This is a genomic window from Pantoea agglomerans (genome assembly GCF_021397715.1).
Classification (GTDB): Bacteria; Pseudomonadota; Gammaproteobacteria; order Enterobacterales; family Enterobacteriaceae; genus Pantoea; species Pantoea astica.
The window spans coordinates 57,182-114,852 of record NZ_CP090207.1; the positions used below are offsets into that span (position 1 = coordinate 57,182).

49 protein-coding genes, 1 rRNA gene and 6 pseudogenes (2 of these 56 running past the window's edge) are annotated in these 57,671 nt (G+C 57.7%); 11 read left to right on the forward strand and 45 right to left on the reverse strand.

The features are described 5' to 3' along the window. From LZU96_RS00275 to LZU96_RS00355, 18 genes and pseudogenes are all read right to left on the reverse strand, one after another. Nucleotides 1–651 (reverse strand): annotated as a pseudogene (locus LZU96_RS00275) (S1C family serine protease) (its annotated part extends 249 nt beyond the left edge of the window); the annotation flags it as partial. Then, nucleotides 648–1,501, reverse strand: a pseudogene (locus LZU96_RS00280) (IS5 family transposase). The pseudogenes LZU96_RS00275 and LZU96_RS00280, both read right to left, overlap by 4 nt. Nucleotides 1,502–1,571: 70 nt before the next feature. Further along, a pseudogene (locus tag LZU96_RS00285) lies at nt 1,572–1,826 on the reverse strand (2-alkenal reductase); the annotation flags it as partial. 19 nt (nt 1,827–1,845) lie between these two features. Then, nucleotides 1,846–2,809: pseudogene (locus tag LZU96_RS00290) on the reverse strand (zinc metalloprotease HtpX). After that, nucleotides 2,796–3,284 (reverse strand): phosphate-starvation-inducible PsiE family protein, encoded by a 489-nt coding sequence (locus tag LZU96_RS00295; RefSeq protein WP_047290147.1) that lies wholly within the window; start codon nt 3,282–3,284, stop codon nt 2,796–2,798. Before LZU96_RS00295 ends, LZU96_RS00290 begins: the two are co-directional and overlap by 14 nt. Nucleotides 3,285–3,295: 11 nt before the next feature. After that, entirely contained in the window at nt 3,296–3,379 is an 84-nt protein-coding gene (locus LZU96_RS23485) for a hypothetical protein (RefSeq protein WP_193759561.1), read from the reverse strand. A gap of 28 nt (nt 3,380–3,407) precedes the next feature. Then, the gene (locus LZU96_RS00300) at nt 3,408–4,301 is read right to left on the reverse strand and encodes a GGDEF domain-containing protein (RefSeq protein WP_176464243.1); all 894 of its coding nucleotides are present in this window, start codon (nt 4,299–4,301) and stop codon (nt 3,408–3,410) included. Between the two features lie 20 nt (nt 4,302–4,321). Further along, entirely contained in the window at nt 4,322–6,028 is a 1,707-nt protein-coding gene (locus tag LZU96_RS00305) for a cation:proton antiporter (RefSeq protein WP_034113490.1), read from the reverse strand. 3 nt (nt 6,029–6,031) lie between these two features. Then, nucleotides 6,032–6,472 (reverse strand): heat resistance system thioredoxin Trx-GI, encoded by a 441-nt coding sequence (gene trx-GI, locus LZU96_RS00310; RefSeq protein WP_180246352.1) that lies wholly within the window; start codon nt 6,470–6,472, stop codon nt 6,032–6,034. Then, a complete protein-coding gene (locus tag LZU96_RS00315; protein ID WP_029611654.1) occupies nt 6,462–7,607 on the reverse strand; it encodes a hypothetical protein in 1,146 nt (381 codons plus the stop codon). Before LZU96_RS00315 ends, trx-GI begins: the two co-directional genes overlap by 11 nt. Nucleotides 7,608–7,705: 98 nt before the next feature. Next, on the reverse strand, nt 7,706–8,317 hold the full coding sequence (locus LZU96_RS00320; protein WP_000993372.1) for an HdeD family acid-resistance protein: 612 nt from the start codon (nt 8,315–8,317) through the stop codon (nt 7,706–7,708). 85 nt (nt 8,318–8,402) lie between these two features. Continuing rightward, nucleotides 8,403–9,290, reverse strand: a complete 888-nt coding sequence (locus LZU96_RS00325; protein WP_016782891.1) for a YfdX family protein — start codon at nt 9,288–9,290, stop codon at nt 8,403–8,405. A 102-nt stretch (nt 9,291–9,392) separates the two neighbouring features. Continuing rightward, the gene (yfdX1, locus tag LZU96_RS00330) at nt 9,393–10,301 is read right to left on the reverse strand and encodes a heat resistance protein YfdX1 (protein WP_233985785.1); all 909 of its coding nucleotides are present in this window, start codon (nt 10,299–10,301) and stop codon (nt 9,393–9,395) included. Nucleotides 10,302–10,322: 21 nt separating this feature from the next. Beyond that, on the reverse strand, nt 10,323–10,781 hold the full coding sequence (gene hsp20-GI, locus LZU96_RS00335) for a small heat shock protein sHSP20-GI (RefSeq protein ID WP_016782889.1): 459 nt from the start codon (nt 10,779–10,781) through the stop codon (nt 10,323–10,325). 146 nt (nt 10,782–10,927) lie between these two features. Next, nucleotides 10,928–13,777, reverse strand: coding sequence for a heat shock survival AAA family ATPase ClpK (clpK, locus tag LZU96_RS00340; RefSeq protein WP_233985786.1), 2,850 nt, complete (start codon nt 13,775–13,777; stop codon nt 10,928–10,930). Between the two features lie 105 nt (nt 13,778–13,882). Further along, a complete protein-coding gene (hsp20, locus tag LZU96_RS00345; RefSeq protein ID WP_034126243.1) occupies nt 13,883–14,452 on the reverse strand; it encodes a small heat shock protein sHSP20 in 570 nt (189 codons plus the stop codon). A 34-nt stretch (nt 14,453–14,486) separates the two neighbouring features. Next, nucleotides 14,487–14,768, reverse strand: a complete 282-nt coding sequence (locus LZU96_RS00350) for a helix-turn-helix domain-containing protein (RefSeq protein ID WP_016782886.1) — start codon at nt 14,766–14,768, stop codon at nt 14,487–14,489. A 223-nt stretch (nt 14,769–14,991) separates the two neighbouring features. Beyond that, the gene (locus LZU96_RS00355; RefSeq protein WP_141228731.1) at nt 14,992–15,255 is read right to left on the reverse strand and encodes a hypothetical protein; all 264 of its coding nucleotides are present in this window, start codon (nt 15,253–15,255) and stop codon (nt 14,992–14,994) included. Between the two features lie 14 nt (nt 15,256–15,269). Here LZU96_RS00355 and LZU96_RS00360 point away from each other — a divergent pair, with 14 nt between their 5' ends. Both LZU96_RS00360 and LZU96_RS00365 read left to right on the forward strand, forming a co-directional pair. Further along, the gene (locus LZU96_RS00360) at nt 15,270–15,533 is read left to right on the forward strand and encodes a transposase (protein WP_001446199.1); all 264 of its coding nucleotides are present in this window, start codon (nt 15,270–15,272) and stop codon (nt 15,531–15,533) included. Then, a pseudogene (locus tag LZU96_RS00365) lies at nt 15,490–15,642 on the forward strand (transposase domain-containing protein); the annotation flags it as partial. The gene LZU96_RS00360 and the pseudogene LZU96_RS00365, both read left to right, overlap by 44 nt. A 290-nt stretch (nt 15,643–15,932) precedes the next feature. On the opposite strand, the pseudogene LZU96_RS00370 reads toward LZU96_RS00365, so the two are convergent. The 24 genes and pseudogenes from LZU96_RS00370 to ravA form a co-directional block, all read right to left on the reverse strand. Next, nucleotides 15,933–16,034 (reverse strand): annotated as a pseudogene (locus LZU96_RS00370) (ATP-binding protein); the annotation flags it as partial. A 91-nt stretch (nt 16,035–16,125) separates the two neighbouring features. Further along, the gene (locus LZU96_RS00375; protein WP_094988650.1) at nt 16,126–17,748 is read right to left on the reverse strand and encodes a Tn7-like element transposition protein TnsE; all 1,623 of its coding nucleotides are present in this window, start codon (nt 17,746–17,748) and stop codon (nt 16,126–16,128) included. Further along, entirely contained in the window at nt 17,741–19,243 is a 1,503-nt protein-coding gene (locus LZU96_RS00380; RefSeq protein WP_233985787.1) for a TnsD family Tn7-like transposition protein, read from the reverse strand. Before LZU96_RS00380 ends, LZU96_RS00375 begins: the two co-directional genes overlap by 8 nt. A 1-nt stretch (nt 19,244) precedes the next feature. Next, on the reverse strand, nt 19,245–20,855 hold the full coding sequence (locus LZU96_RS00385) for an ATP-binding protein (protein WP_180246356.1): 1,611 nt from the start codon (nt 20,853–20,855) through the stop codon (nt 19,245–19,247). Continuing rightward, the gene (locus tag LZU96_RS00390; RefSeq protein WP_024014938.1) at nt 20,848–22,935 is read right to left on the reverse strand and encodes a Mu transposase C-terminal domain-containing protein; all 2,088 of its coding nucleotides are present in this window, start codon (nt 22,933–22,935) and stop codon (nt 20,848–20,850) included. The genes LZU96_RS00385 and LZU96_RS00390 overlap by 8 nt, the downstream gene beginning before the upstream one ends. Continuing rightward, on the reverse strand, nt 22,922–23,749 hold the full coding sequence (locus tag LZU96_RS00395; protein WP_094988648.1) for a TnsA endonuclease N-terminal domain-containing protein: 828 nt from the start codon (nt 23,747–23,749) through the stop codon (nt 22,922–22,924). The genes LZU96_RS00390 and LZU96_RS00395 overlap by 14 nt, the downstream gene beginning before the upstream one ends. A gap of 144 nt (nt 23,750–23,893) precedes the next feature. Beyond that, nucleotides 23,894–25,723 (reverse strand): glutamine--fructose-6-phosphate transaminase (isomerizing), encoded by a 1,830-nt coding sequence (gene glmS / locus LZU96_RS00400; protein ID WP_233985788.1) that lies wholly within the window; start codon nt 25,721–25,723, stop codon nt 23,894–23,896. 146 nt (nt 25,724–25,869) lie between these two features. Then, entirely contained in the window at nt 25,870–27,240 is a 1,371-nt protein-coding gene (glmU, locus tag LZU96_RS00405) for a bifunctional UDP-N-acetylglucosamine diphosphorylase/glucosamine-1-phosphate N-acetyltransferase GlmU (RefSeq protein WP_233985789.1), read from the reverse strand. A 161-nt stretch (nt 27,241–27,401) separates the two neighbouring features. Beyond that, nucleotides 27,402–27,821: a F0F1 ATP synthase subunit epsilon gene (locus tag LZU96_RS00410; protein WP_233985790.1), complete on the reverse strand. Its 420-nt coding sequence runs from the start codon at nt 27,819–27,821 to the stop codon at nt 27,402–27,404. A gap of 24 nt (nt 27,822–27,845) precedes the next feature. After that, nucleotides 27,846–29,243, reverse strand: coding sequence for a F0F1 ATP synthase subunit beta (gene atpD, locus LZU96_RS00415; protein ID WP_010258870.1), 1,398 nt, complete (start codon nt 29,241–29,243; stop codon nt 27,846–27,848). Between the two features lie 30 nt (nt 29,244–29,273). Further along, nucleotides 29,274–30,140: a F0F1 ATP synthase subunit gamma gene (atpG, locus tag LZU96_RS00420; protein ID WP_031590993.1), complete on the reverse strand. Its 867-nt coding sequence runs from the start codon at nt 30,138–30,140 to the stop codon at nt 29,274–29,276. 52 nt (nt 30,141–30,192) lie between these two features. Continuing rightward, entirely contained in the window at nt 30,193–31,734 is a 1,542-nt protein-coding gene (gene atpA / locus LZU96_RS00425) for a F0F1 ATP synthase subunit alpha (protein WP_010258868.1), read from the reverse strand. 14 nt (nt 31,735–31,748) lie between these two features. After that, the gene (gene atpH, locus LZU96_RS00430) at nt 31,749–32,282 is read right to left on the reverse strand and encodes a F0F1 ATP synthase subunit delta (protein ID WP_233985791.1); all 534 of its coding nucleotides are present in this window, start codon (nt 32,280–32,282) and stop codon (nt 31,749–31,751) included. Between the two features lie 14 nt (nt 32,283–32,296). Next, nucleotides 32,297–32,767 carry a F0F1 ATP synthase subunit B gene (atpF, locus tag LZU96_RS00435; protein WP_233985792.1) on the reverse strand — a complete coding sequence of 157 codons (471 nt, stop codon included), beginning with the start codon at nt 32,765–32,767 and terminating at the stop codon, nt 32,297–32,299. Nucleotides 32,768–32,872: 105 nt separating this feature from the next. After that, the gene (gene atpE / locus LZU96_RS00440; RefSeq protein ID WP_003849523.1) at nt 32,873–33,112 is read right to left on the reverse strand and encodes a F0F1 ATP synthase subunit C; all 240 of its coding nucleotides are present in this window, start codon (nt 33,110–33,112) and stop codon (nt 32,873–32,875) included. Nucleotides 33,113–33,216: 104 nt separating this feature from the next. Then, nucleotides 33,217–34,035, reverse strand: coding sequence for a F0F1 ATP synthase subunit A (gene atpB / locus LZU96_RS00445; protein ID WP_233985793.1), 819 nt, complete (start codon nt 34,033–34,035; stop codon nt 33,217–33,219). An 8-nt stretch (nt 34,036–34,043) separates the two neighbouring features. Continuing rightward, nucleotides 34,044–34,424, reverse strand: a complete 381-nt coding sequence (gene atpI / locus LZU96_RS00450; protein ID WP_233985794.1) for a F0F1 ATP synthase subunit I — start codon at nt 34,422–34,424, stop codon at nt 34,044–34,046. Nucleotides 34,425–35,131: 707 nt separating this feature from the next. Continuing rightward, nucleotides 35,132–35,755, reverse strand: coding sequence for a 16S rRNA (guanine(527)-N(7))-methyltransferase RsmG (gene rsmG / locus LZU96_RS00455; protein ID WP_233985795.1), 624 nt, complete (start codon nt 35,753–35,755; stop codon nt 35,132–35,134). Between the two features lie 47 nt (nt 35,756–35,802). Beyond that, nucleotides 35,803–37,692 (reverse strand): tRNA uridine-5-carboxymethylaminomethyl(34) synthesis enzyme MnmG, encoded by a 1,890-nt coding sequence (gene mnmG, locus LZU96_RS00460; protein WP_233985796.1) that lies wholly within the window; start codon nt 37,690–37,692, stop codon nt 35,803–35,805. Between the two features lie 432 nt (nt 37,693–38,124). After that, nucleotides 38,125–38,565 carry an FMN-binding protein MioC gene (gene mioC, locus LZU96_RS00465; RefSeq protein WP_233985797.1) on the reverse strand — a complete coding sequence of 147 codons (441 nt, stop codon included), beginning with the start codon at nt 38,563–38,565 and terminating at the stop codon, nt 38,125–38,127. Nucleotides 38,566–38,719: 154 nt separating this feature from the next. Continuing rightward, a complete protein-coding gene (gene asnC / locus LZU96_RS00470) occupies nt 38,720–39,181 on the reverse strand; it encodes a transcriptional regulator AsnC (RefSeq protein ID WP_013359557.1) in 462 nt (153 codons plus the stop codon). A gap of 102 nt (nt 39,182–39,283) precedes the next feature. After that, complete coding sequence (gene ovoA, locus LZU96_RS00475; RefSeq protein WP_233985798.1) at nt 39,284–41,422, reverse strand: 5-histidylcysteine sulfoxide synthase; 2,139 nt, start codon at nt 41,420–41,422, stop codon at nt 39,284–39,286. 71 nt (nt 41,423–41,493) lie between these two features. Continuing rightward, entirely contained in the window at nt 41,494–42,954 is a 1,461-nt protein-coding gene (gene viaA / locus LZU96_RS00480) for an ATPase RavA stimulator ViaA (RefSeq protein WP_233985799.1), read from the reverse strand. Beyond that, nucleotides 42,951–44,447 (reverse strand): ATPase RavA, encoded by a 1,497-nt coding sequence (gene ravA, locus LZU96_RS00485; protein ID WP_233985800.1) that lies wholly within the window; start codon nt 44,445–44,447, stop codon nt 42,951–42,953. The genes viaA and ravA overlap by 4 nt, the downstream gene beginning before the upstream one ends. A 293-nt stretch (nt 44,448–44,740) precedes the next feature. Between ravA and kup the strand changes: the two genes are divergently transcribed. Then, nucleotides 44,741–46,609 (forward strand): low affinity potassium transporter Kup, encoded by a 1,869-nt coding sequence (gene kup, locus LZU96_RS00490; protein ID WP_233985801.1) that lies wholly within the window; start codon nt 44,741–44,743, stop codon nt 46,607–46,609. A 31-nt stretch (nt 46,610–46,640) separates the two neighbouring features. Here the strand turns inward: kup and qseC are convergent, their stop codons facing one another. After that, on the reverse strand, nt 46,641–47,984 hold the full coding sequence (qseC, locus tag LZU96_RS00495) for a quorum sensing histidine kinase QseC (RefSeq protein WP_233985802.1): 1,344 nt from the start codon (nt 47,982–47,984) through the stop codon (nt 46,641–46,643). Next, a complete protein-coding gene (gene qseB, locus LZU96_RS00500; RefSeq protein ID WP_233988241.1) occupies nt 47,972–48,643 on the reverse strand; it encodes a quorum sensing response regulator transcription factor QseB in 672 nt (223 codons plus the stop codon). The genes qseC and qseB overlap by 13 nt, the downstream gene beginning before the upstream one ends. 162 nt (nt 48,644–48,805) lie before the next feature. Here qseB and LZU96_RS00505 point away from each other — a divergent pair, with 162 nt between their 5' ends. From LZU96_RS00505 to rbsR, 7 genes are all read left to right on the forward strand, one after another. Next, on the forward strand, nt 48,806–49,207 hold the full coding sequence (locus tag LZU96_RS00505) for a YgiW/YdeI family stress tolerance OB fold protein (protein ID WP_233985803.1): 402 nt from the start codon (nt 48,806–48,808) through the stop codon (nt 49,205–49,207). A gap of 183 nt (nt 49,208–49,390) precedes the next feature. After that, a complete protein-coding gene (gene rbsD, locus LZU96_RS00510) occupies nt 49,391–49,810 on the forward strand; it encodes a D-ribose pyranase (protein ID WP_233985804.1) in 420 nt (139 codons plus the stop codon). A gap of 7 nt (nt 49,811–49,817) precedes the next feature. Next, nucleotides 49,818–51,326, forward strand: a complete 1,509-nt coding sequence (gene rbsA / locus LZU96_RS00515; protein ID WP_233985805.1) for a ribose ABC transporter ATP-binding protein RbsA — start codon at nt 49,818–49,820, stop codon at nt 51,324–51,326. Next, the gene (rbsC, locus tag LZU96_RS00520; protein ID WP_233985806.1) at nt 51,323–52,294 is read left to right on the forward strand and encodes a ribose ABC transporter permease; all 972 of its coding nucleotides are present in this window, start codon (nt 51,323–51,325) and stop codon (nt 52,292–52,294) included. Before rbsA ends, rbsC begins: the two co-directional genes overlap by 4 nt. A 26-nt stretch (nt 52,295–52,320) precedes the next feature. Further along, entirely contained in the window at nt 52,321–53,196 is an 876-nt protein-coding gene (gene rbsB / locus LZU96_RS00525) for a ribose ABC transporter substrate-binding protein RbsB (RefSeq protein WP_233988242.1), read from the forward strand. A gap of 62 nt (nt 53,197–53,258) precedes the next feature. Beyond that, nucleotides 53,259–54,188 (forward strand): ribokinase, encoded by a 930-nt coding sequence (rbsK, locus tag LZU96_RS00530; protein ID WP_233985807.1) that lies wholly within the window; start codon nt 53,259–53,261, stop codon nt 54,186–54,188. A 13-nt stretch (nt 54,189–54,201) separates the two neighbouring features. Continuing rightward, nucleotides 54,202–55,185: a ribose operon transcriptional repressor RbsR gene (rbsR, locus tag LZU96_RS00535; RefSeq protein WP_233988243.1), complete on the forward strand. Its 984-nt coding sequence runs from the start codon at nt 54,202–54,204 to the stop codon at nt 55,183–55,185. Here rbsR and mdtD read toward each other — a convergent pair. Then, complete coding sequence (mdtD, locus tag LZU96_RS00540) at nt 55,182–56,591, reverse strand: multidrug transporter subunit MdtD (protein ID WP_233985808.1); 1,410 nt, start codon at nt 56,589–56,591, stop codon at nt 55,182–55,184. The two genes, rbsR and mdtD, sit on opposite strands and share 4 nt — an antisense overlap. A 535-nt stretch (nt 56,592–57,126) precedes the next feature. Between mdtD and LZU96_RS00545 the strand changes: the two genes are divergently transcribed. Further along, nucleotides 57,127–57,671, forward strand: a 16S ribosomal RNA gene (locus LZU96_RS00545); it runs 997 nt beyond the window's last position.

The following is a 57,671-nucleotide window of genomic DNA, read 5'->3' on the forward strand; positions in this document are numbered from 1 at the left end:
CTTACTGCCGGTCAGCGCCTGCAGACGCGCGTTGAGCTGCTCATCCACCTCGATGCCCAGCGCCGGACGGATGTACTTGCCGGTCTTTATGAGTTGCGGCACCACGCGCATGACGGTATCGACCGGCACCGCAAAGCCGATGCCGGCCGAGGCGCCAGACGGACTGTAGATGGCGGTATTGATGCCGATCAGCCGCCCAGCCGAATCGAGCAGCGGGCCACCGGAATTGCCGGGGTTGATAGCGGCGTCGGTCTGGATCAGGTGGTCAATGGCCGGGCCACTGGCGTCGCCGGAAAGGGTGCGGTCAAGCGCCGAGACGATGCCGGTGGTGAGCGTCCAGTCGAGCCCGAAGGGATTGCCAATGGCAAAGACCTTTTGCCCCACCTTGAGATCGGCACTGGTGCCCACCGGCACCGCCGGCGGGCGCTTGAAGCCGACGCCAATCTTGAGTACCGCGATGTCGTGCGCAGGACTGGCGCCAACGAGCGCAGCCTGATAATCGCGACCGTCGGCCAGTTTGACCGTGGCAGACGATGCCCCCTGGATCACGTGGAAGTTGGTCACCACGTGGCCGGCATCGTCCCAGATGAAGCCGGAGCCGGTGCCGCGCGGCACGGAAAAGACATTGCGCGACCAGACGTCACGCACTAGGCTCTGTACGTAAAGTATTGTCGCAAGCACCGCATAGCGCAGGCCAATGAGACCATCGCCGCAAAACTTGTTGCGAGCTTGTCGAAGCGCGTCACGATGCGACGGTTCTCCTTCAGCCAGCCAAACATGCGTTCGATGATGTTGCACTGCCGATATTTGGGGCGATCAAAAAGTCGAGGCAATCCTGGCTTGGTTTTGCGCTTCATGCTTCGCAACGGAATGACTGGCTGCATGCGATAACGATCACAATACTGGCGCAGCGCTTCAGCGTCGTAACCCTTGTCAGCCAGCAACCAGCGGCAACGCTTGCGTGGGCGACCGCGCAGGCTGGGTATGCAAGCCTGATCGAGTAGCGGTTGGGCATAGGCTATATCGCTGGCTTGTCCGCCTGACAACAGGAAACGCAGAGGCACACCATTGGCGTCGCACAGCATGTGAATCTTGGTCGTCAGGCCACCCCGGCTGCGCCCGAGCGCGTGGTCTTGCGGTTCTTCAAATCCCCTTTTTTCCCGGCACCTGATGAGGCCCGGGTTGCTCGTACGGCAGTGGAGTCGATCATCCATGTTTCCAAGTCAATCAAACCCTGCTCATTCAATCGGATATGAAGACGCTTGAGCATCTGATCAAAAGCTCCGCAATCACGCCATCCCCGGAACCGTTGATAGATCGTTGACCAAGGGCCGAATCGTTCGGGCATGTCTCGCCAGGCTGCGCCAGAGCAAAGCACCCAGAGAATACCGTTTAGCATCAGGCGATCATCGGCCCGAGGGCGCCCGGTGCGCTGATTTTTGGTGAAGATATCTGCAACCAGATCCCAGGCTGCGTCGGGGAGTTCATACCGCTTTGCCATCTTGGCCTCCTGGCTTTAATGGCGGTGTATTTTACAGAAAATCGTATTTCTTGGGTTTACGTACAGAGCCTAGTTGTGCCGTGGTGATGTAAACCACCGACCCGCGCGATTTCTCGAACAGCTCGATGGTGGTTTTTTCGTCGGCGGCCAGGTCGCCGCGCGGCGTCACCGTGCGCTCCTGCGTTTCGTGGGGACTGAACCAGGCTTCGATGGCGGGCAGGAACTGCCACAGCAGCATGAGTGCGGCGATGCAGCCAGTGATGACGAGCCAGCGCCGGATGAATCGATCCGGCGCCGGGCGGCTGTAGGGGTCGGGGTAGGTCACGTCATTCTCCATGTTGAAATCAGCGCCAAAGGCCGCCGGTGCGCCAGCGTGGCGGACGTGGTGATACGGTCACCTCGGGGACGAAACGGGCCGATGGAAACGGCGGCATCGCGGGCGGCGGAGCAAGTTCCAGCAAGCGCTCAATGCGTTCAGCCGTCGCCGGATGCGTGCGCAACCAGGAGGGTTCCGGATTGCCCCATCCGGGCAGCAGCCAGGCGCGCCAGGAGCGGCTCACCCGCTCGATCTTGGCGAGCGCCGAGGCCAGCCCGTGCGGGTCGCCGGTCAATTCGGCAGCGAGCCGGTCGGCGTCGAATTCGCGCACCCTGGACAAGCCCAACTGAGCCAGCAAGGCCAGCTGTGGCGCGACCGCCAGTAGAAGCAACGCGGGCCAATTGACTTCCGTGACTCCAAGCAATAGCGCTGGCAAGCTGAGCACGATCGCAAGCTGCCCCAACAAGGCTAGAAGATGGGTGAGCCGGCTGATGGAATCGGCCAAGCCCATGACACGCAAATCCTCGTTCGCAATATGCGCGATTTCGTGGCCGAGCACGCCGGTCAACTCGCGGGGCGTGAGGCTACGCAACAGGCCGTCGGTCAGCGCGATGGCCGCGTGATGCTTCGAACCGGTGGCGAAGGCGTTGACGACCCCGCTGGGCACGTAGTGCGGTACCGGCACGGCAGGCAGCCCGGCCCGCGCCGCCAGTTCCGCGCAACACAGCCCAAAGATCGGGCGCTTCATCCGGGTGCAGGGGGCGTGCGCCATACAGCCGCAAGGTCAGCCCGGAGGCGGCCGCCGGTTCGAGCAGCAGGGTGAACCCCGCGGCCGCAAGCGCCAGCCAAAGCCCGCCGTCACCCAACAGCAGGCTGCCAGCGACGGCGGCAATCCCGAGCAGGGTCAGCACCAACAGCGCGGTTTGCAGGCGATTGAGCCAGCGATGCCGCGCGCCGACATTCTGCGCGTGGCGCAGATCACGACTGATCATCTGAGCTTTCCCCGGCTGTCCGGTCATCGCGCTCGCGCAGCAGCCAGTAAGTCGCCCCGAGGGCCAGTGTCGCGCCTGCGAGCGCCGCGACCTTGGCGGGGCCGGTCTCCGGGTCGAGGATCACGAATTTACGCGCCAGGGCCATCAGCCCGATCAGGATCACCGTCTTGACCTGGATGATGCTGTCGCGCCGCAAGGCCACCCGCACGATGGAATGCTTGAACTCCATGGCGATGAGCAGCGTCATGATCATGCCGAACACGGTCTGGAAGACCTTGTGATCGAGCGGATTGAACGCATCAATGATCAGCAGGCTGAAGACGATCGAGATCAGCTGCAGCAGCGAGACCACGATAATCACGGCAATGATTGCGGACAGCGCGAGCGCGATCACCTGTTCGAAGCGCTCGTAGAACGTCATCACTGCCCATTGGGCGCGAAATGTTTTGATCGGGTCTGCTTGCTTTTCCTTCATCGCCACTCCTCTCAATTCTGAAATACTTGTGCACCCACAACTTGGTTGCGCCCTTGTCTTTTTGCCTGGTAGAGCGCGCTGTCCGCCTGCTGCATCACCTGCTCGACAGAGTGCAAACGGGGGTCAAGGAGAGCCTCCCCCCATGCTGGCGCTATAGCTGATCGACACCTCTCCACACACCACCGCTGTCGCCGCAGTGTCCTGACGAAATCGCTCCGCCCATACTTGGGCGTCTTCTATCGATGCCGCTTCCAACAACACAGCGAATTCCTCCCCCCCAATCCGGGCAGCCATGTCGGTTGCGCGAACATGTTCCCTCAACCGTGAAGCAAAGTGCTTGAGCACCTCATCGCTGCATCCGTGTCCATAGGTGTCATTGATACGCTTGAAGTGATCGATGTCGCAGAGCACAAGTGCTGCTTGTATCTCGGTGCTGCGTTTGAGGCGCTCCCATTCCAGCTGTAATCGTTCGTTAAAAGCCCGCCGGTTCGACAAGCCGGTCAAGGGGTCGGTGATCGCCATACGCAGCAACTGCTGCTCCATTTCCTTGCGAGAAGAGATGTCGAGCAGAGTGCCGACTATCAGTTGCCTGCCCGCGCCACCCAGCCAACGGCCGCGATCCAGCACCCAAATCCAAACGCCAGATCGATGACGAACGCGGTACTCGCACTCCAATCGCTCCGACGGGTTTTCTTGGTAAGCGCGCACCTTTGCCAGAGCGACCGGCAAATCCTCCGGGTGAGTACGCGCTTGCCATGCGGCATGGGTGGCGCCAACCTCCTCGTCGGAGGTCAAGCCGAACATCGCCAGACTGCGGGCAGAAAGCCTGAAGCTGTCGGTAGCGATATCCCACTCCCAGAATCCCAGCCCTGCGCCCTCCAGGGCGATGGCGATCCGTTCCTTGTCATCGATTTGCGCTTGTTGGCGATGCTTCAGCTCGTCACGCCTCTGGCGATTGGTACGAACAAAACGCCATAGCGCAACCGCCATGCCAATATTGGCAAGTAGCGACACCATCAGTCAAATGGTCGGCCCGTTCATGGTCTATCCCCACCTGACTCACTGAGTGTCTGCCGTAATTCCTCGATCCGGTGGTCGACTTGGTCGGCGTTGATGCCCAACATCAACAGTACCTGCTCGGCCAGTCCCAGTCCCGCAGCCAGGTACAACGGGTACAGTCTGACATTGGGCAGATTACGCAAAAGCTGGGCATCCGTTACGCGCTCAGTGGCCACCACCACGGACAAGCTCAGGCGGCGGTCGAGAACCGCCTGAGCGATACGCAGGGCCGTCTGCGGACGGGCAAACGTCAGCACCACCAGGCGGGCATGGGCCAATCCGGCGGCGGCCAGGGTGTCGAGCCGACTGGCATCGCCATACGACACCGGCGCCCCCATCGCACGCCCCGCTTCGACCCGTTGGCGGTCCGATTCCAGCAGCAAATGCGGTATGCCTGCCAGGCGCAGCGTTCGGCTCAGCAGCAGCCCGACGTCATCCGCCCCACAGATGATCACATGGTCGCGTAACGACCGCGCCCGCTCGGCGACTTCGCCTTCTTCGGCCTGCGGTGGCTGACCGAGTGCGCCCGAGCGGCTGAAAGCCCGCGCCCATCGGTCATGGTGTCGGATCAGGAGCGGTGCCAACCCCATGCTCAACACCAGCGCCACCAGCATCGGTTGCACCATGGTGGCGGCGATCAGGTGCTGCTGCATGACCATGCCCAGGAGCAGCAGCGCAAACTCGCCGCCATGACCCAGCACGATGCCTGCGCGCCAGGCGTCGAGCGCCGACAGGCGGGTTGCGCGCAGCGCCAGAAAGTTCAGCCCCATCTTGAGAGGCACCAAGGCCAACAGCCAACCCAGTACCGCCAGCGGTGCGGCCACGATCTGCGCGGTGTCCAGCTGCAGGCCAATGGTCACGAAGAACAGGCCCGACAGCACATCACGAAAGGGCTTGAGGTGGCTTTCCATGTGGTGCCGGAAGTCGCTCTCGCCCAGGACCATGCCGGCGAGAAAGGCCCCCAGGGCGGCGGATACGCCGACGGCGTGTGCAGCAGCGGCTGCCGCCACGACCACGCACAAGGAGACCAGCACGAAGGATTCTTCGTGGCCCTGCCGCGCCACCCAGCCCAGCAGGCCATGCAACAGACGACGCGAGGCAACCGCCGCTGCCGCGAACAACACCAGCACGCCCAACACTTCGAGCAGCACGCTCTCGATCTTCGGCGAGTCGCCGCGCGCCCAGATCGCCAGCAGGGCCAGCAGGGGCACGCTGGCCAGGTCCTGAAAGACCAGCACGGCGATGGCACTGCGGCCGTGGCGGGTGGTGAGCTCGCCTTGGTCGGCCAGCTGTCGGCTGACCAGCGCCGTGGACGACATGGCCGCTGCGGCGCCGAGCAGTGCAGCGCTCTGAGCTGGCTGACCCAACCCGATCAGCACCAGGGTCAGTGGCGCGGCCACGACGACCATCTGCAAGCTGCCGGACGCCAGTACGGTCTTGCGAGTGAGCCAGAAGTGCCCCAGCGAGAATTCCAGTCCGACCATGAACAGCAGCAGGGCCACACCCAGTTCGGATATGAAAGTCAACGCCTCTCCCGGCGCGATCACACCGCTGACCGAGGGGCCCAGCAAGGCGCCGACGGCGAGGTAACCCAGCAAGGCGGGTACTCTGAACGCCGCCGTCGCCACCACCGCGAGGCTGCACGCCGCCAGCAGGATCAGGGTAGTGCCGAGCAAATCCTGCATCGGTCAGCGTCCCACCTGTGCAGAGGCCCAGCGCACGATGTCCTGCGAGCCCATGGCGCCTGCCTGGCGGGCGATCTCACGTCCGCCCTGGAACAGGGCGAGCGTCGGAATGCTGCGGATACCGAACTGCGCGGCCAGGTGGGGCTCAGCCTCGGTGTTCACCTTTGCCAGCCTGATCCCGGGTTCGAGCTGGCGCGCGGCTTGTTGAAACTGCGGCGCCATCATCTTGCACGGCCCGCACCAGGGCGCCCAGAAATCGACCAGCAGCGGCAGATCGCTGCGCTCCACGTGGTGCGAGAACGTCGCCGTCGTCAACTCGATGGGCTCGCCGGTGAACAAGGGCTGCTGGCAGCGGCCGCAGTTGGGACGATCCGCGAGCTTGGCGGCCGGCACGCTGTTGATGGACTGGCAATGTGGGCAGACGATGTGGAGTTCATTTTTCATGGTTCGCTTCCTTGGACTGCGGTGAGGTTGCCTCGCTTCGGATCACCGACATCGCCGACCAATTTACGCCTTTGATCCAATCGTTCCCGTCTTCGCTCACGCCGGCATCTTCCACGTGAGCCGCAATGAAGGCTTCGGCTTGAATGAGCCCCGCTCTGACAGCATCTATCTTATTAGGCATCCGCAGGATTTCAGCAGCGCAGCCTGCATCCAGCCCATCCACCCGGATAAGCAGAAAAATGCGGCGCCACAAGTGCGGCATACCCTTCATCAGGTCGAATGCAAATGCGAATTCGCTCGATCTGTCACCAATTTCCTCCTGTTCGGCGATTGCTGCTGGGTCGGGAAGCCGACTATCAGCCATGACGTCGGCCAGGCTGAGTGCGTCATCAGGCTGATAAAACTCGTAGAACTCTTCCTCTACCATGGCCTCCGCCATGTCCTGCGCATCCGCTTCGACCGGCGCATCCAGCGAAACGGCCTCGCCATATTGCCGGCTGTTTGCCACTTCGCGATCAATGACGGCAAAAAGATGTTTCAAAAGATCGAGGTAAGCGGCATTTTCTTCTGGAACGGATGTCCATACCGATTCAGCCAGAGCAATCGCTTCGTCCACCACGTCGTGCAGCGTCGGATAATCGCGAGGCAAATCACCGGCGGCATGCAGATAAGCCAACTCGCGTTGCGCAACGGCCTCAACCTTCGGCAGCAGCGTCTCGATTATCCCGCGTGCTTGCTGGACGACAGAGGCAGGTTGAGTGTCGATCCGCGCCTTGAGCTCGCGCAAGCGTTCACGACGCGCCTTACGCTTGATTTGATCCTGAGCGCTCAGCCGATCAAAGTGCTTCTTGGCCTGCCGGAACAACGCCTGCGCTAGCATGTGCGCGAGAGGCGTCAGATCGTTATGCGATGCAGTGACGCTGACGATTTTTTTGCCCGGCAAGTGCATGTGGCCACTGGCCGTTAAGCGAGATCCTTTTTTCGCGCGTTCGAGGACGATTTGAAGACGTACCGAATCTTCGGAGCGCTTTTCGATCAGCGGCTTGAGAGCGGGTTCAACCGCTTTTTCTACAGACATTCGCCAAGGTTCATGAAATTCTTTTTCGACGAGTCGATAGCTATATTGTATACGCATGCTCAAGCCCTTTAGGGTTGTCCGCCCAGGTGAGTGGACCCGGGTGATTGGATATGTTGATTTTCAAAGATGATCTTACGGTTTGGTTTTTCACGCCCTTACCGCTGACGCGCTTTGCGCAAACGCCAACTAAGAAGCAAAAGAGTCATACCGAAGATCGCAGCATGGAAACCCAATACCCAGCCCGCGGCCAGAAATGATTCGATCGGGCGGGTAAAAAACATCCATAGGATGATCGCACCGAGGAGCACGGAAAGCAGCCCGCTGAGGGCAAGCCAGATCTCGCCCTTGATTTCCCGGCGCAGACGAACGGCGGCGGATATCTCCAGCATACCGGTGAAAATTGCCCAGAATGCCACGCTTACCCACAAGAAATAGGCCAACGCCAAAGTGGCAGCCAGAGGGGCAACTACCACAACGACACCGGTGAGTATGCCGACGATGCCGCTGAACAACAGCCAGCCCCAGCGCTGCTTTTGCCGCATTTGCCGCACCGCTGCAACCAGGTTGAACGCACCATTGACCAAAGAAAATGCGCCGAACACTATCGTCATGGCGAACAAAGCCGAGTGTGGCATCCAGAATGCGAGGACTGCAAAAATCAACGCGAATATGCCGCGCAGCGCAAACAACCACCAATTTTGGGTCAGTGAACACACGGCATCGGCAGGGTTATCCGCATTCGAATCGGCGATGGTATTTGCATTCATGCGATATCTCCTTGATGGATCATGAGATCAGGAAAATCAAGCCTTCATGGCGAAGAGAGGGGCTATTCGCCCCTCTCTTGCGGTTTTAGAACAGCTTTGACAGTCTCGCCTTGATTTCATCGAGCCAGCCTTTTCCGCTCCCGCCTCCGGCCGTCTTTTCCTTGACTTTCTTGAGTTCAGAGTACAGGGGCTCAAAGTCCTTCTTTTTGCCATAGCCCAGCAGTTCTGCCATTTCCAACTGCTGCCGGGCTTCGTTTAACAAGTCCTGCAGGCGTTCACCGGACGCCTCGCTGCGCTGGCCATCTTCTGTCAAGGTCTCGGCGCGCTTGACGAGCAGTTTGGCGCGCAGGATGGGCAGCGGGATGACGCTGAGTGTCTCGACGAGCGTGCCGAGCGCCAACTGCAGCGCGGCCTTGGCCTCTTCGATCTTGCCCTGATCGATCAGCGGCACGACGGATTTCACGGCTGCCGGGTAAGTCGCCAGAGGGATGTTGGTGACCGCAATCACGATTTCGCTGGCCAGCAATGCCAACACGCGACGAGCGCGTTGCACCTCGCCATGTTTGAGGGCATCCAGCGCCTCGTCAGTCATCGCCTCAACGGTTTCCGTGTTGGCGAACAAGTCGTGCACGATGGTGCGCACATCAACGGGGGCCAGGGCGAGCGTGGGTTCGCGTGCAACGATCAGCTCCAGCTTTCCCGTCACTTCGGCCAGCGTTGCCAGTGCTCGCGCGGATTCTTTTTCGTCCAGGGCCGCCAGCGCTGATTTGGTCAGCGCCAAGGCCGAGACGGCCTCATCGAGGACTTGTTTACGTTTGTCTGCCGCTTGCGAGTCCGTTTCCTTCTGAACCTCAGGCTGTACCTCCGTGACGACTTCAGGCTTGGGCTCTGGTCTGGCAGGAAGGCTGCTTACCGCGGCCTGTTCGTTCGTGCCTTCGTTGATCGCGTTGGGATTCGATGTTTGCTCATTCATGGTGATATGCCTCGTATGAGATAGTGAAAATAGGGGAATCTATTGGGGCCGACTGCGAATATCGCGAGACTGACCGATGGAGCAGTCGGCCCCTTCATCACCTCAAAACAGCTTTTGGATGCGCGTCTTCAACTCGTCGAACCATCCATTGCCGCTTTTGCCACCAGCCGACTTTTGCTCAATGGACTTCACCTGATCGAAGATGGGTTTGAAGTCCTCCTTCTTGCCATAACCCAGGATTTGCGCCAGCTCGATCTCCGTGCGCACGGACGACAGCAAGGTGCTGAGCTCCTCGTTCTGCTTGGCATCGCGCTTGTCAGTCTCGGCCAGCTTTTCAGCTTTTGCTATCGTGGCCTCGGCCCGTAGCACGGGCAGAGGGAGTACAACTTGGATGACCACCAGCGTGTTCAGTGCTCGGGCGAGCTCTGCTTTGGCTTCGTCGATCTTGCCGCTGTCGACGAGCCGTGCAGCCGACTTGATCGCTGCCGGGTACGTTGCCATGGGCAGGTTGTCGGTTTCGATCACGATTTCGCTGGCCAGATTGGCAACGATGGGCCGGGCCTTTTGCACCTCGCCATCACCCAACAACTCCCGAGACAACTTGACCGCTTTCTTTACCGATTCCACGTTGGCGTGGATATCATGGGTGATGACGCGTACATCGACCGGCGCCAAAGCAAGTTTGGCGTCGCGTGCCAATACCAGTTCCAGCTTTCCGGTGGCCAGTTCCAGCGCAGCGAGCGCCTCCTTGGTCTTATTTGCATCAAGGAGGGTCAAAGCCTCCTGGGTCTTGGTGAGCGCCGTGATGGCGTCCTGAGTGAGCTCGGAACGCTTTTTTTCGGCTTCCTGGGCGGCCTTGTCGTCTACTTGTGGCTGCGCCGCCTTGGGTGCGACAGAGGGCGCTGCAGCGCTTGGACTTGCCGCCGATTGGGCCAAAACCGGTCCACTCAGTCCGATGCAGACCGCCAGGGCAAGTGCGGAACGGATGTATTGGGGCTGTTTGATATTCATGATGTTGGACTCCAATTGAAGTTAATTGACTGAAATTTCAATCTGCTTCGGCTTGGCTTGCTCGGCCTTGACAAGCCGCACTTCCAGCACGCCGTCTTTCATCGAAGCCGTCACCTTGGTCGGATCAACGTTGTCAGGTAAGACAAAGCTGCGCACAAAGCGGCCATACGCACGTTCGATGCGGTGGAATTTCTTGCCCTGCTCCTCTTTTTCCAGTTTGCGCTCGCCGCTGATGGTGAGTACGCCGTTTTCCGCGCTGACGCGCACGGCATCCTTGGGGACCTCCGGCAGATCCAGCTTGAGGAGGAATGCGTTCTCATCCTCGCTGATGTCCACCATTGGTGCCCAGTCCGCCGTGGTCATGGCTTCGTTGCCGGTACGGGCGCCCTGTCGCTGGGGGGGCCGTCCCAACATCGTCGCCAGGCGGTTTTGCAATTCATCCAGTTCCCGGAAGGGGTCCCACGGAGTCAATGCAGACATATCGGTTCTCCTTGAACAATGCCGGCGAATTGGATGACGCACCGAACAGAGCCGCCGGCGCACTCTGAATAGCGCCTGCTACTTTTCGTTTCCATCAAGAACAAGTCCTTGGGTCAATTGAAGGATCACGACAGCCTCCCCATGACTCAAGATTCGCCGCCCGCTGACTTTTTCTTGCGCGCAGGCTTGCTCGCCTCGCTCGGCGGCGTCTCGGCCACGTTCGCGGCATCGGGCTTCTCAGGCTCGGCCGGCTTTGCGGGTGGCTCCTGGCGCTCGAAGACCACCCGTTCGGCCTTGTCGTCCCAGCGTGCGCTGGCGTGATCGCCCTTGCCGATTCCGCCGCCGAGCATCTCGCGTGCCAGCGCGGTTTCCAGCTCGCTGCGGATCAGGCGCTTGAGTTCACGCGCACCGAACTCGGGCTTGTAGCCTTCCTCCGCGAAGTGGTCGATCAAGGTCTGATCGAAGGTCAGCGTCACGCCCTGGCTGGCGGCGTTGCGGGCCACACGATCGAGCTGCAGGCCGACGATATGGCGGATCTCCTCCTTGCCCAGCGCATGGAAGACGATGATCTCGTCGATGCGGTTGATGAACTCGGGGCGGAAGTGTCCGCGCAGCACGTCCATCACCTCGGACTTGGTCTTCTCGTATTCCTCGCCGGCGGCGCTACGGGCCTTCAGCCGACGCTGGATGATGTCCGAGCCCAAGTTCGAGGTGGCGATGATGATGGTATTGGTGAAATCCACCACCCGGCCCTTGCCGTCGGTGAGCCGCCCGTCGTCGAACACCTGCAGCAGGATGTTGTAGACGTCGGGGTGAGCCTTCTCGATCTCGTCCAGCAGCAACACGCTGTAGGGCTTGCGACGCACCTTCTCGGTGAGCTGGCCGCCCTCGTCATAGCCCACATAACCCGGAGGCGCGCCCACCAGGCGTGCCACGGTATGGCGTTCCCCGTACTCGGACATGTCGATGCGCAGCAGCGCACCTTCATCGCCATAGATGGACTCGGCCAGCGCCTTGGCGAGCTCGGTCTTGCCCACGCCGGTCGGCCCGAGGAACAGAAAAGTCGCCACCGGCTTGCCGCCTTCGCGCAGCCCCGCGCGCGACAACCGCACGGCATCGGCCACCGCGCGCACCGCTTCGTCCTGGCCCACCAGGCGCTCGTGCAGCCGCTGTTCCAGATGCAACAGCTTCTCGCGTTCTTCCACCGTCAGCTCGTTGACCGGAATGCCGGTCAGGCGCGAGACGATCTGCGCGACATGCTCGGCCTTGACTTCGGCGCTGCCCGAGGCGCGCTCGCGCTCCCAATCTTCGATGAGCTTCTTGAGTTCGGCCTCTTTTGCCTCGATGCGCTTGCCCAGCTCGGCGGCCTTGTCGTACTGCTTGCGCGAGGCCATGTAGTCCTGCTCACGCCGCAACTGGTGCAGTTCGGACTCCAGCTCTTGTACGGCCACTGGGCGAGCCGTGGCCGACAGCTTCACGCGTGCGGCCGCCTGGTCAAGCAGGTCGATGGCCTTGTCAGGCAAAAAGCGCGCGGTGATGTAGCGGTCCGACAACTCGGCGGCGGCGATGATCGCATCCTCGGTGATGCTGACCTTGTGGTGCGCCTCGAAGGTGTCGCGCAGGCCGCGCAGGATCATCATGGTCTGCGCTACCGTCGGCTCGGGCACCATCACCGGCTGGAAACGACGCTCCAGCGCGGCGTCCTTCTCGATGTACTTCTGATACTCGTTGAGCGTGGTGGCGCCGATCAGGTTCAGCTCGCCGCGCGCCATCATCGGCTTGAACACGTTGGCCACGTCCAGCCCGCCTTCGCCGCCACCCTGGCCGGCACCGACGATGGTGTGCACTTCATCGATGAAGAGAATCATCTCGCCCTGGTGCTCGGTCACTTCCTTGAGCACCTTCTGCACGCGCTCCTCGAACTCGCCGCGATACTTGGCGCCGGCCACCATGGCGTTGATGTTGAGTTCCACCAGACGCTTGTCGCGCAGCGTCTCGGGCACTTCGCCGGCGACCATCCGCTGCGCCAGTCCTTCGACAATGGCGGTCTTGCCGACGCCGGGCTCACCGATCAACACCGGGTTGTTTTTCTTGCGCCGGGCCAGCACCTCGATGGTGGTCTCGATCTCCTGCGCACGGCCGATGACCGGATCGAGCTTGCCCTCGCGCGCCATCTTGGTGAGGTCGCGCGAATACTTGTCGAGTTCTGGCGTGTTGGTCGGCGTCTCGGCGCGGCCATCCTCGGCGCCTTTGCCGACCACCTTGCTGACCTGTTGGCGCAGCGCCTGCGGCGTCAGGCCGTAGCGGCGTAGCAGGTTGGCGGCCAGCCCTTCGCCTTCCTCGGTCAGACCGATCAGGAAATGCTCCGGACCGACATAGGAATGGCCGAGTTCATTGGAGGCCACGAAGGCGCGGCTGAGCGCATCCTTCACGCGCGGCGACACGCCGATCTCGCCCTCGAACGGCTTGTCCCCGCGCTTGGCCTCGGACTCGATCTGCCGCTTGAGGTCATCGACCTTGATTTTGAACTGACCCAGGATGGTCTTGACCACGTCGCTGTCGGCCAGCGCCAGCAGCAGATGTTCGGTATCCACCTCGGAGCGGCCAAATTCGGCAGCGTGTTTGGCGGCCTCTTGCAGCAGGGCTTCCGACTGTTCGCTGATGCGGCTGGCCAGCCCACTGCCGCGCCGGCGCGGTGCACCCGAACCTGCGGCGGCGGGTTCGCCAAACACGGCATCGACCACGTCATCGGTATCGGCGGCAAAGGGCGTCGCGTCGTCGCCGATGCGGAAGAAGTCACTGCCGAGGAAGTCCTCGAACAGGCCGCTGCGCGAGCCGAACAAGGCTTCCAGCGGCGAGACGGTGCGTTTTTGCTGGCGCACCAGTTGGCGGTAATGGTCGTCGCACAACAGCATGGTGCTGTGACGCCCGTTGAGATTGGCTTCCACCCGCACGGTGGCGGGTTGGACGCAGACCTGGCATTGTTTTCTGGCCATGCTGATGCTCCTGAGAAGGTTGACAAGGTTGAGGCGACGAGGCATCGCGAGCCGCGACACCTCGTCTCGTACCGGGTTTTTCTTGTGACGAACGAGCCGGCGACGTCAGCTGTTGATCGGGATCGAACGTCCCTGCTTCGGCGCGCTGACCTCGCGCTTGTCGATCGTGACCGTGAGCACCCCGTTCTTGAACGATGCCTTGATCGAATCCTGATTGGCGTCGTCAGGCAGGTTCAAGGCGCGGTGAAAGCTGCCGTAGGTGCGCTCCACACGGTGGAAGCCACCTTCCTTCTTCTCCTGTTCCTGGCGCTTCTCGCCACGCACCACCAGCACGTCGTTGTCGAGGGTGATCTGGATGTCCTTTTCCTCGACACCGGGCACTTCCAGGGCAATTTTGTACTGCTTGTCGGTTTCCTGGATGTCCAGGGCCGGCTTCAGCATGCCCGACCAATCGGATGGCAGCCGCGGCATGGCCAGCGCCGGAAAACCGAAGCCCCGGAACGCGTCATCGAACAGCCGGTCGATCTCGCGATGCAGTTGCAGGATCGGGCTGACTGGCCCGCTCGCCGCTGGCAGGTCATTGCGCTGCACCGGCAGGGAAGAGGCGGTCTGCTGCTCTTGCTGCTCGTTCTTGAACCAGTTCCAGGGAGCCAACTTCTTGAAATCGATGTCCATGTCATACCTCCAGAAAAATTGAAAAACGAGTTACTCAAGCCCTTTGCCTGCTGCGACGGGCAGTGCGCCCAGGCGACACGGGCTGCTCGGATGACTTCTGCTGTTCACGCTTGCGCATCACCTCCTTCTTTGCTCCGGCTCGGGTCTGATCATTGATCCACTGATCGATTTCACTTTGACGAAACCGCCACGTCCCGCCCACCTTGAAAGCCGGAATTTCCCCGTGCGCGGCGAGCCGATAAAGCGTCCGCTTGCCGACTTTCAAGTACGCAGCCAATTCATCGAGCGTGAAAATCACCTGTAGGTGCGCTTTCATCTCACCCTCTCCAATCGCGTCGCTTTGCGGTTCCGGCCAAGGAAATCCTTGCAAGACTTTGCAAGATATTGCGCTTACCAGGACAAACTTCAAGAGTCAATGTACAGCGATCTCCCGCCCCATTGATGCAGGTCAACTGCTCAGGCAAGGCGCAGCGGGGCGGCCTGATCAGGCCATGGACAGCGCCTGGCTCGTCAGCCTGCGTGTGCCACAGGCGCCTCGATCAAACACCGATCCTCACGTTGTAGCCGAGTGCCCGCAGCCCCTTGCTCGTCTGCATGTTCCTTGGCGGAAACTCGTCTGGGCGCGCCCAGCCGACGCTTTCCCCGAGGCTGCTCAGGCCAACGTGCGGAATTGCCCAGTCGTCGCTGCGGATCGCGTTCCAGAGTCGGGCCGAAACACTTCCGTTGCCCCAGACAGCGTAGTTCAACAGTATCCGTCCGTCCAACACACCTTCCCGACACCGCCGCCGAAGGCCATGGCCCATCAAGCGGATTTTCCATGCCCCCTCAGCGCCGTACCTACAGCAAATCTTTCAAGGCCCAGGTCATTCAGGAGTGTTCTGAACCCGGTGCCTCCATCGCAAACATCGCCTTGGGCTACAGCCTCAATGCCAACCTCGTCCACAAATGGATTCGGCTGCATACCCAGAAAACCACGGCTATCCAGCCAGCGTTCATCCCGTTGCCTTCTCAAATGCTCGGCGCGGGATCGCATGCTCAAGTGCGCTGCTGCGATCATGAGTTTGATCCAGTCGGCCCGTAATAATGGGCACGATCCGTATGCCTATCTCAAGGATGTGCTGACACGGTTGCCGACGCAGCGGGCGAGTGAGATTGCAGAGCTGCTGCCGCATAGGTGGCATCCGGCATAGTCGCGCAAGACGGTTTGCCCGCACGCTTACGTTCAACAGCTCAAGCACCGTCCGCCCTTCGCGGGATCGTTGCCGCCAGAGCCACACGCCGAACTTTTCCACCTTGTCGTCGCCGGCCTGCGGTCAGTCAGGCAAGCCCAGGTGCTCGTTTTCCTGCTTGATCGCGTGGTCTCGGATCGCGTGCACCCGGGAAACGGCATCCACGAACTGCCACCATCTCTTAGCTTGGCGGGGTCAAGCCAGCCGGGATGCCCGGACGGTTACGCTGGTCCGCGCCCAGTTGCAGCACCAAGGTCGGCCGCAGTGATGAAGCGGGTCTTGATGCCGCACTGCGCCGCCCGATAGCGCAGTGCGATGGCCAGATGCGTCTTGCCGACTCCCAAGGGGCCTATATCGCCTTGGCACGGCTCCGGGCAGTTTCGGGGAGGCTGCACGCAGTGCGCGACAAGATGTATCGCAGCCGAACTGCGGTGTATTCTGCAATCAGCCTAGGGCCGCGCGTATCCGCTGCTTCCAGTCGAACACCCGGGCATGGTTGGCCCCAGATGAGCTTTCTTTCGGGTGATGCACAGAGTGCAAAGGCTCACAGTACTTCGCCATGGTGCCTGGCCAACGCAACGAGCCTTTCACTGTCTCCCTCAAGATCCTGTCTATGCATTTTCCTGCCTCAACACCTGCTTTGAAGCCCATGATCCGCGTTGACATGGTCTTCCGGTTGTCTGAGGTATCTATTTCTAGAAGGTAGCGTTGATCGCCGTTTTGCAGCTTGAACCTTGCCAGCAGATAGCAGCGTGATTTTTCGTGATCAATCATGTGGTAGCTGCAACGTGGAACGGGCGGCAGAGGCCTCACTTCCAGTGCTACCAGCGCAACTCCAGACTCTTGGGTGATTTGTTCAAGAATCTCTCGGAGCAGCGAGAAGCGATCTGCAAGCCGTTCATGCTCGTCCCCATCACCCTCTCCCTCACCCAATTGTTGGAATTCTCCTGACGCTATGCTGCCCTCGCTCACAGGATCAGCCACGCCGAAGAGTTGGCTTTCTCTGCTCGGGCATTGCTCGTCGTCGACCTTCTTGCCATGACCGTTGGCACGCTCCCCGTTGTAGGCGATCTTGGTGCGCAGCTGAGCATCAAACGTGACTCCCTCAACGGGCAGATGAATCAACCTCTGCTCCTTGGCAGCAGTCGGCTCTTCGTCAGCATCCACCTCCAACTCTTTCGCTCCCGATGGCACGGATACACAGCCTGTGTTCTCTCCCCTGACGGGTAACTTGAGAGCAGGGTGATGGAAAAAAATATCACCGCGATGGCTAAACCGGAGCCCCTGAAGCTTTTCGATCTCCCAGACCAGCAATTCGTTGCTTTCCGGATCAAAGGGGCCTCGCACATCCATGGTGGTACCCGCGAGGGAAGTGGGTGCCTGAAAGTCGAACTGCCACCTGGCATACGCCAACTCTTGCAGTACCCGCTCTTGCCTTTGATTGAGGCTTTGCCAGATTGACTCGAAGGATCGCCTCACATCCTGATTCAGCAGCAGCCAACTGAAATGGTCTCTGTATCCCTTGATTTTGAGAAGCTGACTTGGGGCCCCCGTCTTCGGGGGCGTATGGATATGAACAACATCGCCCTCTCTGTAGATCGTGAAGGCCATGTCCAAGCCATTCGGTGCGAAGGCTGCACGAACGGCGAAGGCTGCGTGGAAGAACATTTTTCGTGCCAGCTCGAATTTCGGCAGCCAGACGGTCAGACCATCGACCTCGAACACAAAGCATCGCTGTCCAGATATCTCAGGATTTGCAGCAAGCCTTCTGGCCAGACGTGGGCACTCACCCAACTGCCTTTCCCGCCAGGTATCTATTGCAGGAAGCACCACCGTCTTCTTGAAACCACTGGGACGATAAGGAGCCCCTTCTTCGCCAAGAAACTCGCGACCAACGGCCAAGACACACGACATCTCCTGTGCGAACCGCTGCAGCTGCAGCTGACCGTTACGCTCAAAGAGAGCCGCCAACTGCCACTGGGCCGCCGGAGTCTTGGCCCTGAAAAAATTTCCAACGGCCAGCAACCTGGATCCGTTCGGGATCTGACGAAATACTGTCCTATTCAATCCATCTTCCTATCAATCGAATGAACGCAGTGGTCAGTGGTGCCACCCTGCTTTTTTCCAATCCACAACGCTTTTCCAGCTCCCAGCGCCTAGACGTTATGCCTGTCTGTACATCCTTCAGCATCGCTGCAGTCAGGCGACGGATCTGATACTCGCCGACGGACTCGGCATAGCGATCCAGGAAGGTGCAGCAAAGAGGCAATTGATCGAGACGGTGCTCGACTGATGCCCGATGGGGTAGCTGCTGCAGGAACCAGTTGCGACTCCTGCGCGGAAGGCCCAGGTCTTCTTCGCTACCTCTACCAATCCGGATCAGCAGGCGCACCCACCTTATGTCACGCGCTCGCCAGTCGATGTGGCTGTTGTTGCCCTGTCGGCGCTGCCTGACCTGGTTCGCAACCATCAGCCAGTGTCGGTCATGACGATAGAGCCAGGCGTAACATGCCCCTGCTCCGTCTTGCCTGGCTGCCTTGGCTCCACCGTGATTAGCCAGTGCTTGCAGCCAAATGGCTCGGTACTGCTGCTTTTGCTCAAACTCAGCAGGGAGCAGCTGCACTGACCGCTCGGAGGCAAGGTCGACCTGGCGAGTCTTCGCCTCGCTGATCAGCTCGCCAGCATGCTGGCCAGGGCGCAGGCTGGTCCAGACGATCAGATGCTGCAGCGCACTGAATCCCTTGCGATGCTTCCTGAACATCGCCAACAGCCAAGGTGGAGGCTCTCCGGATGTCAGCAGACCGTTCGCAGCAAGCCAATCCCTTTGATGGGATGCCAGGATCTTCTCCCAGATGACTTCAGCCCTGACCTGCCGGCCTCGCCTGGCGTCGCACTCTGTAGCCAGGTACCGGTACAGGTTGGTCCAGCGTCCGTAGCCAGGCGATTGCACCTCTTCGAGCGCCAGCAGCTGCATAGCAGCCTTGGCGAGCCTGATAGCCTCTTCGCCCACGGGACTCACGCGAAGATCACGGGGCAGAAACAGTGGAGAGGCTGTATGAAACTCGTGCCGCTGCGCTCGACGGAACGGGATAGGTGAGTTCAGGAGCTGACAGCCATGCTCGGGACAGGCATCTATCCCTTGAATCTGCCAGCTACGCCGCCAGTAGGGTTCACCGTAGCGCGCAGACATATCTTCAAAGCAGATCGGGCAGTAACGCAGCCAATCGGGCCACTTGACCAAGGCCGTCGAGGCCCCAGACAGACCAATCGTCGGCCGGTCGGGAGCAAGCATGGCCTGAAAAAGATCGGTACGGCGCTCCGGCGGAATGAAAGGGGCATAGAGCGGGAACAGCGTGTGATTCAGGATCATGCCTTCCGCATCCAAGCCCGTGTTGATCGCCAACGCAGTCAGGTGTGTGGGCAGATCGGTGATCGCGGCAACCTTGCTGTCACCGAAAAGCATGTGCAGCAAGGTCTTGTGGCTGCCTATCCCCAGATGTACCCGGCACCGGGCAATACCGCTGTAAAGCAGTTCGTCCGGGTAGAGCCTGGGGAAGTACATGTCAGCTCGCTCTCAGCAGAGGCCGCAGATCGAGGATCAAGCCAGCCTGCTTGAATCTGTCATAGGCCTCGCTTTCAGGCCCATCGGCATAACGTCGGCGCAGATCCTCCTCGGATAGGCACCCCCACTCCGTCCGCTTAACTCTGGAAATGCCGGGCCTCTTGGGAGCGTCCTGCGCGAGGTAGGCCGTGGCCTTGTGAATCAGGGCCGCCAGCGGGATGTCCGGATTCTCCGCCAACAATTCATCGGCCATGGGAATGGCGATGTCCCTCGGGATTTCCATACCTTCGAGCAGGGCGGCCAACCGCTTTGCCTTGTCATCAGCCGGAGGGGCCGATGGTTTAGGTTGGGGGACGCTATCCAGAGAGCGAGTCAGGGTCAGCAACCGTCCCTCGATCTCTGGCATCAGCAGGTCGTCATATTTGGCGATCAGCTCGGGCCTACCGCTCCGCAAGGCCGCCAGCATCGGATGGACCGGTTTGAACTCGTCCTCGAAAACCCTGCGCAGCAACAGCGGCTTAATGCACTCGACACCTGTCACTATCGCCCGGATCTGCGCCAGCGCGAACAGCTTGATGACGATGTCCATGACCCCTTGGGTGAGGTCGTACATCGTAGCCTCCAGTTCATCATCCAGCGGCGCCGCATTTCGCAGCCACTGATACTTCCAAAGCCGCTTCAACAGACGCTTCCAATGCTCGTCCCGAGGCAACCTATCCCAGCGGATGCTGCCCAACCCGGAGACCCGCCGAGCAGCCCGGAACGTGCGCTGGAAGAACTTGCTGGCCCGGTGGGTGCCGACCTGAATGATCGGAACACCGATGGTGTTCACCAGCGACACGAAGAAATTGTGCATTTTTTCGGCACCACCGGAGCGTGCCTCGTTGAGGTTCTGAACCTCGTCGATGATCAGCACTCCGAGCGTGTGCAGATTGGCCACCTGGCACATGGATGCCAGCAGACGTTTGGTACCCAGCTTCTTGCGTCCGTGGCTACGGCTGTAGTGGGTACCCAGGATCTTGTCTACTTCGTTGAAGAAGCTCAGGCACAGCTCATCCAAGTCACCGTCAATTGGGCAGTCGATCTTCAGGTAGACCAGTTGGGTGATGTTGTAATCAGGGTGATGGAGAGCTTGGGGGTACATGCCCAGAATCCGCTCCAGCGTGCGCGTCTTGCCGCAACCGGAGCAGCCGAACAGCGACAGGCTGTTGGCCGTAGAGGAGACACTCTGGTACACCGCCGCATCCAGATCCTCCTCCTCGACACGGCGATAGCCATTCTGCAGGTGCGCATACCAGGCACCGCTGGCCGGATTCCGACCGATGTACCCTTGACGGATCATCAGGCTGATCTTGCTCTCCAGCTCCAAGTGATGGCTCAGCGGCTGGAAGAAGCCGTGCAACAGGCGGGCAATCGCATGTGCCCTGAGCCGACCATCCAGAAGCGCCTCCTGCGGCTCGAAACCGGGAAGCTGCTGCAATAGATCGACCACCTCCTGCAGATCAGGAATCGGAGGCAATGCGCTGATGAGCGGATTGTCCTGATACTCGGGAAGCTGCTGCTCCTGGTAACGCGCCAGGGGAATGACTCCGCGCTGGAATTCTTCAGTCATCCTCTTCCTCCTTGAATATCAGGTCACTGAGATCTGGGAAGGCATAATCTTCCTGCTTCTCACCCCGCAGTGGGATCACCTCGGCTGGCTTTTCCTGCTGTGCTTTATCCGGTTTGAATGCTGTTTTCTGGCGTTCCTGGCGCTTTTCCTGCTGCTTGTTCTCGCGGATCTGGGTTCCCAGATCCTTCGTGGTCATACCCGTTTTGACCGGACTGGCATCCTCTGCCTGGGCAACGATGGACTCGATCTGCTTCAGAAGATTGCCTCTCTCTACCAAAGCTTCCGCCGCCGCGTTGGTATCGCTACGCCGTTCCTCTCTGGACAGCAGCCAGACATCCCAGAAGGTCATCCCCCTGAAGCGTCGACTGCGGTCGGCAAGATCGCAAACCCAGTAGTCCTTGAGACTATTGGACGGCCGCAGGTAGATGTGGTCGGCGCTACGCGGATCGTATGCGACCGTTACCCCTGTCGGCCGGCGCCCCTGGCCTCGGTGAAACCAACCCTCCCTGATTGCTTCCTGGCAGGTGTAGAAGCAGCCGAACAGCCTGATTCCCAGCTCCGAAACCGTGGCCGACTCATGGGGCAAGAGATTTATCCGCACCAGCTCCTCGGGCGCAGTACGTAACCGGCCGGTCAAGTTGGCCAAGCCCCAGTTCCACAGCATGACCGGGATGGCTGGCAGATCGCCCGGCATACCAGAGGTTCTGTCGTATTTGCTCAAGGTATGAAAGTTGTTGTGGTAGAGGATGCCGGCAATGATGATCTGGGTGAACTCGGGCAAGGTCAGACTGGCATCAAGTCTGTAGTCGTGGCCACCCCGCTTCCGGCTGGTGGTGTCCTCGACCACACCGCTGGCATAGGGCTTGAAACGCTCCTGCACCGTCCGGAAATAACGCTCGACGATCCCCTTGGCATCTCCTCGCCTGGCCGGTGCATTCTCGATGCGAACGCCGAAGGCTTGGGAAAATGCTTCCACCTTGGTGCCATTCAGTTCGCCCTTATCGGCCAGCACCACATCCGGCAAGCCTTTGACCGGCCAGTCGCTGGCATCGATCTCCACGCTATACTGGCGGCAATACTCAACCTTGTCGGCGACCGTGTTGGCCAATGCCACCATGGCACTGACCCAGGAAGGTCCCTCGAATCCGACGTACATACCAACGACCATGCGGCTGAACACGTCGATCACCATGTAAACGACAGGCCTGCCGACGATAAGGCTGCGATCATGTTCTGAAACCAGATAGATATCGGCGATGGTGGCATCGATCTGGTAGCGGTATCCGGGCCCCAGTGCCTCGGTCGTCGATGTACTGCTGAGCGGTCGGAAGTCCTTGGCAAAATCCACTGCGGACACCCTGCATGGCAAGGTGTCGGTGAAGTGATATTCGCGCCCATAGAAGTAACGGAACTGCCCCAATGTAGGCAGTTCGAAGGTCGGCAGCTCCGTCAGAACAGCACGGAGCAGATTCAGCCCGGCGGCGTAGGCATCAGGAATGGACGGATGTTTTTCCTTGAGCAAACGTTCCTCGATGACCCGGCGAAAAATGCGCTCGATGTCCGGCGTGACATTGCTCCCTTTCCCCTCCATCACCACTCTGGGCCTGCCCAGCTTGGCCTGGTTCGGCTTTCTGCGCTTGCCACGGGCGCCCGAGTTGACATAGTCCGGCAAGAGGGCATTCCTGCACATGCCTCGCTGCCAGTAGCGCCTCAGTAACCTATACACCGTCTGATTGGTGACACCATGGCGCTCCATGATGCCTCTGACAATGAGCCCTCTGGGGCGCCGCACGAAAAGCTGGGGGTCGTGCACAAAATCCGCCAGCATTCCCCAAGCTTCATCACGCTTCTGCTGATCAAGGGAACCTTCCTCAACCTCCCGTAGGACTGTTTCCTCGAAGGGATCGGCAATGCTCTCCAGCTCCCGCTCCATGATCAGACGCTCCAGCTCTACAATCGATATCGGTTCGGGCAACGCCGTGTCCGAATCGATATCGATCCAGATTGCCTGCTCGGTACCGGACCAAAGCAGGCGCTTTCGCAGTTCCCCCATCCGGAACACCTGATTAACGGGCAACACTGCTCAGCTCCTGATGCATTTGATGAGAGTTGGCAACCAGGTCTTTCGGCTTCAGCTCCCGGTAAGGAGTGTCAAGATCGAAAAGGAAACAGTGCCGGGCCAGCAACTGGCGTAGCCAATAGAGCGCCTGACCGGCCTCCAGCTGGCCGGAGGTATCCAGTCCTTGGGCAATAGCGGTCAGCTTCCGGTCTGGGTGACGCTGAAACTCGAGCAGAAACAGCTGCTGGTAATGGGCGAGATCGTCCTGAGCGATGTCGCCTTCAGCATGGGCAGGATAGAGCCATTGGATATTGGCAAATGCCACCTTGGATACCTCGCGCTCAGTGACGATGACCCAGGGAATACCTTTTTCCTGCCAGTAGCGCCTTTCAAGTTCAAGCCTCTCGATAACTTCAGGCTTCTGCAGGTCGGTACTGTACTTGGCCTGAATCGCGATGCTCGGGCGCTGAGGATCTTCGAAATCCACCAGAAAGTCGCTGGTCAGTACCTGCTGGGTACCCTTGTAACAACCGTGGGGCAGGCCAAGCTCCTCGGCGATGCGCACCGTATCTTCGACCCGCATCGGAAACTGTTCACGGATATCGGTGACATGGGGAGACCGATCCAAGGTCAGGAAGATGGCCAGTTCAAGATCGGATAGAAGATGGTGTAAACGCCGGGTCTTGCTGCCAGGCAGGCGGTGGGAGCGACCCAGCGAGGACACGTCCCTGGTGTAGATGAACGGCTTGTAGTCTGATCCCTGGCCTTGGCCACGCCCGTCCTTGAGCCTTCTATCGATCTGGGCCTGGGTCAGCCCCTTGAATGTTCCAGACATGAGAAAGCCTGCCCCCGCTGTGTCGATGACCTCAACATAGCGGATGCAGGCTCAGAATGAAACTTTATTTATACGGATGATACTTTATTTATACGGATGAACCTTTATTTGCATCCCACAGGGCCCGCGACGGGGCCCACTTTGTTATTCCACGGTAACCGATTTCGCCAGGTTACGCGGCTGATCGACGTCGGTGCCTTTGATCAGGGCGACGTGATAGGAGAGTAACTGCAACGGCACGGTGTAGAAGATTGGCGCAATCACCTCTTCAACGTGCGGGAGCGGGATAATCTTCATCCCGTCACTGTCGCTGAAGCCCGCATCCTGATCGGCAAACACATAGAGCAGACCGCCGCGCGCGCGCACCTCTTCGATATTGGATTTCAGCTTCTCCAGCAGTTCGTTGTTGGGCGCGACCACGATCACCGGCATATCAGCGTCAATCAGCGCCAGCGGGCCATGCTTCAGCTCGCCGGCCGCATAGGCTTCAGCATGAATGTAGGAGATCTCCTTGAGCTTCAGCGCCCCTTCCATGGCGATCGGGTATTGATCGCCACGACCAAGGAACAGCGCATGATGCTTATCCGAGAAGCCTTCCGCCAGGTTTTCAATCAGCTTATCCTGCGCCAGCATCTGCTCAATCCGGCCTGGCAGCGCCTGCAGCGCATGGACAATCTCATGCTCTTTTTCCGCCGCCATGCCTTTCAGCCGACCCAGTTTCGCCACCAGCATCAGCAATACCGCCAGCTGGGTGGTAAAGGCTTTGGTTGAGGCGACCCCAATTTCGGTGCCCGCTTTGGTCATCAGCGCCAGATCGGATTCCCGCACCAGCGAAGAACCCGCCACGTTACACACCGCCAGCGAGCCGAGGTAGCCCAGCTCTTTGGAGAGGCGCAGCGCCGCCAGAGTATCGGCGGTTTCACCCGATTGCGATAAGGTGATCAGCAGGCTGTTTTTCCGCACCGCGGATTTGCGGTAGCGAAACTCAGAGGCGATCTCAACGTCGCACGGGATGTTTGCCAGCGACTCAAACCAGTAGCGTGACACCATGCCGGAGTTGTAGGAGGTGCCGCAGGCGATGATCTGGATATGCTCCACCTGGCTTAGCAGCGTTTCCGCGCCTGCGCCCAGCTCGCTGAGGTCAACTTTGCCCTGACTGAAGCGCCCGCTCAGGGTGCTTTTCAGCGCAATCGGCTGCTCGTAGATCTCTTTCTGCATGTAATGACGGTAGATACCTTTATCACCGGCATCATACTGCAGATTCGACTCGATTTCGGCGCGCGTGACCGGCTGACCGGCGCGATCCACAATCGTCACATCGCGACGGCTGATTTCCGCGATATCACCCTCTTCCAGATAGATAAAACGCCGCGTTACCGGCAGCAACGCCAGCTGATCGGAAGCAATAAAGTTCTCACCCACGCCGCGGCCAATCACCAGCGGGCTGCCGGAACGAGCCGCCACCAGCAGCGACGGATCGCGGCTGTCCATGATCACCATGCCGTAGGCACCGCGCAGTTGCGGAATGACGCGCAGCACCACCTCACGCAGCGTACCGCCCTGTTTCTGCTCCCAGTGCACCAGGTGCGCCACCACTTCGGTGTCGGTTTCCGAGACAAAAACGTAGCCACGCGCGATCAGCTCAGCGCGCAGCGGCTCATGGTTTTCAATAATGCCGTTGTGCACGATAACGATGTGCTCTGAAACGTGCGGATGCGCATTGGCTTCCGACGGTTCGCCGTGCGTTGCCCAGCGCGTATGGGCGATACCGGTTCCGCCAATCAACGGCTGCTGTTCGGCAGCCTCGGCCAGCTTCTGCACTTTCCCTAAACGTCGCAGGCGCGTAACGTGCCCCTGACGATCGACCACGGCCAGACCGGCCGAATCATATCCGCGATATTCAAGACGACGCAGGCCTTCCAGCAGAATTTCTGCGATATCGCGTTGCGCTACTGCACCAACAATTCCACACATAATGATGTTTTCCTGACTACATGGCTGTTCGCCACTTTCGTTGTCATGCGACCTGATATCCGGCTTTGCCGGTTCCCCGAGCCTTGTAGAGAGTGGGGATTATAGTTTTGGCACTGCATCGGCCCGCGCGAAGCGGGCCGTTAAAATTATTTTTTCTTCTGCGGACGCTGCCACGCTGCTTTGTGGTTCTGCTCTTTGCGGTTATAGACCAGACCGGCTTCGGTGACATCTTTCATGATGGTAGTACCGGCGGCAATCGTAGCGCCGGCCGCCACGCTGACCGGGGCCACCAGCTGCGTATCGGAACCGACAAACACGTTATCGCCGATCACGGTTTTGAATTTGTTGGCGCCATCATAGTTGCAGGTGATAGTGCCGGCACCGATGTTAACGTTGGCACCGATCTCGGCGTCACCCAGATAAGAGAGGTGGCCTGCTTTCGAACCTTCGCCCAGACGGGCTTTTTTCATCTCAACGAAGTTGCCAACGTGGGCGGCGTGCGCCAGCTCACTGCCGGGACGCAGCCGGGCAAAAGGTCCGACAGTACAGGCGGTCGCCAGATTCGCATCCTCGATCACCGAATAGGGGCTGATTTCGCAATCGTCGCCAATCACGCTGTTTTTGATGATGCAGCCGGCACCGATTTTTACCCGGTCGCCGAGCGTCACCAGGCCTTCAATGATGACGTTGGTGTCGATTTCCACATCCCGGCCGTGGGTCAGCGTGCCGCGTAAATCAAAGCGGGCCGGATCGCGCAGCATCACGCCCGCCAGCAGCAGGCGCTCAGCCTGTTCGGTCTGATAAGTGCGCTCCAGCGTGGCCAGTTGCAGACGATTATTCACGCCGTCGGTCTCACTGATGCGCGTTGGATGAACAGCCTCAATCACCCGGCCTTCCTGATGGGCCAGCGCGATGATATCGGTGATGTAATATTCACCCTGCGCGTTGTTATTGGTGAGCTGCGCCAGCCAGCGTTTCAGATCGCCGCCGTTGGCGATCAGAATGCCGGTGTTGATTTCGGTGATTTTCAGCTGCTCTGGCGTGGCATCCTTCTGCTCGACGATGCCAACAATGGTGCCGTTCTCACGCACGATGCGGCCATAACCGGTGGGATTATCCAGTACCACGGTGAGCAGGCCGATGCCGCCCTGCGGTTTGGCCTCACGCAGGCGCTGTAACGTCGCCTCCGCGATCAGCGGCACGTCACCGTAAAGCATCATAATGTCTTCGTCATCCGCGAAGCAGGGCGCCGCCTGCTGCATCGCGTGGCCGGTGCCGAGCTGCTCGGCCTGCAGCACCCAGTTGAGCGTGCTGTCAGTGAGGGTTGCCTTCAGGCGATCGCCGCCGTGACCATAAACCAGATGCACCTGCTGCGCGCCCAGCCCTTTGGCGGCGTCAATCACATGCTGCACCATCGGTTTGCCTGCCAGCGTATGCAGAACTTTTGGCAGATCGGAATACATACGGGTGCCCTTGCCGGCAGCAAGGATCACCACACTCATCGCACTGTTAGACATAACTATCCTGAGTGAATTTTTACGGGTGAAAGTAAAACGGTTTGAGGGTGAGATTACTACATTTTTCTCAGGCCGAAATTAGGCGGAAGGGCGCAGATGATCGGAAAGACAAAAAAAATGCCAGCCCGAAGGGCTGGCATTTCGTGACGCATAAAGCTGGATTACATCGCTTTTTTGGTCAGTTCGATCACGCGCAGTTTGGCAATGGCTTTCGCCAGCTCGGCAGAGGCCTGAGCATAGTCCACGTCGCCGTGGCTGCTGTTCATGTGCTCTTCTGCTTTGCGTTTCGCTTCCAGGGCGCGGGCTTCGTCCAGGTCGGTACCGCGGATCGCGGTATCGGCCAGAACGGTGCTGCTGCCCGGCTGCACTTCCAGCACGCCGCCAGAGAGATAAATAAACTCCTCTTCGCCGTGCTGTTTCACGATACGGATCATTCCAGGCTTAATGGCAGTCAGCAGCGGCGCATGGCCAGGGAAAATCCCCAGTTCACCTTCGCTACCTGACACCTGAATTTTCTGTACCAGACCAGAGAACAACTGCTTCTCTGCGCTGACCACATCCAGGTGATAAGTCATAGCCATAATCTTCCTCCCGGGAAACCGTTATTACAGTTTCTTCGCTTTTTCCACGGCTTCTTCGATGGCACCAACCATGTAGAAGGCCTGCTCTGGCAGGTGGTCAAACTCACCTTCCATGATGCCTTTAAAGCCACGGATAGTGTCTTTCAGCGTAACGTACTTGCCCGGTGAACCGGTGAAGACTTCCGCAACGAAGAACGGCTGAGACAGGAAGCGCTGAATCTTACGCGCACGTGCCACCAGCAGTTTATCTTCTTCAGACAGCTCGTCCATACCGAGGATGGCGATGATGTCTTTCAGTTCCTGATAACGCTGCAGCAGTGACTGAACGCCACGCGCAACATCATAGTGTTCCTGACCGACAACCAGCGGATCCAGCTGACGGCTGGTAGAGTCCAGCGGGTCAACGGCCGGGTAGATACCCAGAGAGGCGATCTGGCGGCTCAGCGTTACCGTTGAGTCTAAGTGCGCAAAGGTGGTTGCTGGTGACGGGTCAGTCAGGTCATCCGCAGGGACGTAAACGGCCTGTACGGAAGTGATTGAACCGGTCTTGGTGGAGGTAATACGCTCCTGCAACACACCCATCTCTTCGGCCAGCGTTGGCTGGTAACCTACCGCAGATGGCATACGACCCAGCAGTGCCGACACTTCGGTACCGGCCAGGGTGTAACGGTAGATGTTATCGATGAACAGCAGAACGTCACGGCCTTCATCACGGAATTTTTCCGCCATGGTCAGACCGGTCAGTGCCACGCGCAGACGGTTACCCGGCGGCTCGTTCATCTGGCCATAGACCAGCGCAACTTTATCGATAACGTTAGAGTCGGTCATTTCGTGGTAGAAGTCGTTACCCTCACGAGTACGCTCACCCACGCCGGCAAACACTGAGTAACCTGAGTGTTCAGCCGCGATGTTACGGATCAGTTCCATCATGTTGACGGTTTTACCTACACCCGCACCACCGAACAGACCCACTTTACCGCCCTTAGCGAACGGACACATCAGGTCGATAACCTTGATGCCGGTTTCCAGCAGTTCCTGCGAGTTAGACTGATCTTCATAAGAAGGGGCCGCGCGGTGAATAGAGGCGATCTCTACTGCGCTGCCATCTTCTTCTTTCAGCTCGCCTTTCATGTCGATTGGCTCGCCGAGAACGTTCATGATACGGCCCAGGGTCGCTTTACCGACCGGAACCTGAATCGGTTTCTGCAGGTCGTTGACGCTCAGACCACGCTTCAGGCCGTCAGACGTACCCATTGCAATGGTACGGACCACGCCGCCGCCCAGCTGCTGCTGAACTTCCAGCACCAGACGCGCATCACCATTCATAACCTCGAGGGCACTGTACACTTGCGGTACCGCGTCCTGAGGGAATTCGACGTCAACAACGGCGCCGATAATCTGGACAATCTTTCCAGTTGCCATCTTGAATCCTCTACCTAATTCCAAACCTGGTTAAACCGCGGAGGCTCCACCGACAATCTCGGTAAGTTCCTGGGTGATGCTGGCCTGACGAGCTTTGTTGTACACCAACTGCAGCTCTTTGATCAGATTTCCGCCGTTATCGGTTGCGGCTTTCATCGCCACCATACGTGCGGCCTGCTCACTGGCCAGATTTTCCACCACACCCTGATAAACCTGCGATTCGACATAACGACGCAGCAGGGTATCCAGCAGCGCTTTCGGATCGGGTTCATACAGGTAATCCCAGGTCTTCGCCTTCATCTCTTCTTCACCTTCCGCTGGCGGTAACGGCAGCAGTTGGGTAATGGTCGGAGTCTGAGACATGGTGTTATTGAATTTGTTATTGACGATCATCAGCTTGTCGATGCGGCCTTCATCATAAGCCTGCAACATCACTTTTACCGGGCCAATCAGATCAGACAGAGCAGGTTTATCGCCCATGCCGCTGACTTGCGCCACAATGTTGCCACCCACAGCATTAAAGAATGACGCCCCTTTCGAACCGATAATCGACAGATCGCTCTGCACGCCTTTATCGGACCAGGACTTCATATCCGCCAGTAACTTTTTGAACAGGTTAATGTTCAAACCACCACAAAGCCCGCGGTCAGTTGAAACGACCAGGTAGCCGACGCGCTTCACGTCGCGCTCTTCCAGGTAAGGGTGCTTGTATTCCAGATTACCCAACGCAAGGTGACCAATCACTTTGCGCATGGTTTCTGCATACGGACGGCTGGCCGCCATGCGTTCCTGCGTTTTACGCATCTTGGAGGCGGCGACCATTTCCATCGCTTTGGTGATCTTCTGCGTGTTTTTCACGCTTCCAATCTTGCTTCGTATCTCTTTTGCGCCGGCCATTAGCTTCTCCTCAAAGCCTTGCGGCCTGCCTTTTCAGACAAGCCGCCAGACATTACCAGGACTGGGTTGCTTTAAACGTCTCGACCAGGCCTTTCAGCTTGGCTTCGATATCGTTATTAAAGTTACCCGACTGGTTGATTTCAGCCATCAGCTCAGCGTGGTCGCGATCGGCGAAGGCCAGCAGTGCAGCTTCGAAGCTGCCAATTTTTGCCAGTTCAACGTCGTTCAGATAGCCACGCTCTGCAGCGAACAGAACCAGACCCTGCTGCGCAACAGACATCGGCGCATACTGTTTCTGCTTCAGCAGCTCGGTCACTTTCTGACCGTGGCTCAGCTGTTTGCGGGTTGCATCATCCAGATCAGAGGCGAACTGCGAGAACGCCGCCAGTTCACGATACTGTGCCAGCGCGGTACGAATACCACCGGACAGTTTCTTGATGATCTTGGTCTGTGCAGCACCACCTACGCGGGATACCGAAATACCTGGGTTAACCGCCGGACGAATACCGGAGTTGAACAGGTTCGATTCCAGGAAGATCTGACCATCAGTAATCGAGATTACGTTGGTCGGAACGAACGCAGAAACGTCGCCCGCCTGGGTTTCGATGATCGGCAGCGCGGTCAGTGAACCGGTTTTACCTGTCACTGCGCCATTGGTGAAACGCTCTACATAATCAGCGCTTACGCGTGATGCACGTTCCAGCAGACGGGAGTGGAGATAGAACACGTCGCCAGGGAATGCTTCACGACCTGGTGGACGGCGCAGCAGCAGAGAAATCTGACGGTACGCGACAGCCTGCTTAGAAAGGTCATCGTAAACGATCAGCGCATCTTCACCGCGGTCACGGAAGTATTCACCCATCGCACAACCTGCGTACGGAGAGAGATACTGCAGTGCAGCAGATTCAGAAGCAGACGCCACAACAACGATGGTGTTCTGCAGTGCGCCATGCTCTTCCAGCTTACGAACCACGTTAGAGATGGTTGAGGCTTTCTGACCAATCGCAACGTAGACACACTTGATGCCTGAGTCGCGCTGGTTGATGATCGCATCGATCGCCATCGCGGTTTTACCGGTCTGACGGTCACCGATGATCAGCTCACGCTGGCCACGGCCGATTGGAATCATCGCATCGACCGACTTATAACCGGTCTGAACCGGCTGGTCGACTGACTGACGATCGATAACGCCCGGTGCAATCACTTCGACCGGTGAGAAACCGTCGTTGTCGATGGCGCCTTTACCGTCGATAGGTGCACCCAGGGTGTTCACCACACGGCCCAGCAGGCCACGGCCTACCGGTACTTCCAGAATACGGCCAGTACACTTAACCTTCATGCCTTCGGCGAGGTCAGCGTAAGGACCCATTACCACTGCACCTACTGAGTCACGCTCGAGGTTCAGGGCAATAGCGTAACGGTTGCCCGGCAGGGCAATCATCTCACCCTGCATCACATCGGCCAGGCCGTGTACGCGGATGATACCGTCACTTACAGAAACAATCGTACCTTCGTTGTGAGCTTCACTCACGACATTGAACTGAGCAATGCGCTGCTTGATCAGTTCGCTGATTTCGGTGGAATTCAGTTGCATATGCTCCAGTCCCCTTAAGACTGCAAGACGTCAGCCAGACGGTCAAGACGGCCGCGTACGCTGCCATCAATAACCAGATCACCCGAACGGATGATCACGCCTGCCATCACAGACTTATCAATTTTGCAATTCAGCTTAACTTTGCGTGACAGACGTTTTTCCATCGCGGCGCTGATTTTATTCAGCTGGTCGTCACTCAGCGTACTGGCGGAGATAACATCAACTTCTGCGGTGGCTTCATGAGCGTCACGCAGTTCGATGAATTGGGCCAGTACTGCCGGAAGCGCTGTCAAACGTCCGTTTTCCGCCATCACCTTAATCAGGTTCTGCGCGGGTTCATCCAGTTGATCACCACAGACTGCGTTAAACGACGCTGCCAGCGCTTCGGGTGCTAATGCACCTGAGAGAAGATCAGCCATCTGTTCATTGCGAGCCACTTCTGCGGCAAACGCCAGCATCTGTTGCCAGCGTTCTATACCTTGATGCTCAACAGCAAAGTCAAAAGCTGCTTTGGCGTAGGGGCGAGCTACAGTAATCAGATCAGACATCAGCCCCTCCCTCCTTACAGTTCAGCGACCAGTTTATCAACGATGTCGCTGTTAGCAGCTTCATCCACGGAACGTTCGATGATCTTCTCGGCGCCGGCCATAGCCAGCAACGCGACTTGCTTACGCAGTTCTTCACGAGCACGTTTGCGTTCGGCGTCAATTTCAGCCTGCGCTTGTGCCACGATGCGAGTACGTTCGTTTTCAGCTTCGGTTTTGGCTTCGTCCAGAATCTGCGCGCGACGCTTGTTCGCTTGCTCGATAATGACCTGAGCGTCTTCTTTGGCTTTTTTCAGCTGGTCGGTCGCATTAGCCTGCGCGAGATCCAAATCTTTCTTAGCACGTTCAGCAGAAGCAAGGCCTTCAGCAATTTCTTTCTGGCGCTTTTCGATAGCAGCCATAAGCGGCGGCCATACGTACTTCATGCAGAACGCGACAAACAGGATGAACGCGATAGCCTGGCCGAGGATTGTTGCATTAATGTTCACAGCACAATGCCTCTAGATTGAGTATTTAACTTTTCTGCCGTTATCAACGATAAGCGGCAGAATCCGTTCACCCTTGCACACTGTGCGCTGAGTGAACACAGGGCTTTAGGCGACAGCAAACATCACGTAGAGACCCAGACCAACAGCGATCATCGGGATTGCATCCACCAGACCCATTACAACAAAGAACTGCGTGCGCAGCAGAGGAATCAGATCAGGCTGACGAGCAGCGCCTTCCAGGAATTTTCCTCCGAGGATGCCGATACCGATCGCAGCACCGATTGCCGCCAGGCCCATCATCACAGCGGCAGCCATGTACAGCAGATCCATATTCAGGTTTTCCATGACAGTCTCCAGTTTGTTTCAGTTAAATGCTCCCTTCATCTTCCGGGCTGCAGCCGGCTGGCTGTGACCCGGAATAGAGAGGGAAAGTAGTGTTGAGAAAAAAATCAATGTTCTTCAGATGCCATCGACAGATAGACAATCGTGAGGACCATGAAAATGAAAGCCTGTAGCGAAATGATCAGGATGTGGAAAATGGCCCACGGCACATTCAGCACCCACTGCGACCACCACGGCAACAGACCGGCAATAAGGATAAAGATCAGCTCACCCGCATACATGTTGCCGAACAGTCGTAAACCGAGAGAAACCGGTTTAGACAGCAGGCTGACACCTTCCAGAATCAGGTTGATCGGGATGAAGATCGGGTGGTTAAAAGGCTGCAGCGTCAGCTCTTTCGTGAAGCCGCCAATGCCTTTCATTTTGATGCTGTAGAACAGAATCAAAATAAAGACGCCCAACGCCATAGAGAGCGTGATGTTCACGTCTGCAGACGGCACAACGCGCAGCGCCGGCAGGCCCAACCAATGCTCACCGATATACGGCAGCAGATCGATTGGCAGCAGATCCATGAAGTTCATCAGGAAGACCCAGACAAAAATTGTCAGCGCCAGCGGGGCGATAAGTTTGCTCTTACCGTGATACATGTCGCGCACGTTGTCATCAACGAAACCGACAACCAGTTCGATAGCCGCTTGTAATTTCCCTGGCACACCGCTGGTAGCTGTTTTAGCCACTTTACGGAACAACACCAGGAAGATAAGTCCCAGCACCAGAGAGAAAAACATGGAATCGATATTTAATACCCAGAACGTCGCGGGAGCGTCGTGCGGATTCACTAACTCGAAAGTACGCAGGTCCAGCTGAAGGTTGTTCAGATGGTGCCCTATGTATTCTTGCGGAGTAGAGATTTCTCCTGCAGCCATGATGCCTCTTACCCTTTGTTGTTAATTACCGCCGGTGCCAGCATTTGTACCACCAGCACCGATAACCAGGTTATTCCGACCGGCCAGAAAACCGCCCCGAATAGACCCAACGCCACAATGAGCAAAATGATGGTCGCGAACACTTTGGCTATTTCACCCAAAGCGAAGCTCCACGCGACTCGTCCCGAAGCGGGGGTTTGCCCCTGCAGGCGCCAGGCTAAAAACAAAAACAACACGTTTGGCAGCCAGGCTGCCGCGCCGCCTGCCAGAGCAGAAACGCCCCAGGTGACATCTTTCAGAGCAAAGAGTGCACCGATGATGACAATCGTCACCAGCTGAATCATCAGCACTGTCCGGGCGAATTTTACACTGTAAAGAGACACTGACATGACGCTGATACTCTCCTGCCCCATTAGGGGTATGTCGCGTGTCGTATAAGACTGCCTTTACGCATTTGAGTCAAGCAGCAAAAGCCGTGCAAATTATACGGGCCGCACCTGCGATTTCAATCGGTAAGTAGCGAAAAGGTGAACAATTATTTAAATTTCTTTCCGGAGGGCTATTTTTCCAAAGATTAGCCCGCAGGGATTCGTCGTTTCCTGCCTGAAAATGGGCTGGCGACTTGCTTTTAAAGCGTGCTTTAGATCACATAATAAGCATTCGCACCGTCCCAACTTTTCTCACAGGGCTAATTCCGGGCTTTTCCTTCTCTCAATAAACCGTTCAAAATCATAACATTGAAAATATAAGCGCAATCGGGGAAGCCTATTTTCCCGGAAAACACGCTATTGACATCGAAGGGTGCATGAGAAACGTTAAATTCATATTACGCACGCCGAGTTATTACCCTGATATATTTTCTGGCGTGACTATTTTTATTCCGCCAGTCCGCTATACAAGTGATCTTTCTGCTAACTAAATGTGAATTAAACGTTAAATGTAACAGAGCTTTTCGGATAATTTCCGTCGGCTTTGTTAATCCTCCACCGCATGTTGCAGAATGAAAATGCCGTTTTTTAAACGCATCAACTGCACCTTTTTTCACCAGCAATCGGATGAAAACCGACGGCTGGCGCAGAGTAAATCCTTATCCGTTTCAGGCCTGGTGCTGACGAATAATCACCAGGTGACGGTCACCTTCCAGCTGTGGAACCTGCAGTTTAACCACCGCATCACAGTGATAGCCCGCCGGTAAGCTGGCAATTTCATCATCCGGACGGACGCCTTTGAGGGCAAAAAAGCGCCCTTCTGTTCCCGGTAAATGATGACACCAGTTCACCATGTCGGTCAGTGAGGCAAATGCGCGGCTGATGACGCCATCAAAAGGTGGCTCGGCCGGGAAGTCCTCAACCCGGCTCTGTACCGGAGTGATGTTAGTGAGTCCTAACTCATGCTGAACCTGGCGCAGGAAGCGCACTCGCTTACCCAGGCTGTCGAGCAGCGTGAAGTGCGCATCGGGCATCACTATCGCCAGCGGAATACCTGGCAGGCCCGGTCCGGTTCCCACATCAATAAAGCGTGAGCCGATCAGCTGGGGTGCCACCACAATGCTGTCGAGGATGTGGCGCACCAGCATCTGCTGGGGATCGCGTACTGACGTCAGGTTGTAGGCTTTGTTCCACTTATCCAGCAGCCCGACATAGGCAACCAGCTGCTGTTTTTGTTGATCGGAGAGGGAAATATTGGCTGCCTGCAGCAGCGAGGTGAGTCGGTTAATCACAGCGTAAGTCCAGTCAGCGGGGGCGAGTCGCCTCGCCCCGTTTCAGGTCAGGCGCTTTTGCGCAGCAGACCCTGTTTTTTCAGATAAATAAGCAGAATAGAGATGGCCGCCGGGGTGATACCGGAAATACGCGTCGCCTGGCCAATCGAGGTCGGCTTGTGGTCATTCAGCTTGGCGATCACCTCATTTGACAGGCCGTTGACCTGACGATAGTCGAGGTCAACCGGCAACAGGGTGTTTTCGTTGCGCAGCTGACGATCGATCTCCTCCTGCTGGCGTGCGATATAGCCTTCATATTTGACCTGAATCTCAACCTGCTCAGCCGCCTGCTCATCAGCCAGCGCCGGACCAAAGGCGTTCAGCGACATCAGCTTCAGATAGGTCATTTCCGGACGACGCAGCAGATCTTCGCCACTGGCTTCTTTGGTCAGCGGCGCACTGAGAACCGTGTTCACCTCCGACACGTTATCCGATTTTGGATGAACCCAGATATCGCGCAGGCGCTGACGCTCCTGTTCAATCGCTTCCAGCTTCTGATTGAAGCGCGCCCAGCGGGCATCATCGACCAGACCCAGCTCGCGGCCGGTTTCGGTCAGACGCAGATCGGCATTATCCTCACGCAGCATCAGACGATACTCGGCGCGGGAAGTAAACATGCGGTACGGCTCTTTGGTACCGAGCGTGCAGAGATCGTCAACCAGCACGCCGAGGTAAGCCTGATCGCGACGCGGCGCCCAGCCCTCTTTGTCGGCAGACTGGCGCGCGGCGTTGAGGCCAGCCAGCATACCCTGCGCAGCCGCTTCTTCGTAGCCGGTGGTTCCGTTGATCTGTCCGGCAAAGAACAGACCGTGAATAAATTTGCTCTCCAGCGTCGGTTTCAGATCGCGCGGATCGAAGAAGTCATACTCAATGGCATAACCCGGGCGCACGATCTTCGCATTTTCCAGCCCCTGCATCGAGCGGACGATCTGAATCTGCACATCAAACGGCAGGCTGGTTGAGATGCCGTTCGGATAAATTTCGTTGCTGGTCAGTCCTTCCGGTTCGAGGAAGATCTGATGCGCATTACGATCGGCAAAGCGCATCACTTTATCTTCGATCGACGGGCAGTAGCGTGGCCCGATCCCTTCGATGATCCCGGCATACATCGGGCTGCGATCGAGGTTGTTGCGGATCACCTCATGGGTTTTTTCATTGGTATGGGTGATCCAGCACGGTACCTGCTGCGGATGCTGAGCGGCATTGCCCATGAACGAGAACACCGGCATCGGGTGATCGCCATGCTGCGGCGTCAGTACTGAAAAATCGATGGTGCGCGCATCAATGCGCGGCGGCGTACCGGTCTTGAGGCGGTTAACCCGCAGCGGCAGGGCACGCAGTCGTTTTGCCAGCGGAATGGAAGGCGGATCGCCTGCACGACCGCCGCTGTAGTTATCCAGTCCGATATGAATTTTACCGTCGAGGAAGGTACCCACGGTCAGCACCACGGTCTTCGCCCGGAATTTGAGCCCCATCTGAGTCACAGCACCCACGACGCGATCGTTTTCCACAATCAGATCGTCAACCGCCTGCTGGAAGATCATCAGGTTGGGCTGGTTCTCCAGTGCGGTGCGTACTGCCTGACGATAGAGCACGCGATCGGCCTGAGCACGGGTTGCCCTGACGGCCGGACCTTTGCTCGCGTTTAGTATCCTAAACTGAATACCGGCCTGATCGATTGCGTGGGCCATCAGACCCCCCATGGCATCCACTTCCTTCACCAGATGTCCTTTGCCAATGCCACCGATCGCCGGGTTACAGGACATTTGTCCAAGCGTATCAATGTTATGGGTGAGTAACAGGGTTTGCTGACCCATTCGGGCTGCCGCCATTGCGGCTTCGGTGCCCGCATGACCACCACCAATTACGATGACGTCAAAAGGATCCTGATAAAACATGAAGTGGTACCTCGATTGATGAACAGGCAGGATCGTCGTCCTGGGGCGTGGATTCTACTCAAATTCCGCCTGGGGTGAAAGCTGCGGGATCCTCAGGTTTTAAAAGAAAGGATCTTAGATCTGTATATGATCTTTCTGTTAGATCTCTTATTAGGATCGCCGGTTTCTGTGGATATGTGCCAGAACGCCAGTCACAACAAGCGATTAGCAAGGATCACTAGCTGTTAATGATCGGTGATCCTGATCCGTATAAGCTGGGATCAAAATGGCTACTTATGCACAGCTCAAAAAGCATACTGCGGTTACTCTTTGGATAACTACCGGTTATACGCAGTAAAAGAGGGTAGTTATCCACAAAATAAACGGATTCAAAAGGACAAAATCAGCATCTTCCACTGGGGATCGTCACTATTTCACGATCCCCGACCAGATTCAGATCGCGCTTTTCCAGTCCATCACCCATACCCCGGCCGGATCTTCAGGGATCTCATGCTCAAGGACATCGATTTCCAGACGATCGCCGATCCGCTGAGCGCCCTGGGCAATTAACAGCGTCTCTATCTGACGGATCGCCCCGCAAAACAGATCGTATTCGTGATTACCGAGGCCGACCGCCCCAAAGCGGACCTGAGAGAGATCGGGCTGCTCTTCATTAATTGCCTCGAACCACGGCAGCAGATTATCGGGAATTTCGCCTGCACCATGCGTTGAGCAGACCACCAGCCAGATGCCTTTCAGCGGCACTTCATCCAGCCCCGGGCCGTGCAACAGCTGCGTTGAGTAGCCTGCTTCCTGTAATTTTTCTTCCAGATGCTCAGCAACATACTCGGCACTGCCCAAAGTACTGCCACTGATTAAGGTAATATCGGCCATCTTGCTCTCCCGGACATTAAGGCGGGCATTGTACGCTGTGATCAAGCGGTGATCCACCTGTGGAAAACAGGGTTAATGGATCGGGTGATGTGAACGCAGCCGTTGTCAGCCGCTGCATTCGTCCGGGATAAGGTTGTACACAGGGGAAGCGCGATCAGGGTTTGATGGTGCGCATGATCGGGTTTTGCAGGGAGATCAGGGTTTCTGTTGATTGAATTTCATCAATTGTCTGGATCTTGTTGATCAGCACCTGTTGCAGGGCATCAATCGAGCGGCACATCACCTTGATAAAGATGCTGTAGTGACCGGTGGTATACCAGGCTTCCACCACCTCATCCAGCGCTTCCAGCTTGCTCAGTGCCGCCGGATAATCGCGTGCGCTCTTGAGAATAATGCCGATAAAACAGCAGACGTCAAAACCCAGCTGGCGCGGATCGATATCGACACGGGTGCCCAGAATAATGCCGGCCTGTTTCATCTTTTCCACCCGCACATGGATGGTGCCGGGGCTGACATTAAACTGTTTTGCCAGCTCGGCGTAAGCGGTACGCGCGTTATCCAGCAGGGCATTCAGAATGCCGCGATCCAGGTTATCGAGCTGCAAATGTTCGGCCATGACCATCCTCGTTAGGCTGCGTTGTGTTCACAAAGGGAGAATGTGCAGCAAAATAGCGAGACAGGCAACAACCGGCAGCGACGGACGCCGCTGCCGGCTCACTTAGCGTTTGCGCCAGACGGTAACCTGGGCCAGCGTGTGCTGGAACTTGCGCGCCGTTTCGCGGATCACAAACGGCTTATCGATTGGATCATCCAGCAGTTCAAAGTCGGCTGCCAGTAGCCGTTGCAGCGCCTGCAGCGTGGTCAGCGCCTCGCCATTTTCCCGTACGCCGCCCAGCCAGTTCTCTTTCGGCGTGTATTCTTCCAGCCAGGTGTAAGGCGAGGAGAGCAGCAGGATACCGCCCGGCCGCAGCATCGACGTCACATCCTGCAGGAAGCGCGCGGGCTGACGCAGGCGATCGATCAGGTTGGAGGCCAGCACCAGATCGTAGCGGCCCGGTTGCGGCTTGAGGTTACAGGCATCGCCCTGCACGAACCGGATGCGCTGCGCCAGATCGCCATCCAGCGCGAAATCTTTCAGGCGCACCTGGCGATACTCCACCAGATCGCCCTCCTGCGGCACCACATAACGGAAATCTTCTCCGCTGGTCAGCTGCAGCGCCACGTCGATGAAGCGCGCCGAGTAGTCCATGCCGGTGACGCGTTCAAAGTGGCGGGCCAGCTCAAAACTGGCGCGTCCGGTGGCGCAGCCGATATCCAGTGCTTCAGTCTGTGACGTGGTGTACTTCAGCGCCAGCTTCACCAGGCTTTCAGCATAATTATCCACGCCGAAATAGCGCGGGCCATACTGGAAGTCGAGATACTGCGACACCATGGCGTCAGTTTCATACGGGTTCAGCGTCATACTTTCCTGATGGCTGGAGACCACGTAGCGGAAACCGGCGTGCTGGAAGAAATGGCGGCGAAAGGCATAGCGCGCCGATTTCAGCGCTTCGTTGCCGGTTGAGATCCAGCTGCCGCCTTTGATCAGCGAATGCTTGCCATCAAAGGTCGGGGTAGAGAAATCATCGTAAAGCGGGTGGACTTTGAAACCTTCAAAGCCGTTGGTCGGTGTCGTGGTCCACTGCCAGACGTTACCGACGATATCGTAAAAGTCGCCCTGGGCGAACTGATCGACCGGAGAGGAGGAAGCCCAGTACGCCAGATTGATATTGCCTGGTGCCTGTTCCCACTGCGGCTGATCGCCCGCCACCTGCTCGCGCAGCTGATACCATTCGGCTTCGCACGGCAGCTGAATCGCCATTCCGCTCTGTTCGGCTTTCCAGCGACAGAAGGCGGCCGCCTCAAGCTGGTTCACTTCCGCCGGCCAGTCCCACGGCATCGCCACTTCTTCACACATCAGACGCAGTATAAGCTGATCGGGCATCGCTGGCGTGCCGACCCAGAACGTCGGCATCTCAGCCTGAGCAAATTGCCGCCAGCCCCAGCCTTCATCATCCCACCAGCGGGAATCCTGATAACCGCCCGCACGGACAAACTCAAAATATTCGGCATTGCTGACCAGCATTTTGCTGGCTTTGAACGGCTGCAGCGTAACCTGCTGGCTGCCGTACTCATTATCCCAGCCGTAGGTATCGTCGGTTTTCCCCAGCGTAACCGTACCGCCGGGCATCGCCAGCAGACTGTTGGCCGGCACATCCTGACGCTGGTGGCGCGCCAGCGGACAGATCGGCCAGGCGGGCTGCGGCGTTACCCAGTCAACCGGTAGCTGGCGGATCAGCACGCTGGAGGTTTCCAGATGGATACGCTCATGCTCGATACCCATCAGGATCACCCACGCCGGGCTGTCCCACGCGATCGGCAAGCTCAGCGGCAGGGTCTGGATCAGATCGCTGACCAGCGCTTTCACCCGGCCACGGTAGTCACGTACCTCATCAATGGTCGGCCACGCGTAGTGGTTGTCGTTGAGATCGTCCCAGCTCATTTCATCGACGCCAATCGCCATCATCGCTTCAATCCGGTCGTCGAGGCGCGCATCAATATAGCGTCCGGCCATCAGCTTATTAATGTAGAAGGTCGCCGTGTGGCCAAAATAGAAGATCAGCGGATGGCGCAGCGGAATCGCTTTGGTAAACCAGGCCTGCGGATCGGCGAGGCAGGTAAACAGGCTTTCGTACTGTTCCCACGTCTGGTGAAAATAGCTCAGCAGCTCGGCTCGTTTTTGTTCAATATTCTGGCCGGAGAGCAATAACGTACGCGTCGGCGCAGGCAGATCGCGATGAGGATGGACGGTGGTCACAAGGTGCTCCAGATTGCTGAGTAAGTGAAACGGTAATTCACTATAGCAAAGAAGCATTTCTGCCTGATGACTTAACGACGCCAGTGGCGCAGCAGGCGGCTTTTCATGCCGGTATCGAAGCGCCAGATATGGTCGAAGATGCGCATAATACCGGGCTTTCCGTGCGTCGACATCGCCACGGCGTGAAAACGTTGCTGATTATGTCGCTGGCGGTGTTTGATGGCGCCGATCACCTCTTCCGGCAGACGCTGGGCGATAAAATCGGAGACGATCACCGCATCCGCCTCCTGCCAGAGCACCCCTTCCATGCGCTTCACCACGGCGGAAAGACAGGCGGCCAGATCGGTGCCGCCACGAAAGCGCTGACTGAGGAAGCGAATCGCCTGCTCCAGGCCATCATCACCGGTCAGTTCATAGCCGATCACCTCATGGGCGAACAGCATAATGTAGCAGCGACGTCGATCGGCCAGCGCCACCTTGAGTAACGCCAGACAGAACGCTTTGGCGCAGCGCTCATTAAAACCACCCATGGAACCGGAGGTATCGACGCAGACAATAAACGGCCCGCGCGGCTGCTCCTCATGCTGCTGGTGGCTGACCGGCCGCAGCGTGACTTTTTCATGCCAGGCGTCGCCCTGCAGCTTGTAGGTCAGCAGGCGTTTCTCCACCAGCCGGCGATAAAACTCCAGCTCCAGTTCGCTGATGCTCAGCGCGGCCAGTTCCGGTGGCAGCAGGCGCAGCACATCATCACTCTGATGAATGCCGCTGACCTCTTCCGGCACGGCCGCCGGTTCATGAACCAGCTGATGAAACGCCTCCAGCGGCGCCTCCTGCGACGGCACGGATTTCGCTTCCCGGCTGCGACCAAGCTGCTGGGCCAGTTTCAGTAGCTCCGGCTGCTGGGCCAGAAAATCGCCGTATTGCAGCATCAGCTGGTAATCGCCCGGCTGCAGCGAGGTTTTACTCATGTCCCACAGCCGGCCGGCTGCGGCTTCGTCATCATCGCTCAGCATCGGGGCCAGCTGACCACTGAGCGCCATCCGCTGCTGCAACTCGGCCAGCAGGCGTTCGCGCTGCTGCTCCAGCAGTTGCTGATTCAGCGTCAGGGTTTGCAGCGTCAGGCTCAGCCGCCAGCGCTGTAAAAACAGCGTATGTTGCGCACTGCTGAGATGATGAATGTCGGTATGCTGGAGCAGCCGGCGGGCTTCATCGATAAAGGGGGAAGGCAGACGTTCAAGGGTCTGAAGCGTGGCGTCGAGCTGCTGGCTGAACTGACGATCGCTGAGCAACTGCACCTGTTGAAACAGCTGAAACTCTTCGGCCAGTAACGCGGGCACCGGCGTGGCTTTCAGTTCCGCGCTGATTTCCGCTTTCCAGCGCGGCACATCGCGCAGCAGCGCCTTTTTCAGACCGGGGAATTTTTCAAAAAACAGCGCCAGTTGCGGCGACGCCAGCAGCGCGATAATTAACTCTTCAATCAGTTCGGTTTCGCCAATTGAGAGCAGCGTGCTGAGCGTCTCCAGAGAGATCATTTACGCGCCTGTTTCAGCTGTTCCGCCACATCCTGCAGGCTGGTTTCAACCCGCGCCAGCCAGTCATCGCTGATAAACAGGCAGCGCTGATGCTGGCTGAACAGGTGGCGCTGACTGCGTAACTCACTCTCCAGCGTATCCAGCGCCTCGGTGATTTCACCTGGCAGCTGATCGCTGTTGCTGACGCCAGGCAGCGTCAGACGTGAAGATTGCAGACTGACGTCGCGTATTGCCAGACAGTGTTGCGCATCAACCTGCAAATCCAGCGTCTGCGCAAAGCCAATCCCATTGAGTTTGCCGCGGATATCGCCGCCTTTTTGCAGCCACTGACTCAGTGCGTCACGGGCGATCACCAGATGCGTCACCTGCATATCGTGCAGCGTCAGCGGCTGTTGCAGCATCAGGGTCAGCTGATCATCAGTGAGGCTTTCCGGCAAATCGTAATGCGGTTTGCGGCTGAACATGCCGCTGTGTTTCTCCAGCGTGATCGCCTGCGCCATGCTCTGTTGCTGCTGTAAGGCCATGCGGCGGGCTTTGATCTGCTGCAGTCTGAGCAGCATCGGCTGCTGTTGCCAGGCATATTGCGTCATTAACAGATCGATTTCGCGCTCCAGCAGCTGCATTGAGGCGACGTCATGCCACAGGCAATCTTTCAGCAGGATCAGGTCGATGGGCGCGATGGCGTTGCGGCCGCTGTAAAAGGCGCTGGCCTGCAGCAGGTGAATCGCTTTCTTCCAGCGGCGATCGGAGATGTAAGGTGCGGCGGGCTGGCTCTCCAGCTGCTGACGCAACTGGTAGATCAGCTCAAATACCGCATCGGGCAGGCTCACCTGGCTGATGCCGAGCTGCCACTGGGCGTACTCTTCATCACTGATGCGCAGCGATTCCGCCACCGGATTGGCATTTTCATCCTGCTGGTGGGTCAGCATGCTGCGGAAATTCTGCTTCTCATGCACGTTATCCAGCCATAAGCGGATCAGCATCCGGTCATACAGCGCTTCCAGACCGCTGTCTGCTTCCGGCAGTTCATTGGAGGCGGTCACCAGCAGCCGCATCGGAATTTTTTCTTCGCTGTCGCCGTTGCGGAAGCGGCGTTCATTAATCGCAGTCAGCAGCGTATTCAGAATCGCCGGGCCGGCTTTCCAGATCTCATCCAGAAAGACAATCTCCGCATCGGGCAGGTACCCTTTAGTCAGGCGCTGATAGCGACCCTCATCTTTCAGTGCCTGAATCGACAGCGGGCCGAACACCTCTTCAGGCGTCGAAAAGCGGGTCATCAGATATTCAAAAGCGCGGGCGTGCTGGAAGGCATATTTCAGGCGGCGGGCAATCAGGCTCTTGGCGATGCCTGGCGGTCCCAGCAGGAACACGCTCTCACCGCTGAGCGCAGCCAGCAGACAGAGGCGAATTGCGTGGTGCCGCTCATACAGGCCTTTTTCTAACGCATTGCTGAGACGAGAAATTCTTTCTGCCAAAAGATGGGGTTGAGCCATAATCACATCAATGTCCTTACAATCGTCGGGCCGCCGCGCTTAAGCAAGCGCCTTACTCTATAGATAATGATGCGTGAAAGCGTTGATAGCTGTCAGCTTTTTTGTTTCAGAAGGTTCGGTTAGCTGAAATGCGCCAGTAAGCAGCGGGTTACAGGCTAAAAACCCCGCGACTGGTGCAGCGCTAAGATTAACTGGGTATAGGAATTTTCGGCAATACGTGCATACTGTGCGCTTTTTGATGGCTTGAGCGAGGGGTCTTACACCTCTTAGACTCCAACAAAAGATAACTCTCTATGAGCTCGGATAATAAGCAGTCTCTTGGTGGGCTTACGCTGGCCGCAATTGGTGTTGTCTATGGGGATATTGGTACCAGTCCGCTGTATACCTTGCGTGAATGTCTCTCCGGCCAGTTTGGCTTCGGCGTAGAACGGGGCGCGGTATTTGGCTTTCTGTCGCTGATTTTCTGGCTGCTGGTGCTGGTGGTATCACTGAAATATATCAGCTACGTCATGCGGGCTGACAACGCTGGCGAAGGCGGTATTCTGACCCTGATGTCGCTGGCGGGCCGTCATACCGGTGCCCGCGCCACGGCGGTACTGGTGATCATGGGCCTGATCGGCGGCAGCTTCTTCTATGGCGAAGTGGTGATCACGCCGGCGATTTCAGTGATGTCGGCCATTGAAGGCCTGGAGATTGCCGCGCCGTCGCTGGATCCGTTCATTGTGCCGCTGTCGATTGCGGTACTGACGCTGCTGTTTGCGATTCAGAAACACGGCACCGGCATGGTCGGCAAGCTGTTTGCGCCGGTTATGCTGCTGTGGTTCCTGGTGCTGGCGATCCTCGGGGTTAACGGCATCATGAAAAACCCGGAAGTGCTGCAGGCGCTGAATCCTGCCTATGCGGTCAACTTCTTTATGCAGTACAAATCGATCTCCTTCTTCGCGCTGGGCGCGGTGGTGCTGGCGATTACCGGCGTGGAAGCGCTGTATGCCGATATGGGCCACTTCGGTAAAATCCCAATCCGTCTGGCGTGGTTTTCGGTAGTGCTGCCGTCTCTGGTGCTGAACTATTTTGGTCAGGGCGCGCTGTTGCTCAGTGACCCTAAAGCGATAAAAAACCCCTTTTTCCTGCTGGCGCCAGACTGGGCGCTGATCCCGATGCTGATTCTGGCAACGCTGGCAACCGTCATCGCCTCGCAGGCGGTGATCTCTGGCGTCTTCTCGCTGACGCGTCAGGCGGTTCGGCTCGGCTACCTGCCCGGTATGCGGATCATTCATACTTCTGAGCGTGAATCGGGCCAGATTTATATTCCGATGATTAACTGGGTGCTCTACTTTGCGGTGCTGATTGTGATTATCAGCTTTGAGCACTCGAGTAATCTGGCGGCGGCCTACGGTATTGCGGTGACCGGCACCATGGTGCTGACCTCGATTCTCTCCTGCACCGTCGCGATCAAAAACTGGCACTGGCATAAGCTGGCGGTTGGGGTGATTCTGCTGCTGATGCTGTTTATCGACGTGCCGCTGTTTACGGCGAACCTGGTTAAAATCTTCTCGGGTGGCTGGTTGCCGCTCTGCCTCGGCCTGGTGATGTTTATCATTATGACGACGTGGAAAAGCGAACGCTTCCGCCTGCTGCGCCGGATGCATGAGCACGGTAATTCACTGGAGGCGATGATCGCGTCGCTGGAGAAAGCGCCGCCGGTGCGGGTTCCTGGCACCGCGGTCTATATGTCGCGTGCGCTGAACGTTATCCCGTTTGCCATGCTGCATAATCTCAAACACAACAAAGTGTTACATGAGCGGGTGGTGCTGCTTACGCTGCGCACTGAAGATGCGCCTTATGTGCACAACGTACGGCGTGTCACCATTGAGCAGCTCTCGCCGACCTTCTGGCGCGTGGTGGCCAGCTATGGCTGGCGTGAAACGCCGAACGTGGAAGAGATTTTCCATCGTTGCGGGCTGGAAGGACTGAACTGCCGCATGATGGAGACGTCGTTCTTTATGTCGCACGAGTCGCTGATCATCGGCAAACGGCCGTGGTATTTGCGGCTGCGCGGCAAGCTGTTCCTGGCGTTGCAGCGCAATGCGCTCCGCGCGCCGGACCAGTTTGAGATCCCGCCAAACCGGGTGATTGAGCTCGGTACGCAGGTCGAAATTTAATCCAGATGACCCGCCTCACCGGCGGGTTTTTTTATGGCCAGCGCAGCGTGACGCACAATCCGCTGTTGGGCTGCCGGCTGAACGTTAACTGCATCGCGTGCAGCTGGGCGATGTTACGCACAATAGATAACCCCAGCCCGCTGCCACTCTTCTCCTGACCGGGCGGTCGCCAGAAACGTTCGCCTAACCGTTGCAGATCGGCTTCATTCAGGCCGTCTCCGTTGTCCTCGACTGACAGGCTGTTGGCCTGAAGCCGCACGTCCACCTCGCTGCCGGCTGGCGTATAGCGAATCGCGTTATCCAGCAGATTGCGTACCAGCAGTGACAGCAACAGTGGATTACCCTGAATCTGCGGATCGGCGTCGGCGTGGAGGCGCAGCGTGACGCCCGTTTTATCCGCCAGCGGCAGTTGCGCCGCCAGCGTCTCCTGCAGCGTCTGTTTTAATGACACCGGTTCGAAAGCGTTACGGGCATCATCCGCTTCCACCCGCGACAGCGTAAGCAGCTGATCCACCAGCCGGGTCGCGCGCACAATGCCGGCATCCAGCTGTTTCAGCGCATGGGTTCGCATCGTTTCATCGTCGACGGCCAGCTGAATCACTTCACTTTGCACCTGCAAGGCGGCCAGCGGACTGCGCAGTTCATGCGCGGCATCGGAGGTAAAGCGGCGCTCGCGATGCATCATTGCGTTGATCCGACTGAACAGGCCATTCAGCGCGATTATCAGTGGCTGGACCTCTTTCGGCACCCGTTCGGCCTGTAACGGCGTACCGTCATCCGGCGCGCGTTGCGCTAACTGCTGCGCCAGCTGCTTCAGCGGGCGCAGTTCCGACCAGACCAGGCTGATTAACAGCAGCAACATAAAAGGAAGCGCGATCAGCCAGGGTAAGACGCTGGCGTTCATCAGATCGCGCGCCATGTCATCGCGGTATTCCGACTCCTGACCCACTACCACGCGAAACTGCTTATCTGGCGTGGTCAGCCAGACCAGGCGCCAGCTGTCGTCGTCATTGGTGAGCTGACCATCATGAAAGCCCTGATAATCGGCCTCAAACGGCAGGTATCGGCCGTTATCGCCATCGTTCAGTACCTGTCTGCCGTCATGGGTGAAGACGGCAAACGCCAGCGCGTCATCATCCTGATCGCCGCGGTGGTGTCGTAGCAGTTGCTTCGTTTTTGGCAGCGTGGCGTTGTCCAGCGAAGAGAAATCAAGCGTCAGCAGGCGTTTTGCCAGCAGCATTTGCTGGGTATCAAACAGCTCGTCAATCGTTTCCCGCGTCTGATGCCATGCGCTGAGGCTGGCGCTGGCCCAGCAGATACCGAGCAGCAGCACAAAACCGATGCCGAGGCGCAGGAACAGGCTTACCGATCGCATTCAGCCGCTCCCAGGGTATAACCCACACCGTGCAGGGTGCGAATAAACTGGCTGCCGAGTTTTTTCCGCAGATGATGGATATGCACTTCTACCGCATTACTGGAGACGTCAGCATCCCAGCTGTAGAGCTTCTCCTCCAGCTGGCTGCGGGTCAGCACCCGGCCAGGATTGCGCATAAACAGCTCCAGCAGCGCCAGTTCACGGCTTTTCAGCTCAATCGCTTCGCCATCGCACAGGACGCTGTGACTGTCAGGCATCAGTACGACCTTGCCGTGACGCAACTCGGGTTGCAGCTGACCATGCCGGCGACGAATCAGCGCCTGCAGTCGGGCGGCCACTTCGGTTAAGGCAAAGGGTTTGCAGAGGTAGTCATCGGCACCCATCTGCAGGCCTTCGACCCGCTGATCGAGCGCATCGCGCGCCGTCAGGATCAGTACCGGCACATCCTCTCCCTGCTGTCGCCACTGTCGCAGAATATCCAGCCCGTCACGTTCGGGGAGTGAGAGATCGAGCACCACCGCATCCCAGGGCGCGGCGTGCAGCGCCTGAAAACCGGCCTCACCGGAGGTAAACCAGTCGACGCTAAATCCCAGCTTGCCCAGCCCCGCTTTGATACCGTCGCCAATTAAGCGATCGTCTTCTATCAGTAAAATACGCATCATTTCTCCCTGCGTTGATAGCGCTTTATACGAAGCAGACCGCGGCTTGTACAGCTGATTTCGGCGAAAATTGCTTATTTTTACTTCTTAAGAAGCTGTTAAGAAGCCTATGGTTAACTGGGTTCAACAAAACGAAACACATCATGGAAAAGAGGTGACAAAATGAAAAAGCACGCTGCAATTTTAGCCGTCGTTATGCTGGCATCTGCCCCGGTTTTGGCTGCACAGCAAGGCGGTTTTACCGACCCTAATGCCCCGGCGGCGCAGAGCCAGACGAAACAGGGCGGCTTCAGCGCCGACCACACCAGCGTGGTGACCGTGAAGCAGGCTGAAGATATGCGCGACGAAAGCTGGATCACCGTTCGCGGTAAGCTGGAAAAGCAGATCGGCGATGAAGATTATCTGTTCCGCGATCAGACCGGCACCATGAAAGTCGAAATCGACCACAAGCACTGGAACGGCCAGACTATCTCGCCTCAGGATACCGTTGAGCTGACCGGTGAGCTGGATAAAGATTTCAACAGCATCGAAATGGACGTTAAGCAGGTCAGAAAACTGCCTTAATCGCCGCGATCGGGACCGCTTCGGCGGTCCTTTTTTTTGCCCCGCTATCTGCCCTAATTCAAATTTCCCTCCGCGTGAGCGAAACGTTTCGATAACGATCACAAATTTCACTCTCCCCGATTGAGTTGCTGGCGGCTTTTCATACACTCCTGTCAGCGAAACGTTTCGCTGTGGAGTGAAAAGATGAAAAAAGGTCGCTTGTTAAACGCTGAACTCTCTCATGTGATTGCCCGCCTGGGACACACGGATACGCTGACGATTGCCGATGCCGGTTTGCCGATTCCGGCAGGACCGCAACGCATTGACTTAGCACTGACGCCGGGTACGCCCGATTTTATGCAGGTGGTCAATGCCGTCACGCTTGAGATGCAGGTAGAAAGCGCCCTGATCGCGGAGGAGATTAAGCAGCACAATCCGCCGCTCCATAGCGCACTGCTCGCCGTGCTCGAAGCCTTGCAACAGCACCAGGGGAATTGCATCACCATCAGCTACACCAGCCATGAACAATTCAAACAACAGACGCAGCGCAGTCAGGCGGTCATTCGCAGCGGAGAGTGTTCTCCGTTTGCGAATGTCATCCTGAGCGCCGGCGTCACCTTCTGAGGCCGCTATGCAACCTTTACTGCAGCTTAACGGCATTGAAAAATCGTTCCCTGGGGTGAAAGCCCTCAAGGGTGCCTCACTGAATGTCCAGGCAGGACGCGTGATGGCGCTGGTCGGTGAAAACGGTGCCGGTAAATCCACCATGATGAAAGTGCTGACCGGGATCTATCAGTTTGATGCCGGTTCGCTGCACTGGCTCGGCAAAGAGACCCGGTTCAATGGCCCTAAAGCCTCACAGGAAGCGGGCATCGGCATTATCCATCAGGAACTGAATCTGATCCCCCAGTTAACCGTGGCGGAGAATATTTTCCTCGGTCGTGAATTTGTTAACCGTTTTGGCCGCATCCAGTGGGCGCGCATGTATGCCGAAGCGGATGCCTTGCTGAAGCGGTTAAATCTACGCTTCAACAGCCACAAGCTGGTGGGCGATCTGTCGATTGGCGATCAGCAAATGGTCGAAATTGCCAAAGTTCTGAGCTTTGAGTCGCAGGTGATCATCATGGATGAGCCGACCGATGCGCTGACGGATACCGAAACGCTGTCGCTGTTTCGGGTAATCAATGAACTGAAGGCGCAGGGCTGCGGCATCGTCTACATCTCGCATCGCATGAAAGAGATCTTTGAGATCTGCGATGACGTCACGGTGTTTCGTGACGGCCAGTTTATTGCGGAGCGTCCGGTCAGCGAACTGACCGAAGAGAGCCTGATCGAAATGATGGTCGGCCGCAAACTGGAAGATCAATATCCGCATCTCGATCAGACTCCGGGCGAAGTGCGGCTGAAAGTCGACAACGTCAGCGGTCCCGGCGTGCATAACGTCAGTTTCAGCCTGCGCAAAGGAGAGATTCTGGGCATCTCCGGACTGATGGGCGCGGGCCGCACTGAACTGATGAAAGTGCTCTATGGCGCGTTGCCGCGTCATCAGGGCAGCCTGTGGCTCAGCGGTCGCGAAGTGGTGACGCGTTCGCCACAGGACGGGCTGGCGAACGGCATCGTTTATATCTCTGAAGATCGTAAGCGTGACGGCCTGGTTCTGGGTATGTCGGTGAAAGAGAACATGTCGCTGACCGCGCTGCGCTATTTCAGTCACGGCGGCGGCACGCTGAAGCACGCGGCTGAGCAGCTGGCGGTAGGCGACTTTATCCGGCTGTTCAACGTCAAAACGCCCTCTATGTCGCAGCCGATCGGCCTGCTTTCCGGCGGCAATCAGCAGAAAGTGGCGATTGCCCGCGGCCTGATGACCCGTCCCAACGTGCTGATTCTTGATGAGCCAACCCGTGGCGTTGATGTCGGTGCCAAAAAAGAGATTTATCAGCTGATTAACCAGTTCAAAGCCGAAGGGCTGAGCATCATCCTGGTCTCTTCTGAGATGCCGGAAGTGTTAGGCATGAGCGATCGCATCCTGGTGATGCATGAAGGCCGTTTAAGCGGCGAATTTACCCGTGAAGAAGCCACGCAGGAGAGCCTGATGGCCGCCGCCGTAGGCAAGCAACACAGCGAGGATTTAGTGGTATGACGACCCAAACTTTACCTGCCAGCCGTCGCTGGTTTAGCAAAAGCTGGTTACTGGAACAAAAGTCGCTGATTGCGCTGGTGGTGTTAATCGCCGTGGTGGCGAGTCAGAGCCCGAACTTCTTTACCGTGGCCAACCTGTTCAACATTCTGCAGCAGACCTCGGTGAACGCCATTATGGCGGTCGGCATGACGCTGGTGATTCTGACCTCCGGCATCGATCTCTCGGTGGGTTCACTGCTGGCGCTGACCGGTGCTGTCGGGGCCTCGCTGGTCGGGATGGAAGTGAATGCGCTGGTGGCAGTAGCGGCTTCGCTGGCGCTGGGGGCCGCGATTGGTGCGCTGACCGGCACCATTGTGGCGCGCGGTAAGGTGCAGGCATTTATTGCCACGCTGGTGATGATGCTGCTGCTGCGTGGCGTCACCATGGTCTACACCGACGGCAGTCCAATCAGTACCGGCTTTAATGCCAACGCCGATCTGCTGGGCTGGTTTGGTATCGGGCGTCCGCTGGGTATTCCTGCTCCGGTCTGGCTGATGGCGCTGGTGTTTATCGCCGCCTGGTACATGCTGCATCACACCCGTCTTGGCCGCTATATCTACGCGCTGGGCGGCAATGAGGCCGCAACCCGCCTCTCCGGTATTAATGTTAATCGCGTCAAGGTCATCGTCTATTCGCTGAGCGGTATGCTGGCCGCGCTGGCGGGCACCATTGAGGTGGCGCGTCTCTCCTCGGCGCAGCCCACGGCCGGTACCGGCTACGAGCTGGATGCCATTGCCGCCGTGGTGCTGGGTGGTACCAGTCTGGCGGGCGGTAAAGGACGAATTGTCGGCACCCTGATTGGTGCACTGATCCTCGGCTTCCTGAATAACGGCCTGAACCTGATGGGCGTCTCTTCGTACTACCAGATGATCGTTAAAGCGGTGGTAATCCTGCTGGCGGTGCTGGTGGATAATAAAAGCAGTAAATAACTCTGACCTATACACAGGATGAAATGATGAAAAAGTTAACCGCACTGGCCATGATCCTTGGCGCTACGCTCAGTACCAGCGCTATGGCAAAAGAGACCATCGCGCTGGTGGTATCGACCCTGAATAACCCGTTCTTTGTTTCCCTGAAAGAGGGTGCACAAAAAGAAGCCGATAAACTGGGTTACAACCTGGTGGTGCTGGATTCGCAGAATAACCCGGCGAAAGAGCTGGCAAACGTGCAGGATCTGACGGTACGCGGCACCAAACTGCTTCTGATCAACCCAACCGATTCTGATGCGGTCGGCAACGCAGTGAAGATGGCCAATCAGGCAAATATCCCGGTTATCACCCTGGACCGTATGGCAGCGCAGGGTACCGTGGTCAGCCACGTCGCTTCTGATAACCGTTTCGGCGGTAAAATGGCCGGTGACTACATCGCGAAGAAAGTGGGCGAAAGCGCCAAAATTATTGAGCTGCAAGGCATTGCCGGAACCTCGGCCGCGCGTGAGCGTGGCGAAGGCTTCAAACAGGCTGCGGATGCGCACAAGTTCCAGATCCTCGCCAGCCAGCCGGCTGACTTTGACCGTACTAAAGGCCTGAACGTGATGCAGAACCTGCTGCAGGCGCATCCGGATGTGCAGGCGGTGTTTGCTCAGAACGATGAAATGGCGCTGGGTGCACTGCGTGCACTGCAGACTGCCGGTAAAACCGATGTGATCGTGGTGGGGTTTGACGGTACCGCTGATGGCGTGAAAGCGGTAGAAGGTGGCAAACTGTCTGCGACCGTGGCACAGATGCCAGACAAAATTGGCATGATTGGCGTTGATACCGCTGATAAAGTGCTGAAGGGTGAAAAAGTGAAGGCGATCAACCCGGTCGACCTGAAGCTGGTCACTCAATAAAACAAAGAAAAGCAGGGCACTGCGCCACCCTCCCGGTGGCGCACTTATTCCGGACTCCCCTAATGAGCAAAAACGCAAAACTGGCCGTTCTTGGCAGCATTAACGCTGACCACATCCTTAATCTGGCACACTTTCCTCGTCCCGGTGAAACGGTGATCGGGCAGAACTATCAGATTGCGTTTGGTGGTAAAGGTGCCAATCAGGCCGTGGCCGCCGGTCGCGCTGGTGCCGATATCGCATTTATCGCCTGTGTGGGTGCTGATGACATTGGCGAACGTATTCGCCAGCAGCTGGCACAGGACAATATAGATACCTCGCCGGTAGAAGTGGTGGCGGGCGAGTCGACCGGGGTGGCGATGATTTTCGTCAACGGTGACGGTGAGAACAACATCGGCATCTATTCCGGCGCAAACGCCGCGCTGACACCAGACTGTGTGGCGCGCCATCAACAGGTGATTGCCGATGCCGACGCACTGCTGATGCAACTGGAGTCACCGCTGGAAAGCGTGCTGGCGGCAGCGCGTTTCGCCAGAGAGCAGCAGACCCAGGTGATTCTTAATCCGGCACCGGCGACCCGGCTTTCCGATGAGTTGCTGGCGCTGATCGATATCATTACCCCGAATGAAACTGAAGCGGAGATCCTGACCGGCATCGCCGTTCACAACGATCAGGATGCGGCCCGGGCGGCGGCGGCGCTGCATGACAAAGGCATTGGTACCGTACTGATTACGCTGGGCCGGCGCGGCGTCTGGCTGAGTGAACAGGGCCAGGGTCAGCGTATTCCGGGCTTTAGCGTCAACGCTATCGATACCATCGCGGCGGGCGATACGTTTAACGGCGCCTTTATTACCGCGCGACTGGAACAGAAAGCGATGCAGGAGGCGGTACGCTTTGCCCATGCCGCTGCGGCTATTGCCGTAACCCGATCCGGCGCACAGCCCTCCGTGCCGTGGCGTGCCGAGATCGACGACTTTTTGCAGCAGCAGGGTTAAGCGCTTGGCCACCATGAAAGATGTCGCCCGCCTGGCGGGCGTCTCCACCTCAACTGTCTCGCACGTTATCAACAATAACCGATTTGTCAGCGAGAGCGTGCGGGCAAAAGTGGATCAGGCTATTCAGAGTCTGAACTATGCCCCCTCGGCGCTGGCGCGCAGCCTGAAGATCAACCAGACCCATACCATCGGGATGCTGCTGACCACCAGTAGCAACCCCTTTTATGCCGAAGTCGTCCGGGGCGTGGAGGATAGCTGTTACCAGCGCGGCTACAGTCTGATCCTGTGTAATACCGCCGGTGATGAGGAGCGGATGAACCGCAGCCTGGAGACGCTGATGCAAAAGCGCGTCGATGGGCTGTTAATGATGTGTACTGAAAGTCATCTGCCGTCGGCGGATATTCTGAACCGTTATCCTTCTATACCGACCGTGATGATGGACTGGGCACCGTTTGAAGGCGGTGGCGACATCATTCAGGACAATGCGCTGCTGGGCGGAGAGCTGGCAACCCAGCATCTGATCGACAGCGGCTATACCCGCATCGCCTGTATCGCCGGCCCGCAGGACAAAACCACCGCGCGGATGCGCCTCGAAGGGTTTCACAACGCGATGGAGAAAAGCGGTCTTGACGTATTGCCGGGTTACGTGGTGCATGGCGATTTTGAGTTTCAGGGCGGATACAACGGGATGATTGAGCTGCTGGCACTGGAAACGCCACCGCAGGCGGTATTCACCAGTAATGATGCGATGGCGGTCGGGGTTTATCATGCGCTGTATCAGGCGGGTTTACAGATTCCGCAGGACGTTGCTGTGATGGGCTATGACGATATCGAGCTGGCACGCTATCTGTCGCCGCCGCTGAGTACCATCCATCAACCGAAAGATGAACTGGGCGAGCTGGCGATTGATACCTTAATCCATCGCCTGAGCGATCCCGACGCCAGCCAGCAAACGCTGGTGCTGACGCCGGAACTGGTGGCGCGGGGCTCAACTTAAGCCGCCTTCTTCTTTTTCTTCTTATCGCGATTAGTAATCAGATTGCGGCCATCGCCGTTTTTTAACAGCATAAAGGTCAGGGCTGACAGTACCGTCACCACGCCCATGGTCAGGAAGGTCGCGTGGAACTGCGCAACGGTGCCGGTTTCAAACTCCTGATAAAAGCGCAGGACGGCGGCACTGACCGCGACGCCAAAACTGATCGCTAACTGCTGGGTCACGGCCAGCACGCTGTTACCGCCGCTGGCGTTATCATCATTCAAATCAGCCAGCGTAATGGTATTCATGGCGGTGAACTGGGTTGACATCGCCATGCCCAGAATAAACAGCGGAAGCAGTAAGATGATCATGCTCTCAGCAGGTGACTGCAGAGAGAAGCTGGCGATCAGAATGCCGATGATTACCGTGATGCCTACCAGCAGGCGGCGATAGCCTAACCAGCGCAACAGCTGGGTTACCGTCGACTTCGCCAGTATCGATCCCACCGCCGTCGGTGCCATCATGCAACCGGCGATAATCGCCGAATAGCCAAAGCCCACCTGCAACATCAACGGCATCAGGAAGGGCACGCAGCCGGTGCCGAGACGCGACGCGATGTTACCGATGATGCCTACCGAAAAAGTGCGCGTTTTAAACATCGGCAGATTAATCAGCGGAGAAGGGTGACGACGCGCGTGTGCAATATAAAGAAGCAGCAGAACGATTCCGCCGAGCAACACCGCACCCGCCAGCCAGGCTGAAACAATACGCTCACCGAACAGTTCAATCCCGATTGAGATCATCACCAGGCCCAGGCCGAACAGCAGAAAGCCTAAGAAATCGAAGCGGCGCTTGGGTGTGGTGAAGTCCGGCATATATTTGCGCGCATAGAAAATGCCGAGAATGCCGATGGGAATATTAATCAGGAAGATCCAGTGCCAGGTGGCGTAGGTCACCATCACCCCGCCAAGCAGCGGTCCCAGTATCGGTCCGACTAATCCCGGCATGGTGACAAAGTTGAGCACCGGCAGCAGTTCACTGCGCGGATAAGCGCGTAACAGTGCCAGGCGCGCGACCGGCATCATCATGGCACCGCCGACGCCCTGTATGACGCGCGAAGTGACCAGTACAGAGAGCGTAGGTGACAGCGCGCACGCCAGCGAACCGAGCGTGAAGAGCGATACCGCAGCGATAAACACTTTGCGGGTGCCATAGCGATCGGCGAGCCAGCCGCTGACCGGGATCAGCATTGCGACGGTCAGGGTATAACTGATAACAGCGGATTGCATGGCCAGAGGAGAACGGTCAAGGCTGGTGGCGATAGCGGGCAGGGCGGTGTTAAGAATGGTGGCATCCAGTGCCTGCATGAAAAATGCCATGGCAGCAATCCATGGCAAACCGGCCATGCTGCGCGCGGATTTTATCATTGAGCGTCCTTCTTAGGGTTATCCAGCGAGAAGAATGAAAAAGAATAGCACCGTCAGCGCAGCGCGGCAGGCCTCTTTTTAACGTCTCAAGGGGATTTCTGTGCGTTATTCGGCCATGAAATGGCTGTTTTTAGCCCGTTCGTTTAAAAAAAACGCGCTCGGTAAATTTATTTAAAGAAACACTTGTCAGCTTCTGAGAACTCCCTATAATGCGCCTCCACTGACACGGAACAACGGCTTACCGGCCGCCGGGTTGAGAGGCACAGGAGACTGCGCCGCCGGAGAAAACTTCTCAAAAAGAAGTTGACTCTGAAGGAGGAAAGCGTAATATACGCCACCTCGCGACAGACGGTTAACCCGCTGCTCGCACCGCTCTTTAACAATTTATCAGACAATCTGTGTGGGCACTCGCAGGATTGATATCAGCGTCTCCGGACGTAAAAAAATATCAAGTCTCACGAGTGAACACATAATGAAATTCATTATGACGTTTTACAGATGAGCACCGCTTAACTTGTTTAAGCAAATCAAACTTAAATTGAAGAGTTTGATCATGGCTCAGATTGAACGCTGGCGGCAGGCCTAACACATGCAAGTCGGACGGTAGCACAGAGGAGCTTGCTCCTTGGGTGACGAGTGGCGGACGGGTGAGTAATGTCTGGGGATCTGCCCGATAGAGGGGGATAACCACTGGAAACGGTGGCTAATACCGCATAACGTCGCAAGACCAAAGAGGGGGACCTTCGGGCCTCTCACTATCGGATGAACCCAGATGGGATTAGCTAGTAGGCGGGGTAATGGCCCACCTAGGCGACGATCCCTAGCTGGTCTGAGAGGATGACCAGCCACACTGGAACTGAGACACGGTCCAGACTCCTACGGGAGGCAGCAGTGGGGAATATTGCACAATGGGCGCAAGCCTGATGCAGCCATGCCGCGTGTATGAAGAAGGCCTTCGGGTTGTAAAGTACTTTCAGCGGGGAGGAAGGCGATGTGGTTAATAACCGCGTCGATTGACGTTACCCGCAGAAGAAGCACCGGCTAACTCCGTGCCAGCAGCCGCGGTAATACGGAGGGTGC

Bases quoted from the DNA above. Each gene is read 5' to 3' on its own strand.
- atpA (WP_010258868.1), bottom strand. From the start codon at position 31,734: ATGCAACTGAATTCCACCGAAATCAGCGAACTGATCAAGCAGCGCATT.
- rbsR (WP_233988243.1), top strand. From the start codon at position 54,202: ATGAAAGATGTCGCCCGCCTGGCGGGCGTCTCCACCTCAACTGTCTCG.
- LZU96_RS00355 (WP_141228731.1), bottom strand. From the start codon at position 15,255: ATGGGCCATGGCCTTCGGCGGCGGTGTCGGGAAGGTGTGTTGGACGGA.
- rbsC (WP_233985806.1), top strand. From the start codon at position 51,323: ATGACGACCCAAACTTTACCTGCCAGCCGTCGCTGGTTTAGCAAAAGC.
- asnC (WP_013359557.1), bottom strand. From the start codon at position 39,181: ATGGCCGAACATTTGCAGCTCGATAACCTGGATCGCGGCATTCTGAAT.
- atpI (WP_233985794.1), bottom strand. From the start codon at position 34,424: ATGTCAGTGTCTCTTTACAGTGTAAAATTCGCCCGGACAGTGCTGATG.
- rbsD (WP_233985804.1), top strand. From the start codon at position 49,391: ATGAAAAAAGGTCGCTTGTTAAACGCTGAACTCTCTCATGTGATTGCC.
- glmS (WP_233985788.1), bottom strand. From the start codon at position 25,723: ATGTGTGGAATTGTTGGTGCAGTAGCGCAACGCGATATCGCAGAAATT.
- atpD (WP_010258870.1), bottom strand. From the start codon at position 29,243: ATGGCAACTGGAAAGATTGTCCAGATTATCGGCGCCGTTGTTGACGTC.
- LZU96_RS00410 (WP_233985790.1), bottom strand. From the start codon at position 27,821: ATGGCTATGACTTATCACCTGGATGTGGTCAGCGCAGAGAAGCAGTTG.
- LZU96_RS00380 (WP_233985787.1), bottom strand. From the start codon at position 19,243: ATGTACTTCCCCAGGCTCTACCCGGACGAACTGCTTTACAGCGGTATT.
- atpH (WP_233985791.1), bottom strand. From the start codon at position 32,282: ATGTCTGATCTGATTACTGTAGCTCGCCCCTACGCCAAAGCAGCTTTT.
- atpG (WP_031590993.1), bottom strand. From the start codon at position 30,140: ATGGCCGGCGCAAAAGAGATACGAAGCAAGATTGGAAGCGTGAAAAAC.
- ravA (WP_233985800.1), bottom strand. From the start codon at position 44,447: ATGGCTCAACCCCATCTTTTGGCAGAAAGAATTTCTCGTCTCAGCAAT.
- trx-GI (WP_180246352.1), bottom strand. From the start codon at position 6,472: ATGAAAAATGAACTCCACATCGTCTGCCCACATTGCCAGTCCATCAAC.
- atpE (WP_003849523.1), bottom strand. From the start codon at position 33,112: ATGGAAAACCTGAATATGGATCTGCTGTACATGGCTGCCGCTGTGATG.
- LZU96_RS00300 (WP_176464243.1), bottom strand. From the start codon at position 4,301: ATGGTGTCGCTACTTGCCAATATTGGCATGGCGGTTGCGCTATGGCGT.
- LZU96_RS00385 (WP_180246356.1), bottom strand. From the start codon at position 20,855: ATGACTGAAGAATTCCAGCGCGGAGTCATTCCCCTGGCGCGTTACCAG.
- LZU96_RS00305 (WP_034113490.1), bottom strand. From the start codon at position 6,028: ATGCAGGATTTGCTCGGCACTACCCTGATCCTGCTGGCGGCGTGCAGC.
- LZU96_RS00505 (WP_233985803.1), top strand. From the start codon at position 48,806: ATGAAAAAGCACGCTGCAATTTTAGCCGTCGTTATGCTGGCATCTGCC.
- atpB (WP_233985793.1), bottom strand. From the start codon at position 34,035: ATGGCTGCAGGAGAAATCTCTACTCCGCAAGAATACATAGGGCACCAT.
- qseB (WP_233988241.1), bottom strand. From the start codon at position 48,643: ATGCGTATTTTACTGATAGAAGACGATCGCTTAATTGGCGACGGTATC.
- LZU96_RS00325 (WP_016782891.1), bottom strand. From the start codon at position 9,290: ATGAATGAGCAAACATCGAATCCCAACGCGATCAACGAAGGCACGAAC.
- yfdX1 (WP_233985785.1), bottom strand. From the start codon at position 10,301: ATGAATATCAAACAGCCCCAATACATCCGTTCCGCACTTGCCCTGGCG.
- mnmG (WP_233985796.1), bottom strand. From the start codon at position 37,692: ATGTTTTATCAGGATCCTTTTGACGTCATCGTAATTGGTGGTGGTCAT.
- kup (WP_233985801.1), top strand. From the start codon at position 44,741: ATGAGCTCGGATAATAAGCAGTCTCTTGGTGGGCTTACGCTGGCCGCA.
- rbsB (WP_233988242.1), top strand. From the start codon at position 52,321: ATGAAAAAGTTAACCGCACTGGCCATGATCCTTGGCGCTACGCTCAGT.
- qseC (WP_233985802.1), bottom strand. From the start codon at position 47,984: ATGCGATCGGTAAGCCTGTTCCTGCGCCTCGGCATCGGTTTTGTGCTG.
- LZU96_RS00360 (WP_001446199.1), top strand. From the start codon at position 15,270: ATGCCCCCTCAGCGCCGTACCTACAGCAAATCTTTCAAGGCCCAGGTC.
- LZU96_RS00315 (WP_029611654.1), bottom strand. From the start codon at position 7,607: ATGCGTATACAATATAGCTATCGACTCGTCGAAAAAGAATTTCATGAA.
- LZU96_RS00320 (WP_000993372.1), bottom strand. From the start codon at position 8,317: ATGAATGCAAATACCATCGCCGATTCGAATGCGGATAACCCTGCCGAT.
- LZU96_RS00350 (WP_016782886.1), bottom strand. From the start codon at position 14,768: ATGAAAGCGCACCTACAGGTGATTTTCACGCTCGATGAATTGGCTGCG.
- LZU96_RS00395 (WP_094988648.1), bottom strand. From the start codon at position 23,749: ATGTCTGGAACATTCAAGGGGCTGACCCAGGCCCAGATCGATAGAAGG.
- hsp20 (WP_034126243.1), bottom strand. From the start codon at position 14,452: ATGGACATCGATTTCAAGAAGTTGGCTCCCTGGAACTGGTTCAAGAAC.
- viaA (WP_233985799.1), bottom strand. From the start codon at position 42,954: ATGATCTCTCTGGAGACGCTCAGCACGCTGCTCTCAATTGGCGAAACC.
- mioC (WP_233985797.1), bottom strand. From the start codon at position 38,565: ATGGCCGATATTACCTTAATCAGTGGCAGTACTTTGGGCAGTGCCGAG.
- LZU96_RS23485 (WP_193759561.1), bottom strand. From the start codon at position 3,379: ATGCAGCAGGCGGACAGCGCGCTCTACCAGGCAAAAAGACAAGGGCGC.
- glmU (WP_233985789.1), bottom strand. From the start codon at position 27,240: ATGTCTAACAGTGCGATGAGTGTGGTGATCCTTGCTGCCGGCAAGGGC.
- clpK (WP_233985786.1), bottom strand. From the start codon at position 13,777: ATGGCCAGAAAACAATGCCAGGTCTGCGTCCAACCCGCCACCGTGCGG.
- mdtD (WP_233985808.1), bottom strand. From the start codon at position 56,591: ATGATAAAATCCGCGCGCAGCATGGCCGGTTTGCCATGGATTGCTGCC.
- LZU96_RS00295 (WP_047290147.1), bottom strand. From the start codon at position 3,284: ATGAAGGAAAAGCAAGCAGACCCGATCAAAACATTTCGCGCCCAATGG.
- rbsA (WP_233985805.1), top strand. From the start codon at position 49,818: ATGCAACCTTTACTGCAGCTTAACGGCATTGAAAAATCGTTCCCTGGG.
- rbsK (WP_233985807.1), top strand. From the start codon at position 53,259: ATGAGCAAAAACGCAAAACTGGCCGTTCTTGGCAGCATTAACGCTGAC.
- hsp20-GI (WP_016782889.1), bottom strand. From the start codon at position 10,781: ATGTCTGCATTGACTCCGTGGGACCCCTTCCGGGAACTGGATGAATTG.